At 63.9% G+C, this 57,671-nt stretch carries 50 protein-coding genes, 1 tRNA gene, 3 rRNA genes and 2 pseudogenes; 16 read left to right on the forward strand and 40 right to left on the reverse strand.

The window, feature by feature from the left end:
• Nucleotides 1–101 precede the first annotated feature (101 nt).
• Together W823_RS48925 and W823_RS48930 are read left to right on the forward strand one after the other, a co-directional pair.
• Nucleotides 102–1,409, forward strand: coding sequence for a hypothetical protein (locus W823_RS48925; protein ID WP_152538123.1), 1,308 nt, complete (start codon nucleotides 102–104; stop codon nucleotides 1,407–1,409).
• A gap of 238 nt (nucleotides 1,410–1,647) precedes the next feature.
• Nucleotides 1,648–2,157 carry a hypothetical protein gene (locus W823_RS48930; RefSeq protein WP_152538124.1) on the forward strand — a complete coding sequence of 170 codons (510 nt, stop codon included), beginning with the start codon at nucleotides 1,648–1,650 and terminating at the stop codon, nucleotides 2,155–2,157.
• A 271-nt stretch (nucleotides 2,158–2,428) separates the two neighbouring features.
• On the opposite strand, the gene W823_RS48935 is transcribed toward W823_RS48930, so the two are convergent.
• A tRNA-Leu gene (locus W823_RS48935) sits at nucleotides 2,429–2,513 on the reverse strand.
• A 59-nt stretch (nucleotides 2,514–2,572) separates the two neighbouring features.
• On the opposite strand from W823_RS48935, the gene W823_RS48940 reads away from it, so the two are divergent.
• Nucleotides 2,573–3,025 carry a glucitol operon activator gene (locus tag W823_RS48940; protein ID WP_023960619.1) on the forward strand — a complete coding sequence of 151 codons (453 nt, stop codon included), beginning with the start codon at nucleotides 2,573–2,575 and terminating at the stop codon, nucleotides 3,023–3,025.
• Complete coding sequence (locus W823_RS48945; RefSeq protein WP_023960620.1) at nucleotides 3,022–3,378, forward strand: DUF3817 domain-containing protein; 357 nt, start codon at nucleotides 3,022–3,024, stop codon at nucleotides 3,376–3,378. Before W823_RS48940 ends, W823_RS48945 begins: the two co-directional genes overlap by 4 nt.
• Nucleotides 3,379–3,395: 17 nt before the next feature.
• Here W823_RS48945 and W823_RS48950 read toward each other — a convergent pair whose 3' ends face one another.
• The 11 genes from W823_RS48950 to clpS all read right to left on the reverse strand — a co-directional run bounded on the left by W823_RS48950 (nucleotide 3,396) and on the right by clpS (nucleotide 10,997).
• A complete protein-coding gene (locus tag W823_RS48950) occupies nucleotides 3,396–4,013 on the reverse strand; it encodes a non-canonical purine NTP pyrophosphatase (RefSeq protein ID WP_023960621.1) in 618 nt (205 codons plus the stop codon).
• Nucleotides 4,013–4,798 carry a ribonuclease PH gene (gene rph, locus W823_RS48955; RefSeq protein WP_023960622.1) on the reverse strand — a complete coding sequence of 262 codons (786 nt, stop codon included), beginning with the start codon at nucleotides 4,796–4,798 and terminating at the stop codon, nucleotides 4,013–4,015. Before rph ends, W823_RS48950 begins: the two co-directional genes overlap by 1 nt.
• 73 nt (nucleotides 4,799–4,871) lie before the next feature.
• A complete protein-coding gene (locus W823_RS48960) occupies nucleotides 4,872–5,636 on the reverse strand; it encodes a cyclic nucleotide-degrading phosphodiesterase (RefSeq protein WP_023960623.1) in 765 nt (254 codons plus the stop codon).
• Nucleotides 5,637–5,684: 48 nt separating this feature from the next.
• Nucleotides 5,685–6,485, reverse strand: coding sequence for a glutamate racemase (gene murI, locus W823_RS48965; RefSeq protein WP_023960624.1), 801 nt, complete (start codon nucleotides 6,483–6,485; stop codon nucleotides 5,685–5,687).
• Complete coding sequence (locus W823_RS48970; RefSeq protein ID WP_023960625.1) at nucleotides 6,482–7,180, reverse strand: rhomboid family intramembrane serine protease; 699 nt, start codon at nucleotides 7,178–7,180, stop codon at nucleotides 6,482–6,484. The genes murI and W823_RS48970 overlap by 4 nt, the downstream gene beginning before the upstream one ends.
• Nucleotides 7,181–7,204: 24 nt before the next feature.
• Nucleotides 7,205–8,176: a PLP-dependent cysteine synthase family protein gene (locus W823_RS48975; RefSeq protein ID WP_023960626.1), complete on the reverse strand. Its 972-nt coding sequence runs from the start codon at nucleotides 8,174–8,176 to the stop codon at nucleotides 7,205–7,207.
• A 10-nt stretch (nucleotides 8,177–8,186) separates the two neighbouring features.
• Entirely contained in the window at nucleotides 8,187–8,459 is a 273-nt protein-coding gene (locus W823_RS48980) for a MoaD/ThiS family protein (protein ID WP_023960627.1), read from the reverse strand.
• A gap of 51 nt (nucleotides 8,460–8,510) precedes the next feature.
• The gene (locus tag W823_RS48985) at nucleotides 8,511–8,921 is read right to left on the reverse strand and encodes a Mov34/MPN/PAD-1 family protein (RefSeq protein ID WP_031332855.1); all 411 of its coding nucleotides are present in this window, start codon (nucleotides 8,919–8,921) and stop codon (nucleotides 8,511–8,513) included.
• Nucleotides 8,922–8,946: 25 nt separating this feature from the next.
• Nucleotides 8,947–10,041 carry a P1 family peptidase gene (locus W823_RS48990; RefSeq protein ID WP_023960629.1) on the reverse strand — a complete coding sequence of 365 codons (1,095 nt, stop codon included), beginning with the start codon at nucleotides 10,039–10,041 and terminating at the stop codon, nucleotides 8,947–8,949.
• 33 nt (nucleotides 10,042–10,074) lie between these two features.
• Entirely contained in the window at nucleotides 10,075–10,656 is a 582-nt protein-coding gene (locus tag W823_RS48995; RefSeq protein WP_031332857.1) for a DUF2017 domain-containing protein, read from the reverse strand.
• 5 nt (nucleotides 10,657–10,661) lie between these two features.
• On the reverse strand, nucleotides 10,662–10,997 hold the full coding sequence (gene clpS / locus W823_RS49000) for an ATP-dependent Clp protease adapter ClpS (protein WP_099385040.1): 336 nt from the start codon (nucleotides 10,995–10,997) through the stop codon (nucleotides 10,662–10,664).
• A 33-nt stretch (nucleotides 10,998–11,030) separates the two neighbouring features.
• Between clpS and W823_RS49005 the strand changes: the two genes are divergently transcribed.
• Genes W823_RS49005 through W823_RS49030 form a run of 6 tightly spaced genes read left to right on the forward strand, consistent with a single transcriptional unit; the run spans nucleotide 11,031 to nucleotide 20,883 of the window.
• Nucleotides 11,031–12,332 (forward strand): nicotinate phosphoribosyltransferase, encoded by a 1,302-nt coding sequence (locus W823_RS49005; protein ID WP_023960632.1) that lies wholly within the window; start codon nucleotides 11,031–11,033, stop codon nucleotides 12,330–12,332.
• Nucleotides 12,333–12,342: 10 nt separating this feature from the next.
• Nucleotides 12,343–12,939, forward strand: a complete 597-nt coding sequence (locus W823_RS49010) for an isochorismatase family protein (RefSeq protein WP_023960633.1) — start codon at nucleotides 12,343–12,345, stop codon at nucleotides 12,937–12,939.
• 43 nt (nucleotides 12,940–12,982) lie between these two features.
• Nucleotides 12,983–15,169: an ATP-dependent DNA helicase gene (locus W823_RS49015; protein WP_023960634.1), complete on the forward strand. Its 2,187-nt coding sequence runs from the start codon at nucleotides 12,983–12,985 to the stop codon at nucleotides 15,167–15,169.
• Nucleotides 15,166–17,172 carry a maltotransferase domain-containing protein gene (locus W823_RS49020; RefSeq protein WP_031332862.1) on the forward strand — a complete coding sequence of 669 codons (2,007 nt, stop codon included), beginning with the start codon at nucleotides 15,166–15,168 and terminating at the stop codon, nucleotides 17,170–17,172. The genes W823_RS49015 and W823_RS49020 overlap by 4 nt, the downstream gene beginning before the upstream one ends.
• Nucleotides 17,169–19,397 (forward strand): 1,4-alpha-glucan branching protein GlgB, encoded by a 2,229-nt coding sequence (gene glgB / locus W823_RS49025; protein WP_023960636.1) that lies wholly within the window; start codon nucleotides 17,169–17,171, stop codon nucleotides 19,395–19,397. Before W823_RS49020 ends, glgB begins: the two co-directional genes overlap by 4 nt.
• A gap of 28 nt (nucleotides 19,398–19,425) precedes the next feature.
• Nucleotides 19,426–20,883 carry a hypothetical protein gene (locus tag W823_RS49030; protein ID WP_152538125.1) on the forward strand — a complete coding sequence of 486 codons (1,458 nt, stop codon included), beginning with the start codon at nucleotides 19,426–19,428 and terminating at the stop codon, nucleotides 20,881–20,883.
• 85 nt (nucleotides 20,884–20,968) lie between these two features.
• Here W823_RS49030 and trxA read toward each other — a convergent pair whose 3' ends face one another.
• From trxA to W823_RS49050, 4 genes are all read right to left on the reverse strand, one after another.
• Nucleotides 20,969–21,898, reverse strand: a complete 930-nt coding sequence (gene trxA, locus W823_RS49035; RefSeq protein WP_023960638.1) for a thioredoxin — start codon at nucleotides 21,896–21,898, stop codon at nucleotides 20,969–20,971.
• A gap of 69 nt (nucleotides 21,899–21,967) precedes the next feature.
• Nucleotides 21,968–23,131 carry an MFS transporter gene (locus tag W823_RS49040; protein WP_081729868.1) on the reverse strand — a complete coding sequence of 388 codons (1,164 nt, stop codon included), beginning with the start codon at nucleotides 23,129–23,131 and terminating at the stop codon, nucleotides 21,968–21,970.
• An 89-nt stretch (nucleotides 23,132–23,220) separates the two neighbouring features.
• Nucleotides 23,221–23,556 carry a DUF3817 domain-containing protein gene (locus tag W823_RS49045; protein WP_023960640.1) on the reverse strand — a complete coding sequence of 112 codons (336 nt, stop codon included), beginning with the start codon at nucleotides 23,554–23,556 and terminating at the stop codon, nucleotides 23,221–23,223.
• Complete coding sequence (locus tag W823_RS49050) at nucleotides 23,553–24,740, reverse strand: acetyl-CoA C-acetyltransferase (RefSeq protein WP_023960641.1); 1,188 nt, start codon at nucleotides 24,738–24,740, stop codon at nucleotides 23,553–23,555. The genes W823_RS49045 and W823_RS49050 overlap by 4 nt, the downstream gene beginning before the upstream one ends.
• A 68-nt stretch (nucleotides 24,741–24,808) precedes the next feature.
• Between W823_RS49050 and mce the strand changes: the two are divergent.
• Both mce and W823_RS49060 read left to right on the forward strand, forming a co-directional pair.
• Nucleotides 24,809–25,287, forward strand: a pseudogene (gene mce / locus W823_RS49055) (methylmalonyl-CoA epimerase).
• A 133-nt stretch (nucleotides 25,288–25,420) separates the two neighbouring features.
• Nucleotides 25,421–26,461, forward strand: coding sequence for a hypothetical protein (locus tag W823_RS49060; RefSeq protein WP_023960642.1), 1,041 nt, complete (start codon nucleotides 25,421–25,423; stop codon nucleotides 26,459–26,461).
• A 54-nt stretch (nucleotides 26,462–26,515) separates the two neighbouring features.
• Here the strand turns inward: W823_RS49060 and W823_RS57420 are convergent, their stop codons facing one another.
• Together W823_RS57420 and nucS are read right to left on the reverse strand one after the other, a co-directional pair.
• A complete protein-coding gene (locus W823_RS57420) occupies nucleotides 26,516–26,758 on the reverse strand; it encodes an ATP/GTP-binding protein (protein WP_189339403.1) in 243 nt (80 codons plus the stop codon).
• A 13-nt stretch (nucleotides 26,759–26,771) separates the two neighbouring features.
• Nucleotides 26,772–27,452, reverse strand: a complete 681-nt coding sequence (gene nucS, locus W823_RS49065) for an endonuclease NucS (RefSeq protein WP_031332865.1) — start codon at nucleotides 27,450–27,452, stop codon at nucleotides 26,772–26,774.
• Between the two features lie 119 nt (nucleotides 27,453–27,571).
• Between nucS and W823_RS49070 the strand changes: the two genes are divergently transcribed.
• Nucleotides 27,572–28,072 (forward strand): NUDIX hydrolase, encoded by a 501-nt coding sequence (locus W823_RS49070; RefSeq protein ID WP_081729870.1) that lies wholly within the window; start codon nucleotides 27,572–27,574, stop codon nucleotides 28,070–28,072.
• On the opposite strand, the gene glsA is transcribed toward W823_RS49070, so the two are convergent.
• The 16 genes from glsA to argC form a co-directional block, all read right to left on the reverse strand.
• On the reverse strand, nucleotides 28,069–29,463 hold the full coding sequence (glsA, locus tag W823_RS49075) for a glutaminase A (protein WP_023960647.1): 1,395 nt from the start codon (nucleotides 29,461–29,463) through the stop codon (nucleotides 28,069–28,071). The genes W823_RS49070 and glsA overlap by 4 nt on opposite strands.
• Nucleotides 29,464–29,566: 103 nt before the next feature.
• Nucleotides 29,567–29,683, reverse strand: a 5S ribosomal RNA gene (gene rrf / locus W823_RS49080).
• A gap of 104 nt (nucleotides 29,684–29,787) precedes the next feature.
• Nucleotides 29,788–32,922 (reverse strand): 23S ribosomal RNA (locus tag W823_RS49085).
• A 392-nt stretch (nucleotides 32,923–33,314) separates the two neighbouring features.
• Nucleotides 33,315–34,836 (reverse strand): 16S ribosomal RNA (locus W823_RS49090).
• The 16S, 23S and 5S rRNA genes sit together here, the layout of an rRNA operon.
• A gap of 651 nt (nucleotides 34,837–35,487) precedes the next feature.
• Nucleotides 35,488–36,756, reverse strand: a complete 1,269-nt coding sequence (gene tyrS, locus W823_RS49095; RefSeq protein ID WP_023960649.1) for a tyrosine--tRNA ligase — start codon at nucleotides 36,754–36,756, stop codon at nucleotides 35,488–35,490.
• Complete coding sequence (locus tag W823_RS49100) at nucleotides 36,753–37,424, reverse strand: DNA-3-methyladenine glycosylase (RefSeq protein WP_235189609.1); 672 nt, start codon at nucleotides 37,422–37,424, stop codon at nucleotides 36,753–36,755. The genes tyrS and W823_RS49100 overlap by 4 nt, the downstream gene beginning before the upstream one ends.
• A 26-nt stretch (nucleotides 37,425–37,450) precedes the next feature.
• Nucleotides 37,451–37,690, reverse strand: coding sequence for a Trm112 family protein (locus W823_RS49105; protein WP_023960653.1), 240 nt, complete (start codon nucleotides 37,688–37,690; stop codon nucleotides 37,451–37,453).
• 33 nt (nucleotides 37,691–37,723) lie between these two features.
• Complete coding sequence (locus W823_RS49110) at nucleotides 37,724–40,705, reverse strand: AMP-binding protein (RefSeq protein ID WP_031332869.1); 2,982 nt, start codon at nucleotides 40,703–40,705, stop codon at nucleotides 37,724–37,726.
• 86 nt (nucleotides 40,706–40,791) lie between these two features.
• Complete coding sequence (argH, locus tag W823_RS49115) at nucleotides 40,792–42,195, reverse strand: argininosuccinate lyase (RefSeq protein ID WP_023960657.1); 1,404 nt, start codon at nucleotides 42,193–42,195, stop codon at nucleotides 40,792–40,794.
• Nucleotides 42,196–43,392, reverse strand: coding sequence for an argininosuccinate synthase (locus tag W823_RS49120; protein WP_023960659.1), 1,197 nt, complete (start codon nucleotides 43,390–43,392; stop codon nucleotides 42,196–42,198).
• Between the two features lie 77 nt (nucleotides 43,393–43,469).
• A complete protein-coding gene (locus tag W823_RS49125) occupies nucleotides 43,470–43,958 on the reverse strand; it encodes an arginine repressor (RefSeq protein WP_051406618.1) in 489 nt (162 codons plus the stop codon).
• Nucleotides 43,937–44,860 (reverse strand): ornithine carbamoyltransferase, encoded by a 924-nt coding sequence (gene argF / locus W823_RS49130; protein ID WP_023960662.1) that lies wholly within the window; start codon nucleotides 44,858–44,860, stop codon nucleotides 43,937–43,939. Before argF ends, W823_RS49125 begins: the two co-directional genes overlap by 22 nt.
• The gene (locus tag W823_RS49135) at nucleotides 44,857–46,050 is read right to left on the reverse strand and encodes an acetylornithine transaminase (protein WP_023960664.1); all 1,194 of its coding nucleotides are present in this window, start codon (nucleotides 46,048–46,050) and stop codon (nucleotides 44,857–44,859) included. Before W823_RS49135 ends, argF begins: the two co-directional genes overlap by 4 nt.
• Nucleotides 46,047–47,012 (reverse strand): acetylglutamate kinase, encoded by a 966-nt coding sequence (gene argB / locus W823_RS49140; RefSeq protein ID WP_023960666.1) that lies wholly within the window; start codon nucleotides 47,010–47,012, stop codon nucleotides 46,047–46,049. Before argB ends, W823_RS49135 begins: the two co-directional genes overlap by 4 nt.
• Nucleotides 47,012–48,199, reverse strand: a complete 1,188-nt coding sequence (gene argJ / locus W823_RS49145; RefSeq protein WP_030173229.1) for a bifunctional glutamate N-acetyltransferase/amino-acid acetyltransferase ArgJ — start codon at nucleotides 48,197–48,199, stop codon at nucleotides 47,012–47,014. The genes argB and argJ overlap by 1 nt, the downstream gene beginning before the upstream one ends.
• 86 nt (nucleotides 48,200–48,285) lie before the next feature.
• A complete protein-coding gene (gene argC / locus W823_RS49150) occupies nucleotides 48,286–49,323 on the reverse strand; it encodes an N-acetyl-gamma-glutamyl-phosphate reductase (protein ID WP_031332871.1) in 1,038 nt (345 codons plus the stop codon).
• A gap of 119 nt (nucleotides 49,324–49,442) precedes the next feature.
• On the opposite strand from argC, the gene W823_RS49155 reads away from it, so the two are divergent.
• The 3 genes from W823_RS49155 to W823_RS49165 are packed head-to-tail and all read left to right on the forward strand — an operon-like array spanning nucleotide 49,443 to nucleotide 51,581.
• On the forward strand, nucleotides 49,443–50,183 hold the full coding sequence (locus W823_RS49155) for an ABC transporter ATP-binding protein (protein WP_023960672.1): 741 nt from the start codon (nucleotides 49,443–49,445) through the stop codon (nucleotides 50,181–50,183).
• Entirely contained in the window at nucleotides 50,180–50,935 is a 756-nt protein-coding gene (locus tag W823_RS49160; protein WP_023960674.1) for an ABC transporter permease, read from the forward strand. Before W823_RS49155 ends, W823_RS49160 begins: the two co-directional genes overlap by 4 nt.
• Before the next feature lie 46 nt (nucleotides 50,936–50,981).
• Nucleotides 50,982–51,581 carry a TetR family transcriptional regulator gene (locus W823_RS49165; RefSeq protein ID WP_023960676.1) on the forward strand — a complete coding sequence of 200 codons (600 nt, stop codon included), beginning with the start codon at nucleotides 50,982–50,984 and terminating at the stop codon, nucleotides 51,579–51,581.
• Nucleotides 51,582–51,597: 16 nt separating this feature from the next.
• Here the strand turns inward: W823_RS49165 and pheT are convergent, their stop codons facing one another.
• The 6 genes and pseudogenes from pheT to infC all read right to left on the reverse strand — a co-directional run bounded on the left by pheT (nucleotide 51,598) and on the right by infC (nucleotide 57,362).
• Nucleotides 51,598–54,075, reverse strand: coding sequence for a phenylalanine--tRNA ligase subunit beta (gene pheT, locus W823_RS49170; RefSeq protein WP_023960678.1), 2,478 nt, complete (start codon nucleotides 54,073–54,075; stop codon nucleotides 51,598–51,600).
• Nucleotides 54,076–54,105: 30 nt separating this feature from the next.
• Nucleotides 54,106–55,155 (reverse strand): phenylalanine--tRNA ligase subunit alpha, encoded by a 1,050-nt coding sequence (gene pheS, locus W823_RS49175; RefSeq protein WP_023960680.1) that lies wholly within the window; start codon nucleotides 55,153–55,155, stop codon nucleotides 54,106–54,108.
• Nucleotides 55,156–55,197: 42 nt separating this feature from the next.
• Nucleotides 55,198–56,037 (reverse strand): RNA methyltransferase, encoded by an 840-nt coding sequence (locus W823_RS49180; protein ID WP_023960682.1) that lies wholly within the window; start codon nucleotides 56,035–56,037, stop codon nucleotides 55,198–55,200.
• 37 nt (nucleotides 56,038–56,074) lie between these two features.
• A pseudogene (rplT, locus tag W823_RS57425) lies at nucleotides 56,075–56,434 on the reverse strand (50S ribosomal protein L20); the annotation flags it as partial.
• Nucleotides 56,435–56,498: 64 nt separating this feature from the next.
• Nucleotides 56,499–56,693, reverse strand: a complete 195-nt coding sequence (gene rpmI, locus W823_RS49190; protein ID WP_023960686.1) for a 50S ribosomal protein L35 — start codon at nucleotides 56,691–56,693, stop codon at nucleotides 56,499–56,501.
• 36 nt (nucleotides 56,694–56,729) lie between these two features.
• Nucleotides 56,730–57,362, reverse strand: coding sequence for a translation initiation factor IF-3 (gene infC / locus W823_RS49195; protein WP_051406619.1), 633 nt, complete (start codon nucleotides 57,360–57,362; stop codon nucleotides 56,730–56,732).
• Nucleotides 57,363–57,671: the final 309 nt, after the last annotated feature.

A 57,671-nucleotide genomic window follows, 5' to 3' on the forward strand; every position in this document is an offset into this window, starting at 1 on the left:
GCGGAAAAGGAGTACGACAAAGCGCGATTCTGTTCAGACCATTGCGCAGAAACGTACATCAACGCAAAGGACCGCTGGTGATACCTTCGGAATCTCTGTGGGTGACCGCGATGCTTATCGGCATCGGAGCCGTCGTGGCGGCTGGCCTAGCGGCCTCGATGATCAACCGGCCAAAGGTCGCGTTCGCGTTCGTCGTCGCAGGTATCGCGCTCGTACCGTTCTGGGTCCAGCTACCTTCGATCCCGATACCGCCTGCCACCTGGGCAATCCTTATCGCGCTACCCGCAGCACTCAAATGCCGACCCCGCGACACCTTGGTCGGTGCGGACTACCTCTTTGCGGCGGTGCTGGTCATCGGTGCACTCGCGGTCGCCATGCAGTTCAGCCCGTCGTACGCATTTACAGCAATGGCCGTTCAGTGGGCGACGGCGTACGTTGCTGCTCGCACGCTGGGGTACCACGTCGGACGTCAATTCGTCGCCGACGTTCTCGCATTCGCCGGAACCGCTCTCGCTGTGTGGGCAATTCTCGAATACCTATTCCACTGGCACGTCTTTGTCGACGTAACCGGTCTCGAAAATCTGTCGTTCTGGGCAGACATTCAACAGCGAGGCGGCGTCGACCGCAGCGAGGCGTCATTCGGTCACGCGATCGCCCTCGGGGGGTTCCTCTCGATGATGATTCCGTTCGTGATGACCAGTTCCTTCCGGTGGAGACTGCCAATGGTCGCCGCCGTAGGCGCGGGCACGCTGGCCACTCTCAGCCGCGGGCCGATTCTGTCGGCGCTTCTCACGGTTATTCTGGTCATCGTCTTCATGCCTCGGCTGTCGTCGACCACCCGGATCGTGACGCTCTTCGGCGGGCTGCTGGCACTGCTGTTCGTCGCACCACCACTGCTCAATCGCTTCTCCCAGTTGAGCGAGGAGCTCGACCCGTCGTCTCAGTACCGGGTGAATCTGTGGGAACAGGTCCCGGCCGACATGAACCTCATCGGAAACGCTCAGGGTGTCGGCATCGACGCAGTCGGCCGATCGCTCTACAAGGGATATGGGTCCATTGACTCGACACCCCTGCTGATTGGTATCGACTTCGGGTGGATCGTCGTCCTACTGCTTGCATCCGGTCTCGCCGTGATGGGCTGGCGTGTGATGATCGCGAAGGGGTCCGCAGCCGAGATCGCTCTCATCGGCCAGATCCCCACCCTTCTGACGGTCGCGCTGATCACCCAATATCAGTCGTCGGTCTGGCTGATCGTCGGCCTGGCGGTCGCGTTCCGCAACTTGCCACATGTCACCACGCGGCCTTCAATCGCCAGTCGTCGGCGCACTCATCCGAACAGAACTCCTGACGCGCCGGCACCGGGTAGGGCGCATGACAGTTTCCGCATTCCGTCCGCATCGGGGTGGTGAAAACTTTCTCCCGTACCCACAGGATCGCCCGTGCTATCGGGTCGGGATTACGTTCGCTCATCGGATCATCGTAAAGCGGGAACCGAGTTCACTGCGCCCGCCCATAACGCTGAAGATGCCCCGTAGTTCGAACGGATGATTCGCAGCGTGCCATCTCGATCGAATCTGCGAACCGTGATCTGCTCTCCCAATGACCGAAATGGAACAGCCAGTCCGCGTTCCGGTGCTCAGCGTTCGGGTGGGCGACAGGATCTACAAGTCGGGCGAAGTGCTCACCGTCCACGAAATTGACTGGTCCTACGACAGTGACGGGCAACCGACTGCGAGATTTCTTGCCGAGCCTTCCGGCGGCAAACAGCTCGGTTGGCGATACAGACTGCGAGGGCACGTTGGCAGCCTCGACCCACATGTCGACGAGGTGGCGGAGAACTACGAGTCAGTGGAGGTCTACGCCGTTGACGCGATCGATCTCGACGATCCGAACGTAACGTCGGGCGTGGTAGCGAATACAAACATTCGGGCTGGTGACCTCACCGGGCACCACCTCGGTCGACTCGTTGGAACGCACACTGACGCGCACAATGTCTTGGCCAAAATCTTGCAGATTCACACCAAACCTAAGCATCCGACGCACCCGGGAACCGTCGTCAGAATGCGCATTGGGGACGCCCCGGGGCAACCTGGTCGCGAGGACGGCGGACTACTTCATCCTGACATGATCCTCGAACTCATCGAGCTCGAAACCTAATCCCCTCGGCAAAAACTGGTGATTCACAGACAAACACCCCCCGGCCTGAATCGACAGCCGGGGGGCGTTTTTGTCGTTGGGGTCCAGCCTTCCCTGCCTTACCCAACGCGACGACTGTAGGTCAGGGGTCTGACAAGACCTCGCGACCGTGCCCACAAATTGCCCACATCCGCGACGGAAAGCGGCTCGAACACACTCACAGCGACTCGCGCATCACGGACGTTCGACTGCAGGTGAGGCACCAGAAACGGCCCCAATCTCGATGTTCGAATGGTGCGCGAGGGGGGACTTGAACCCCCACGTCCGTAGACACTGGAACCTAAATCCAGCGCGTCTGCCAATTCCGCCACTCGCGCGTGCAGAGCACAGCGTACCGGCTGACCAGCGCGTTGCAGTACTTAGGTACCGTCAAGATATGGCTCCCATCAAGCACCGGCATCGACCAGCACTCATCGTGCTGGTGATCGTCGCCGCGCTGGCATGTCTCGCGCTGGCGTGGTGGCAGTGGGATCGCTTCGAATCGAGCTCGGGTACTGGCCAGAACCTGGGGTACGCACTCCAGTGGCCGGCCTTCGCCGTATTCGTGGTCTACGCATACCGCCGATTTGTGGTGCTCGAGTCGGACCCCGTCGAAGTCTTGAAGCTGCAATCGAACAAGGGCATGACGGAGATTCCAGACGGAGTCCTGCCGCCTCGGCCCGCACCGGCCAGTCCCCCAGCGGACGACAGCCCTGAGAGCGGCCAGCTGGCCGAGTACAACCAGATACTCGCTGAACTCGCGGGCAACAACCCGCGCCAGACCAATCCCGACCCCGAGATGGTCGACACCGACCCGCACACGAACAACACGCAACGGAGCAATCAGTGACCGAGACCCCGGCCGAACAGACCGCGCCTGCAACCACGGCGACGCCGAGCAAGATCAAAGGCGCGTTGCTTCGGTACCGGGTGATGGCGTGGGTCACCGGCCTCTGGTTGCTGCTCCTCGTGGCCGAACTGGTCCTCAAATACGGCTTCGACGTAGACGCGCTCGACTTCGTGCCGATCGTTCACGGTTGGGTGTACTTCGTGTACCTCATCATGGCCATCGACCTCGGCATCAAGGTCCGTTGGCCCCTGGGCAAGGCCGTCTACACCCTGATCGCCGGCACCATCCCGTTCCTGTCGTTCTGGGTGGAACACAAGCGCACCCAAGAGATCAAGGCACAGTTCGGGGTCTGAGGCCCGGCCAGGAGCGGCTAGCTCCGTGCCAGTTCCTGCAGAGCGGGCACGAGTTGTGTCAGTGCACGACCGCGGTGGCTGAGCGCGTCTTTCTCGGATGCAGACAGCTCGGCCGCTGTCCGTCCGCCCGCCGCCTCGTCATCGGGTACAAAAACGGGGTCGTAGCCGAAACCGTTGTCGCCCAGGGGCGCATCGATGATGCGGCCACGCCATTCGCCGCGGACCACCACCTCCCCGGTAGCCGTCACCAGTGCGCACGCGGAGACAAAAGCCCCGCCTCGGCGCTCGGCGGGTACGTCGCGCATCTGGCCGAGCAGCAGCGAGGTGTTCGCCTCGTCGTCGCCGTGGCGCCCCGACCACCGGGCGGACAACACGCCGGGCATACCGCGCAGGGCATCCACCTCGATGCCCGAATCGTCTGCGATGCAGGCCAATCCGGTGGCGGCAAACCCGTCCCGAGCCTTGGCGAGGGCATTCTCTTCGAACGTGGCGCCGGTCTCGGGTGCCTCGTCGTACGCAGGCACCTCGTCGAGACCGACGACCTCCAGACCGCTGATGCCCGCACGCTCGAGGACTCGTCTGAGTTCGGCGAGCTTCTTGCTGTTACGGCTGGCGACCAGCGGGCGCTGAGCCATCAGCTACCGAAAGCCTTGCGCTTGCCGGACACCTCGGGTTCGGGCAACGTGCCGGGGTACGGCAGGGCCAGAGCCTCGCGCTGGACCTGGAAGATCTTCTCGGTACCGAGCATCGCCATGTCGAGAAGGCGGTCGAGGGTCGATCGCGGGAAGGTCGCACCTTCGCCCGTGCCCTGGATCTCGACGAGGGTGCCGGTGTCGGTGGCGACCACGTTCATGTCCACCTCGGCGCGCGAATCCTCCTCGTACGGAAGGTCGATCCGCACCCGGCCATCCACCACGCCGACACTCACCGCGGCGATCGCGCACGAGATCGGTTGGGGGTCGGCCAGCTTGCCCGCGGCGTTGAGATAGGTGACCGCGTCGCAGAGCGCGACGTATGCGCCTGTGATCGCTGCGGTGCGGGTGCCGCCGTCAGCCTGGAGCACATCACAGTCGAGGGCAATGGTGTTCTCCCCCAACGCCGCCAGGTCGATACATGCACGCAGCGACCGGCCGATCAAGCGACTGATCTCCTGGGTGCGTCCGCCGACCTTGCCCTTCACCGACTCGCGGTCGGACCGATCGTGGGTGGCGGCGGGCAACATCGCGTACTCCGCGGTCAGCCAGCCCAGTCCCGAGCCGCGCCGCCACCGCGGAACGCCCTCGGTGACGCTGGCCGTACACATCACCCGGGTCTGTCCGAATTCCACCAACACAGATCCGGCGGGGTGGTTGGTGAATCCGCGGGTGATGGTGACCTTCCGCAGTTCGTCGTCTACTCGGCCATCAGCGCGTCTACTCACACCGACACCCTATCGACACCACCTGGCACCGTGGGCGGGTGCCCGATATCTCGTCCGAGCATCCGGAAGTTCGTCAGCCGATATCGATCTGCTCGTCGCGACGCACAACGCGGATCGGGCCGTCGTACACCTCGCGGGCCTCGGCAAGCATGTCGTCGGGCCACGTCCACGGTGGAAGATGGGTCAGGGCAAGGCTCTTGACGCCGGCCTTGGCCGCGGCCTCGCCTGCCTCCCTGCCGGACAAATGCAGGTTCGGCGGCCTGTTCTCCGGATCGTGGGTCCACGACGCCTCACAGAGGAACACATCTGCGCCCTGGGCGAGTTCGATGAGCTCATCGCACACGCCGGTGTCGCCGCTGTAGGCCAGTACCTCGCCACCTGGGCCGGTGATCCGAAGTCCGAACGTCGAAGGTGGATGGTTCACCTTCCGGGCCAGGATCCTCATCCCGCCCAGTTCGATCTCCTCCTGGTCGGTCCATGTGGACACTTCGAAGGTGTCGCTGATGTCGTCGATCTTCCCCGGGTACTCCGATGATGCAGCGCCGATCCGGGCCGCTGTTCCGGGAGGTCCGATGAGTGTTCCCCTGCCGATGGCGGGAATCGGGTTGTAGCGGCGCCACACCAGCAGACCGGGCAGATCAAGGCAATGGTCGGCGTGCAGATGGCTCAGCATCACCGCGACCTCGTTGGGGTCGGCATGCTGCTGCAACGAACCCAGGACACCGGGGCCGAAGTCCATCACCACCGGCTGGCCGCCAGGAACCGTCAGCAGATATCCGGACGCCGGCGAATCCGGGCCCGCCAAACTGCCCGAACAACCCAGCACGGTCAAACGCATGCAGCCATGCTGCCACGCCGGCTCACCTTGCCGTCGGCGGACGGCCGATCAGGCGTGTTGAACTGCGCCGATGGCCGGGCCGAGAAAACGTGTGGCCAGCCGGGCGAACATCTCTGGATCACCGGTGGCCTGAAAAACGCGGTCGGCGGGCACGTCGGACGGTGGCCGCAAGAGGTCGGTGGATGTCAGCACCCGCAACACATCTTTGGCGGTTTCTTCCGCGCTCGAGACAAGGGTGACCTCGTCACCCACGGCCAGCTGAATGACACCCGACAGCATCGGATAGTGCGTGCAGCCGAGCACCACCGTGTCGACGCCCGCCTGGGCCAGCGGCTCGAGGTATCCCTGGGCGAGGCCGAGAACCTGCCGACCGCTGGTGATCCCCCGTTCGACGAAGTCGACGAAGCGTGGGCAGGGCACCGAGGTGATCACCGCGTTCTGGGCAGCGGCGAAAGAGTCCTCATAGGCACGAGACGCGATGGTGGCCTCGGTGCCGATGACACCGATGCGGCCCGATCGCGTTGCCGCCACCGCACGGCGAACGGCGGGCAGCACGACCTCGATGACGGGCACACGGTAGCGCTCGCGCGCATCACGCAGGCAGGCGGCCGATGCGGTGTTGCAGGCGATGACAAGAGCCTTGACACCGCGATCGACCAACTCGTCACCGATGGCGAGTGCATGAGCGCGGATCTGGGGAATGGTCAACGGCCCGTAGGGCCCGTTGGCGGTGTCGCCGATGTAGATGATGTTCTCGGACGGCAGCTGGTCGATCACCGCACGCGCCACTGTGAGACCGCCCACCCCCGAATCGAAGATACCGATCGGCGCGTCCACATCCGCGCTCACAGGGCTGTGCCCCGATTGTTCCCGAAGCCGTTGGCGCCGTAAGGAGTCGGAGCGGTGGCGTGATCGCGTTTACGGTCCTTGCCGGAGAGATACCACGCGGCCAGCACTCCGCCGATCGCCCCGAAGAGGTGGCCCTGCCAGGAGACGCGGCCGTCGGTGGGGACCACACCCCACAGCACACCGCCGTATACGAAGAACACCACCACGCCCAGCAAGATCTGCCAGATGTCGCGGTTGAACAACCCGCGAACCAGGATGTAGGTGAGCCAGCCGAAGATGATGCCCGAAGCACCGACCGTGACGACATCCGTCGGCGAGAAGAGCCAGACGCCCAGACCGGACACAACCCACACGATGAGTGTGGTGACGATGAACCGCTTGGCCATCAGAACCAGGAAGCCGAGCACCATCCCGGGAATCGTGTTGGCCAGCAGGTGTTCCCACCCATCGTGCAGGAACGGCGAGAACACGATGCCGGAGAGACCGTCCGTCTCACGCGACTCGATACCCGCGCTGTCCAGGTCATGATCGCTCACCGCGTCGATCGCCTCGACGACGTACAGCAGGGCGGTCAACGCGACGATGACAACCGCGGACCGCAGCCACAACGGCCAGGAAGTTCGCTTGGCCTCGGCGGACCCCGATGGCGTGAGTCCGCCACCGGCACCGCCGTACGGGCCGAGTGATCCGGTCATGTGTCTCCGATCGATGTCCGATGATCAGGCCCAGAGATGGCCTTCGAGCCCTTCACCTGCTTCGTCGAGGCTACCTTCGTAGACCCCCGTCGACAGATACTTCCATCCGGCATCACACACGACAAAGGCGATGTCTGCGCGTTCACCGGCCTTGTCGGCCTTGCGCGCAACGCCGAGGGCAGCGTGCAGAATAGCTCCGGTCGAGATACCGGCGAAGATCCCTTCGCTCTCGATAAGCTCCCGGACGCGGCGAACGGCGTTGTGGCTGTCGACCGAATACCGCATCGACAGGATCGTCTCGTCGTACAACTCGGGCACAAAACCCTCATCGATGTTGCGAAGTCCGTAGACCTCGTCGCCGTAACGCGGTTCGGCGGCCACGATCTGGACTTCGGGCTGGGCCTCGCGCAGGTACCGTCCGACACCCATCAGAGTGCCGGTGGTGCCGAGTCCGGCAACAAAATGGGTGATTTCCGGCAGGTCGGCGACGATCTCGGGACCGGTGCCCTCGTAATGCGCGAGCGCATTCGCAGGATTGCCGTATTGGTAGAGCATCACCCAATCGGGGTTGTCCACCGCGAGTTCCTTCGCCATCGCCACGGCCTTGTTCGACCCGCCGGCCGCGGGTGAGGAGATGATCTCCGCCCCGAACATGGTCAGCAGCTGACGTCGTTCGATCGACGTGTTCTCGGGCATCACGCAGATGAGCTTGTAGCCCTTGAGTTTTGCGGCCATCGCGAGCGAGATGCCGGTGTTGCCGCTGGTCGGTTCCAGGATGGTGTCCCCCGGCTTGAGGGCGCCGTCGGTCTCGGCCTGCTCGATCATGCGCAACGCCGGTCGATCCTTGATCGACCCGGTCGGGTTGCGGTCCTCCAGCTTGGCCCACAGCCGGATCGCCGGCCCGCTGTCATCGGCGTGCCAGCGCGGCGACAGCCGTTGCAACCCGATGAGCGGGGTGCCACCGACAGAGTCGATCAGCGATTCGTAACGGGTCATCGAGTTACGGTCAGCCGCCGGCGACCGCGGGCAGGATGGTGACCTCATCGCCGTCCGCCACGGAGGTGTCCAGGCCGCCGGAGAAACGAACGTCCTCGTCGTTGACGTAGACGTTGACGAAGCGGTGGAGTTTGCCGGACGCGATCAGCCGGTCCTTGAGCCCCTCGTGGCTGGCATCGAGGTTGTCGATCAACTCACCGAGCGTCGCCCCGCTGGACTCGACCCGCTTGTTGCCGTCGGTGTACGTACGCAGGATTGTCGGGATGGAAACGGTTACTGCCATGGCGAACTCCTTTTTGTGTGGCCGAGCTGTGGTGTGCGTCGTGGCACACGGCTAGCGGTCGTCGATCGTGATCTGTTCTTCGGCGACCGAGCCGTCAACGATCCGGTAACTGCGGATCTCCTCGCTGTCGGCGTCGCGGGTGGAGATCAGCACGTAGTGGGCGTTCGGTTCGGATGCGAACGAGATGTCGGTTCGGCTCGGGTAGGCCTCGGTCGCGGTGTGCGAGTGGTAGATCACCACGGGCTCCTCGTCGGCCCGATCCATCTCGCGCCACACCTTGAGCTGCTCGCCGGAGTCGAAGCGGTAGAACGTGGGGCTGCGCTCTGCGTTTGTCATCGTGATGAACCGCTCGGGCCGGTCCGAACCCTCCGGTCCAGCGATCACCCCGCATGCCTCGTCGGGATGGTCGGCGCGGGCGTGCGCCACCATCTGGTCCACCAGCGATCGACTGATGTTGAGCACTCCCACCTCCGTTGTCACGCACCCGTCACCGAAGTGCAAATGCTGAAGGCAACGTCTGCCGGTAGGACGGTATTCCGGCAACCGGATCAGCCGACAGGACAGCCTTGACGATGGCCCGCTGAACGGCAGTGGCCGCCGCTTCCCCGATCACCGCTACAAGGGCAGCTTGCTGGTTCATCCCCATCGGGATCGCCGGCGCCTCGCCCTCCCCCGGGGTCGGTGTCACCGCGCCGGTGGCCACAGCGAACAATGTGTCCCCGTCAAGCGGCGAGTGCGCCGGCCGAATGGCTCGTGCCAGACCGTCGTGCGCTGTCATCGCAACCCTTGTGGCCGATGCTGGGTCCAGAGCGGCATCGGTGGCGATCACCCCGATCGTGGTGTTCAGTGCCGTCGATTTGGTTGTGAGCGAACGTAGTTGAGCAATCTCCTCGAGTGCGGGAGGACGCAGCCCGTAGTAGTCGAGTTCTGAGGGACCCGCACCCCAGGGCACACCGGTGGACGGATCGATCACTGCACCGACCGGATTCGCAACCACGAGCGCCGCCACTGTGATGCCTGTGGCCGGCCCGTTGGTGATGCTGACGCTCGCCGATCCGACGCCACCTTTCAGTTCGCCGGCCCGCGCCCCGGCTCCTGCGCCCACCGAACCGGATGTCACATCGGTGCTCGCCGCTGCGGCCGCCCGCTCCCCGAACTCGCGATCCGGCCGCGCCGACCAGTCACCCACCGCGAGGTCGAAGATCACCGCGGCGGGAACGATCGGGACCACCGAACCGCGGGTGTCCATGACCAGACCCGTGCCCCGCTCCTCCAGGAAGGTCATCACCCCGTCGGCAGCGGCGAGACCGTAGGCGCTCCCACCCGTGAGGACCACGGCATGGGCTTGCTGCACAGTGTTGGTGGGATCGAGGAGGTCGGTTTCGCGAGTGCCGGGACCCCCGCCGCGTACGTCGACGGCCGCGACTGCACCGTCAGGCAGCAGCACGACGGTGGTGCCCGTGGCCCAGCCCGCGCCGGCCTGATCCTCGGTGGCGACGCTGACCTTGTCGTCGACCCGATGGTGATGTCCGACTCGTACGCCGCGCACGTCGGCGATCGAGTCGGTCGGCCCCGGAATCATGGCTTGTTCCTCACGTTCGGGCCGACATCGCGATCATTTCCCGATGAGGGCGACGACAAGAAGTTCCTGGACAACCGTCAGCCAGTGGTAGACGTCGAGGTGAGCAGCCATCGGATCACCCTCGGGCAATTGATCGGGAGTCGACTCGCTGATCCCGATCATCGCACCGAGCGCGAGCCGTACGTCGTTGATCGCCGCAAGCCACTGATCGGCCTCGGCCTCGGTGAGCGATACCGGTCCGCCGCCATCGGGCAAAGAGTCCAGAACTGCTTGTGCCGCTTGTTGTTTCGCCGAGATGATGTGCGGCTCGTGCAGACTGCGCAGGGCGCCGTTCAGATCGCCGGTGACCGCATCCACCGACGTCGATTCGTCTTGGTCGGGTCGATGGAAATCTGGGAACAGGCGTCCCAGCGTCACGTCTGACGGCGGTTCGGAGTGTCCTGCCTCGATTCCGGTGAGATCAGCGAGTTCGTCGGACGGTGCCGTGGACTGTCGTTCGTCGAGCAACTCGGTCATCGACGTGACCAAAGATGCGATCAAGTCGGATTCGTGTGAGTCCAATTCGGTGGTGATCCGGAGCCGTTCGCCGGAACCACGCCGTTTCCAATTGCGCACGCGGCTCAGCTGTCCCGCTGCATCGTGGCCCATAGACCTGCCGCGTGGAGCTTCTGGACATCCAATTCGACCTTGTCGCGGTCACCGGTCGACACGACCGCCTTGCCCTCGGTGTGCACCTGCATCATCAGTTCCGCCGCCCGTGTCTCGCTGTATCCGAACAGCTTCTGGAACACGTACGTGACGTATCGCATCAGGTTCACCGGGTCGTCCCACACGATGGTCACCCAAGGTCGATCAACTGCCTGGTCACGTTCGGCGACGGCGGTACTCGACGGGGTAGCCTCGTGCTGACCGTCGCCCGCTGCCGACACAGGGCCGAAGTGGTGCGGTGCGGTCATCATCTGTCCGCGCATGGCCCTAGGGTACCGATAGTGACCGCTTCGAACACAGCGCTGCTGACCGATCAATATGAGCTCACCATGGTCGCCGCAGCACTCGCCGACCAGAGCGCCCATCGAACGTGCACCTTCGAGGTTTTCGCGCGGCGGCTGCCCGATGGGCGTCGTTACGGCGTCGTCGCAGGTACCGGCCGTCTGATCGATCAGCTCACCAACTTCACCTTCGGACCCGAACAGCTTGCGGTGGTCGAGAAGTTCCTCGACGACGAGACGCTCTCCTGGCTCGCCGACTATCGGTTCTCCGGAGACATCGACGGATACGCCGAGGGCGAGCTCTACTTCCCCGGCTCGCCCATCCTCACCGTCCGCGGCACGTTCGCCGAAGCCGTCATGCTCGAGACGTTGGCGTTGTCCGTGCTCAACCACGACAGCGCCATCGCGTCGGCCGCCGCCCGGATGGTCACCGCGGCCGGGTCACGGCCCATCATCGAGATGGGGTCACGACGCACCCACGAGGAGGCGGCCGTCGCCGCGTCGCGAGCCGCGTACCTGGCCGGGCTCTCGGCCACGTCGAACCTCGAAGCCGCCCACCGCCACGGTGTACCGAGCGCCGGTACCAGCGCACACTCGTTCACCCTGGTGCACACCACCGCGGACGGACCCGACGAGAAGACCGCCTTTGCGGCCCAGATCGCCAAACTCGGTGTCGGCACCACCTTGCTGGTGGACACATACGACATCACGCAGGGTGTCGCCAATGCGATCGAGGTCGCCGGGCCCCAGCTCGGTGGCGTCCGTATCGACTCCGGCGACCTCGGGGTGCTCGCCCGCCAGGTCCGCAAGCAACTCGACGACCTAGGTGCCACCGGCACACGCATCGTGGTGTCGGGAGACCTCGACGAATACGCGATCGCTTCGCTACGCGCCGAGCCGGTCGACGTCTACGGGGTGGGCACGTCACTTGTCACCGGATCCGGTGCGCCGACAGCAGGTATGGTCTACAAGCTCGTGGAGGTCGACGGACTCCCGGTCGCAAAACGCGCCAGTCACAAGGAGTCTCGTGGCGGGGCCAAGACCGCTGTCCGTACCGCCAAACAGTCCGGCACCATTGTCGAGGAGGTCATCTACCCGTGCGGTGGCTCTGAACCGACTCTCGATCTGCCCGCCCGCCCGCTTCAGATCCCACTCGTCAGGGGCGGCAAACCGGTGGAAGGCCTACCGTCACTGACCGAATCGCGTGACCACCTCGCCGCAGGCCTGGTCTCGCTTCCGTGGGAAGGTTTGGGACTCTCGCATGGGGATCCCGCCATCCCGACCCGATTCATCGCACCGTGAGGGGAATGATGTGAGCGAACCCATCCGCACCGCCTTGCTCATCGTCGACGTACAGAACGATTTCTGTAAAGGCGGATCTCTTGCCGTCAAAGGCGGTGGTGCCGTCGCCGCAGCCGTGACCGCTTACATCAGCCGCGACCACGGGTACCACGCGATCGTGGCCACCCGCGACCATCACATCGACCCCGGCGACCACTTCTCCGACAACCCCGACTTCGTCGACAGCTGGCCACCGCACTGTGTCAAGGGGACACCGGGAGTGGACTTCCACCCCTCGCTTGCCACCGACACACTCGATGCCGTGTTCAGCAAGGGTGAATACAGCGCGGCGTACTCCGGGTTCGAGGGATTCGACGATTCCGGTGCCGGACTGGCGGACTGGTTGAGAGACAAGCAGATCAACGCCGTCGACATCGTGGGCCTGACCACCGACCACTGCGTGGTGGCGACCGCGCTCGACGCACAGGCGTCCGGATTCACCACACGGGTGTTGTTGCGCTACACCGCCGGAGTCAGCCCGGACACCACCAAGACAGCCGTTGCCCGGATGACCGAGGCCGGCATCGGCGTGATCACCGGCGTGTCCGCGGCGGACCGTCCCGCATGATCTGGTGGCATGACACAGACCTGAGCCGCCGTGGAAGATCACGGTGACGTCCATACCCGAGGTACCCGAACTGCTCGCCTCCGCGGTGCAGGCGCTCGGAGGCGCCAAACGCGATGGTCAGCTCAAAATGGCTTCGGCCGTGGCACATTCGATCGACACCGGGGAACATCTTGCCGTCCAGGCCGGCACCGGAACCGGTAAGTCCCTCGCCTACCTGGTGCCGTCGCTGCGCCATGCCGTGGACACCGGGCACACGGTGGTGGTGTCGACTGCGACCATCGCCTTGCAACGCCAGCTCGTCGACCGCGATCTGCCGCGCACCGCACAAGCGCTCACCAAACCCCTCGGCCGCGCACCAGAGTTCGCCATCCTCAAGGGTCGAGGAAACTATCTGTGCCTCAACAAGATCCATGCCGGAACCATCGAGGAACCCGACGGGGAACTCTTTGACGCTTTCACCGCATCTCGGATGGGACGCGAGGTCACCCGGGTACGCGAATGGTCGTCGGATACCGATACCGGTGACCGCGACGACCTCGAGCCCGGCGTATCGGACCGTGCCTGGCGACAGGTCAGCGTCAGCGCGAGAGAGTGCCTGGGAGCAACCAATTGCTCGTACGGGGCCGACTGCTTTGCCGAGAAGGCCAAGGCGAAGGCAGGCGCGGCCGATCTCGTTGTGACCAACCACGCGCTGCTGGCCATCGACGCGATGAGCCAGGCGACGATCCTGCCCGACCACGACGTGGTGGTGGTCGACGAGGCCCACGAACTCGCCGACCGGATCACAGCTGTGGCCACCGCAGAGATCTCGGGCACCTCCATCGCAGGTGTGGCCCGGCGCTGCGGGAAGTTGATCGACCAGGAGATCGCCGACGACATCGAGGGCAGCGGCGAGTTGATCGAGTCCCTCCTCGAACAGCTCGAACCCGGCAGATGGAGCGGGCTCCCCGACGGCGCGCCGCTGGCACTCGCGTCGTTGCGTGACCGTCTGTGGAAGGCGCACACCGCCATCGGGCCCGCCAAACGAAGTGGCGAGGTGGACGCTGACGCCAGTGCCGCCCGCTCGGCCGCGCTCACCTCTCTTGAAGAGATGCACGACACCGCCGTACGGATTCTGGCCGCGTTCGACGATCCCGACGAATCGCGCCGCCTGGACGTCGTCTGGGTCGGGGACGACCTGGTGCGAGGTGAACGCAAACGCGTGCTCAGGGTGGCCCCCCTGTCAGTCGGCGGGCTGCTGCGTGCCTCACTGTTCGCCAAGGCGACAGTGATCCTGACATCGGCCACACTGACCGTCGGCGGTTCATTTGACGGCTTGGCGGCCGGCTGGGGATTGCCGCCACACCGCAGCGGCGATGCCGGATCCGACGTCGACTCCGAGGCAACCAAATCTGCTCAGAGCATCACCGCGATCGGCAAGCCGCCGCCGTCCGACGAGAAGAAGATGAGGTGGAACGGGCTCGACGTCGGCTCCCCCTTCGACCATCAGAAGGCCGCAATTCTGTATGTCGCAAAACATCTGCCTGCACCGGGCCGCGACGGCATCTCCGCCCGCACGCTCGACGAGATGGTGGAATTGATCACCGCCGCAGGCGGCCGAACGCTCGGGCTGTTCTCTTCGATGCGCGCCGCCAAAGAGGCGGCCGAGGCCGTCCGCACCCGGATCGAGCTCCCGGTCCTCTGCCAGGGCGACGGCGCGACGGGGGCGCTGGTGAAAGAGTTCGCCGCCGACGAGAAGACCTGTCTGTTCGGCACTCTCTCGTTGTGGCAGGGAGTGGACGTGCCAGGCCCGTCACTCAACCTCGTCCTCATCGACCGGATCCCCTTCCCACGACCGGACGATCCTCTGCTGATGGCGCGTCAGCGTGCGGTCGCGGCCCGAGGAGGCAACGGATTCATGGCCATCGCTGCCACCCACGCGGCGTTGCTGATGGCGCAAGGTACGGGCCGTCTACTCCGGTCGACGTCCGACCGCGGAGTGGTGGCCGTGCTCGACTCACGTTTGGCGACGGCACGGTATGGAAACTACCTACTCGCGTCGTTACCACCTTTCTGGCGGACCACCGATGCCCAGCTGGTACGGGGTGCACTGACCCGATTGCAGGGCGCGGCGCCGGGTGAGGGTGTCCGACCCCGAGCCGATCGGGCCCGGGTCGCCTACGGTGGTGGTGCACGCGACGACATGACAGCGTTGGGCGACAACACTCTCGAAAGGTGGCGGACTCATTGATAGGGCGCATCGGGATCGATGACATTGCCCCGGTAGTCTCTTCCGGACAGTTTGCCGCGAAAGCGGTTGTCGGAGAGACTTTTCCAGTCACCGCAACAGTCTGGCGCGAAGGCCATGACGCGGTGGCGGCCACTCTGCACGTGGAAGGTCCCGCACGCGGCGGCACCGTCGACGTCCGGATGGTCCCGGCAGCAGAACCAGATACCTTCAACGCCGTCTTCAGTCCGACCAGCATCGGATATTGGACGTACCGCATCGACGCATGGAGTGATCCATTCACCACCTGGCGCGACGCGATGGACAAGAAGCTCGCCGCCGGTCAGGGAAGTGCGGAGCTCGCCAACGACATCGAGCGCGGGGCCCGCCTCCTGGACCGGGCCCTCGACCTCGTCCCCCCGAGTGATCGCGACGTCGTCGCGGGCGCATCGGCATCCTTGCGTGATGACAATGCTGCTCTGCCCGATCGTGTCGGCCCGGCACTCTCGGCCGAAGTAGCTCAATTGCTCACTGATCACCCCGTTCGCGAACTGATCACCAAAAGCCGCACCTACCGGGTCTGGGTGGACCGCACCAGGGCACTGTTCGGATCCTGGTACGAGTTGTTCCCTCGTTCCACCGGCGGATGGGACAACGAGGGACATCCGGTTCACGGCACTTTCCTGACTGCTGCCGAGGATCTTCCCCGCATCGCCGACATGGGGTTCGATGTGGTCTACCTGCCCCCGATCCACCCGATCGGAGAGGTGAATCGCAAGGGCCCGAACAACTCCGTCACCGCTGGACCAGAGGATGTCGGTTCCCCGTGGGCCATCGGGTCTGCAGACGGTGGCCACGACGCGATCCATCCCCGCCTCGGGTCTCTCGACGACTTCCACTACTTCCGCCACCGCGCCGAGGAGCTCGGCATGGAGGTGGCTCTCGACCTGGCGTTGCAATGCGCTCCGGACCATCCGTGGACCACCGAGCACCCCGACTGGTTCACGATCGAACCCGACGGCAGCATTCGCTACGCCGAGAATCCACCCAAGAAGTATCAGGACATCTACCCCCTGAACTTCGACGACGACCGCAACGGGATATTCAGAGGCGTCCTCAAGGTGGTGTTGCACTGGGTTGCGCAGGGCGTCAAGATCTTCCGGGTCGACAACCCTCACACCAAGCCACCAGACTTCTGGGAGTGGCTGATCATCGAGGTGAAGAAGCGCGACCCCGACGTGCTGTTCCTGGCCGAGGCATTCACCCGGCCCGCCCGCCTCTACGGCCTGGCGAAACTCGGGTTCACGCAGTCCTACACCTACTTCACGTGGCGGACCGCCAAGTGGGAGTTGACCGAGTTCGGCAACGAACTGGCCGAGAACGCCGACATTGCCCGCCCCAACCTCTTTGTCAACACGCCCGACATCCTGCACGAAAGTCTGCAGCACGGCGGCCCCGGGATGTTCGCGTTACGTGCCGCGCTGGCGGCAACGCTGTCGCCGACGTGGGGCGTGTACAGCGGCTACGAGTTGTATGAGGGCCAAGCGGTACGCGAGGGCAGCGAGGAATACCTGGATTCGGAGAAATATCAGCTCCGGCCACGGGATTACAAAGGTGCTGCAAGCCGGGGCGAGTCGTTGGAGAACTGGCTTCGCTCGCTCAACGAGATCCGCCGGCGGCACCCGGCGCTCCAACAGCTGCGGTACCTCAAGTTCCACCACGTGGACAACGACGCACTGATCGCATATTCGAAGTTCGATCCGAAAACCGGGGATACGGTGGTTGTCGTGGTGAACATCAATCCTTATGGAGCAGAAGAATCCACCCTGTGGCTGGACATGCCCTCACTCGGCTATGACTGGCAGGACCGCTTCAGCGGAGTCGACGAGGTGACCGGCGAGAACTTCCACTGGGGTCAGGCCAACTATGTTCGGCTCGAACCCTGGCGTCAGGTGGCCCACGTGGTCGCGTTGCCCCCCATGCCCGAAGAGGCCCGCGCGGCCCTGTCGTTCCGGACTCCGTCATGAGCGCCGCCGCCTCCGAGGCCCCCGACGCAGCTGTGACCGACGGTGATCTGCATCGATTGCTGTCGGGTACACATCACAATCCGCACGGTCTACTGGGCGCACATCCGGCCGGTGACCACACCATCCTGCGTACGCTCAAACCCGATGCCGTGTCGGTGAGCGCCGTGATCGGTGGAGTCGATTACCCACTGACACACCAGGAATCGGGATTGTTCGTCGCGGCCGTGCCGCTGACCGACCTGATCGACTACCGATACCGGGTGAGCTATCCCGCGGACGAATCGGGTGTGGCGGACCGAGAGTTCGTGGTCGCCGATGGATACCGATTCCTGCCGAGTCTCGGCGAACTCGACATTCATCTCTTCACCGAAGGCCGCCACGAGCGGCTCTGGGAGATCCTCGGGCCGCAATCACGTGTGTACTCCACACCTGACGGCGAGGTGACCGGGACGAGTTTTGCCGTGTGGGCACCCAATGCCCAGGGCGTCACCGTGATCGGGAGCTTCGACGGCTGGCGTGGTCACACGGCGCCGATGCGGTCCCTCGGTTCCAGCGGGGTGTGGGAAGTGTTCATCCCCGACATCGGACCGGGTACCACCTACAAGTACCGGATCACCGGCAATGACGGGGTGGTGCGCGAAAAGGCCGACCCCATGGCCCGCGCCACCGAGATCCCGCCCAAGACCGCATCTGTCATCCCCGAGACGTCGTTCGAATGGTCGGACGACACATGGGTTGCCCAGCGTGAAGAGTCCGACGCCACCATCGAACCGATGAGCGTCTACGAGGTCCACCTGGGCTCGTGGAGACAAGGTCTCACCTACCGTGAGCTGGCCGAACAACTCGGTGACTACGTCGTCGAACTCGGCTTCACACACGTCGAGTTGCTGCCCGTGTCCGAGCACCCGTTCGGCGGTTCATGGGGTTACCAGGTCACCTCCTACTACGCCCCCACGTCACGTTTCGGGAGTCCTGACGATTTCCGGTTCTTCGTCGACCATCTGCATTCGCTCGGGATCGGCGTGATCGTGGACTGGGTGCCCGCCCACTTCCCGAAGGACGCCTGGGCGCTGGCCCGCTTCGACGGGACCGCGCTCTACGAGCACGGCGACCCTCAGCGAGGCGAGCAGCTCGACTGGGGCACGTACGTGTTCGACTTCGGACGCAACGAGGTCCGTAACTTCCTGGTCGCTAACGCGCTCTACTGGTTCGACCAGTTCCACATCGACGGCTTACGGGTGGACGCCGTCGCATCGATGTTGTACCTCGACTACTCCAGGCCCGAAGGGGGCTGGACGCCGAACATCCACGGCGGCCGCGAGAACCTCGAGGCCGTGCAGTTCATCCAGGAGATGAACGCGACCGTCCACAAGCATCACCCCGGGGTGGTCACGGTCGCCGAGGAGTCCACCTCGTGGCCGGGCGTCACCCGCACCACCAACCTCGGAGGCCTCGGCTTCTCGATGAAGTGGAACATGGGATGGATGCACGACACGCTCGGGTTCCTCGGGCGTGACCAGATCCATCGCAGCTTCCATCACCACGAGATCACCTTCTCGCTGATGTACGCGTGGAGCGAGAACTTCGTGTTGCCGATCAGCCATGACGAGGTGGTGCACGGCAAAGGCACGCTGTGGTCGCGGATGCCGGGAGATTCCAGGACCAAGGCGGCAGGGGTCCGCGCGCTGCTCGCGTACATGTGGGCCCACCCGGGCAAGCAACTGTTGTTCATGGGTCAGGAGTTCGCACAGACCCCTGAGTGGTCGGAGGAGCGCAGCCTGGCCTGGGAGCAACTCGAGGGCTGGGAAGGTGAGCTGCACAGCGGGGTCCAGTCGCTGGTCTCCGACCTCAACAGCGTCTACAAACGTCACCCCGCTCTCTACAGCCAGGACATCACGCCGAATGGCTATTCCTGGATCGACGCCAACGACACCGCGGGCAACATCATCAGTTTCCTGCGGTGGGGATCCGACGGTTCGGTGATGGCCTGCGTATTCAACTTCTCCGGAACCACTCGAACCGACTACCGGGTGGGACTACCGCTGACGGGTTCGTGGGACGAAGTGCTGAACACCGATGCGCCGTCCTACGCCGGCAGCGGGGAAGGCAATCTCGGACAGGTCATCGCCGAGGAGGAATCGTGGCATGGCCGGCCGGCCTGCGCTCGCCTGACGCTTCCGGCGAACGGTGCCATCTGGCTCACTCCGGCAGCCGCCACCAACTAGCACGGATCGGCGCGGCTAGAGTTTGGTCGTGGCCCATAGCTCCCGGCGAACGCCGGTTCTGATCGGTGCGCTGGTGGGGGCCTGTCTGATGCTCGTATCGGCGTGCGCGACGCGCGACGAGCTTCAGGTGGTCAGCGGTGAAGCGGTGTCGGCGTACTCCGACCCGTTCACCGTCGCCGGGCTTCCCGTCTCAGATGGGCCCAACGGACTCCGTGATGACGCGGCGGACACGGCGCTCGACATCCGTGGGGGCGACGATGGTGAGATCGACGACCTGATGGGTGCAGCGCTGGCGGACCTGGAGACGTATTGGAAGCAGGCATTCGAGCCCGCCTTCAAAACGAGTTTCAAAACCGGCCTGTCCTTCGTCTCATGGGATGCCGAGTCTCCCCAGAGCCGGTCGGTGCTGTTCTGCAACGAGCCGACCTTCGGTCAGGTCAACGCGGCCTTCTGCCCCACGCGCGATGAGATCGGTTGGGACCGCGGAGTTCTGATGCCTGCTTTGGCGGACGCATTCGGTCCGATGGCGCCTGTCACGGTGATCGCGCACGAATACGGCCACTACATCCAGATGATCGGCGGTTTCGACAAGGACACCTCGCCCATCGTCAGCGAGCAGCAGGCCGACTGTCTCTCCGGGAACTTCATCCGATGGATCGCCGAAGGCAACGGCGAGTTCCTTCAGATCAACACCGGGGACGGGCTCAACACCGCGGTGGCCGCGCTGATCTCCGCACGGGACAGCCGTCGGGGCCGGTCGGATCACGGCACCGCCTTCGAGCGGGCCCTCGCGTTCGAGAAGGGTTTTCGGTCTGGACCGGCGACGTGCGCAGCGATCACCGAACTGACGATCGACGACCTGCGTGACCAGATGCCACCGAGATTCGACAATGCCGGGGCCATCGACACCTCCCCGTTCACCGAAGCCGGCCTGGAGTCGGTGGTGCAGTCGGTCGAGGCGTTCTTCGACCTGCCGGACACCGCCCGGCCGTCGGTGCTCACCGACCGCATCGAGCAACCGTGCAGCCGGACGTCCGACCAACAGGCCGCGCTGCCTGTCGCGTTCTGCCCGGACACCAACACCGTCTCGATGGACCCTGATGAACTAGCCCTGATCGCGACCAACGGAACCAGCGGACCGTCTGGGCTGCCGAGCTTCATCGGTGGGGACTTCAGTGCGTATTCGCTTGTCGCCTCCCGGTATTCACTTGCGACACAGCGCGCGCGAGGCCAAGTGCTGGACCAGCCGGTGACCGCGGCCCGGGCTGCCTGTTTCACCGGCCGGTGGGCACGGTCGACAGCGGACTCCGGCACGTTCACGCTGCGCGGAGGTGACCTCGACGAATTGGTGTCGGGTCTACTCGTGAGTGGCGCGGTCGCCAGCGATGTGGCCGGTCGGTCGTTGCCGAGCGGGTTCTCACGAATCGCGGCCTTCTCGGCCGGTTACTTCGGTGACGAGAAGGGCTGCGCCCGCTACGACCCGTAGGTCTCGACACAAGTCATTGCTGAATCGGCCGTCAGGGGCCGGTCAGTACAGGGTCGGTCAGTGCAGGTCGGTCAGTACAGGTCGGTCAGTACAGGGCGGTTGCCAGCTTGCGCCGGGCCGCGACCACAAACGGCTCCGCCGGGTCGAACAGCTCGAACAGTTCCAGCAGTCGGGTCCTTGCCCTGGTCCGTTCGTCGCCGCCGGTCTTCGCGATCACCGCAACGATGCGGTCGAAGGCTGCCTCCGGCTGCTGATTCAACAGTTCGACATCCGCGGCCGCCAGGTGGCCATCGACGTCATCGGCCTCGAGGTCCGTGAGCGACGCGGGATTGTGGCTTTGTGCCCTCGATACGAACTCGAGATTGCGGACAAGCGATGCGGCCTCGACGTTGTCGGGTTCGGACGCCGCGATGTCTTTGTAGTCGGCGAGAGCACCGTCGATGTCGCCACTGTTCAGCTTGTCTTCGGCCGCGGCCATCCGTGGATCGACCGGTTCGGGCTGCGGCTCATCGGAGTCGTCAGCCGGAGCTCCGGTGAAGGTGTGTTCGTACTTGGCCAGGATGTCGTCGACCCACCCCTGGATCTGGGCGGCCGGCTGTGCGCCGGCGAAAGCCGACACCGGTTGGCCCCCGGCGATTGCTACCACGGTCGGGATCGACTGGACCCCGAACAGCTGCGCGATGCGGGGATTGGCGTCCACGTCGACCTTGGCCAGCACCCACTTGCCCCCTGACTGCTGGGCAAGGGCTTCGAGCGTCGGTGAGAGCTGTTTGCACGGCCCACACCAGGTTGCCCAGAGATCGACGAGTACCAGCACCTGTTCCGAACGTGCGACGACATCGGACTCGAAGTCGGCTTCGGTGACGTCATAGACGGCAGGAAAGGCGCCGCCTGCCGGCACTGGTGACGCCGAGGTGGGCGGGCCCGACGCGGGCGGCGTCGCCGGCCGGTTGGGTTGTGCGCGTTGGGCATCGGCCCGCTCTTTGAGAACGGACAGGTCCACTGCCCCGGACATCGCCGCTGCAGCTCGGGCAGCAGCCTGTTGACGTGGTTGCGGTCTGCTCACCCGTCCAGTCTGGCACGGTCAGAGACCGTGTGGTGCCCCGGTCCGCCCGCGTTCGCCAGCAGCGGACGCAGGTTTCTGCGCAGACCCGGCGTCACCGGCACGCGGTCGGACCACCGGCGCCGCCACGAACGCGAACGCCATGCCGGCTGCAGCGATCCAGAGCGCGGTGCCGAGAGAGAACCAACTGCTCACCGGACCGATCACCGCGGGTCCGGCCAGCATTCCGACGTACCCGCACCCGACAACCAGTGAGATGGTCTGGCCGCTGGACCGGGTGGAGATGTTGCCGGCTGCGGTGAACAGCTGCGGCACCCCGCCTGCCACTCCGAGGCCGAAGATCGCCCATCCGATGACACTGAGCACCGGTGTCGGCGAACAGATGACCAACGTCATACCGACCATGGCGATCGCAGATCCCAGGCGCACCACCGCAACCGGCCCCAGCCGCGCACTCACCGTGTCGGCCGAGAACCGCCCGACCACCATCGTGGCGCTGAACGCGCCGAACGCGATTGCTCCGATGGCCTCGGGCTGGTCGTATCGTTCCACCAGGTACAGCGCACTCCAGTCGTAGGCGGTTCCTTCGGCCAGCATCAGACCGAAAGCCACCGCGGCCAGCAGGGCGATCCTTCCCCACGGCCGCCGCGACGCGGCGGCGTTACCTGTCTCGCCGGTTTCGCCTGGCTCTTCGTCGGCGTAGCCGGTGATCAGGGTGTTCGACAACAGCAGAGCGCAACAGATCGCCAGTGCGCAACAAGTCCCCAACGTGGCCAGCAGGGGCACGTCCACCGCCAGGGTGGCGGCAACCACCCCTGAGCCGACCAGTCCGCCGATCGAGAAGAACCCGTGGATCGAGGACATGATCGGGCGGCCGTAGATCCGTTCGATGAGCACGGCCTGCGTGTTCATGGAGACATCGAGGGCACCATTGCAGAATCCGAACATCACCATTGCCGCGGCGAGGGTGATCGGTCCGGTGGCCAGCCCCGGCAGAACGATCGCAACAGCCAACGCGATCGCGCTGATCACAGTGGGTCCCCGCGAGCCGAAACGGTCGATCAGCGGTCCGAGCAGCTGCATGCCGACAAACGCCGATGCGCCCAACGCCAGCAACAGCCCACCGAGAGTCGCGTTGTCGACGCCCGTCCGGTCCTGGATCACCGGGATGTGGGCGACCCACATCGATGCCAACAGACCGTTGAGGGCAAAGATGCCGGACACCGCCACGCGCACGGCACGTGACGCGTGCGCGGTGGCGGCGGTATGCGTTGTCAGGAGGTGGCGGCCCGGGTCGGGGCGTCGGTCCCGTCGAGATGCCCGTTCCGCTTCGCCCAGATCTCGAAGATCAGGGTTCCGAACGGCGGGATGCTCGCAACCAGGGCCAGCCCGGTCGTGACCAGGCTCCACCGCAGGCGCCACGCCGTGAACAAGGCGACCACGATGTAGGCCACGAAGACCACCCCGTGCGTCATACCCGGAATGGCGACCGCCTCTTCATGGCCGAGGACCCATTTGAAGAACATGGCGACCAGCAGGGCCAGCCAGGTCACGGCCTCTGCGATGGCGACGACACGGAAAATCTTTGCGGTGAGGTCGGTGGAGATCATTTCGCGGGCACCTTGATGATCAAAGCGTCACCCTGGCCGCCGGCTCCGCAGAGCGCTGCGGCCCCGGTGCCGCCGCCGCGACGGGCCAGTTCGAAGGCAAGGTGCAGGGTGATCCGTGCGCCGGACACACCGATCGGGTGACCGAAGGCGATCGCACCGCCGTTGACGTTGACCTTGTCGTCACTGAGCCCCAGCTCGGCGGTGGCCGCCAGGCCCACTGCGGCAAACGCCTCGTTGATCTCGACGAGATCGAGGTCGGCAGGTTCGATGCCGGCACGCTTACAGGCCTTCAGGATGGCCCGCGACGGCTGGTGCTGCAGCGTGGAATCCGGTCCGGCGACCACGCCGTGGGGCCCGATCTCGGCCAGCCATTCCAGTCCCAGCTCGGTTGCCTTGTCTTTGCTCATCACCACGACCGCCGCGGCACCGTCCGAGATCTGCGACGAGTTGCCTGCGGTGATCGTGCCGTCCTTACGGAACGCCGGACGCAACCGAGCGAGCGAATCTGCGGTGGTGTCCGCGCGAATGCCCTCGTCCTCGGCGAACTCGATCGGATCGCCCTTGCGCTGCGGGATGCTCACCGGGACCACCTCGTCGGCGAAGAGGCCGTTCTTCCAGGCCGCGGCCGCACGCTGGTGGGATTCTGCCGCGTACGCGTCCTGCTGTTCGCGGGTGAACGACTCGACGTCGTTCTGCTGCTCGGTCAGCGCGCCCATCGGCTGATCGGTGAACGGATCGTGGAGGCCGTCGAAAGCCATGTGGTCGACCAGCTCGGTGTTGCCGTACTTGAACCCACCACGGCTACCCGGGAGGATGTGCGGAGCCTGGGTCATCGACTCCTGGCCACCGGCCACCACGCAATCGAACTCACCGGCGCGGATCAGTTGATCGGCCAGTGCGATCGCGTCGATGCCCGACAGGCACATCTTGTTGATGGACAGGGCCGGGACGTCCCAACCGATACCGGCTTTGACGGCCGTCTGCTTGGCGGGCATCTGTCCGGCTCCAGCGCCCAGGACCTGACCCATGATCACGTACTCGACCTCGGAGGCAGGAACCTTGGCCTTTTCCAGGGCGCCGCGGATGGCGATCGCGCCCAGGTCCACTGCGCTGAAATCCTTGAGCGAACCCATCAATCGTCCGATCGGGGTGCGGGCTCCGGATACTATTACCGATGTCGACATCTACTTCTGACCTCTCGTCAAAGCTGGCTGAATGGTGGCGCAACCACTCACAACGCTACCTTTAGACCATGAGTGCTCCGGAACAGAACCCCCAGTCAGCGGTACTGACATCCATCGGCGAACTGGTCACCGCGATCGACCACGTAGGTATCGCCGTCCCCGACCTCGAGGCGGCCAAGGCCTGGTATCTCGACAACCTGGGCCTGGTGTGCCTGCACGAGGAGACGAACGAAGCCCAGGCGTCGTCGAAGCGATGGTCGGGCCTGCAGGCGCCGAGAAGTCGCACGCTCTGATCCAGCTGCTCTCCCCCATCGACGAAACGTCCACCATCGCCAAGTTCATCGACCGTAACGGCCCGGGTTTGCAGCAGATGGCCGTGCGCGTCACCGACGTCGAAGAGGTCACCCGGCGGCTCGTCGCCAACGGGTTGCGGGTGCTCTACGACGCACCCCGCCGCGGCACCGCGAACTCCCGCATCAACTTCATCCATCCCAAGGATGCCGGTGGTGTCCTCCTCGAACTGGTGGAGCCTGCAGCCGCTCACTGAGTCGGTCCCGTTCTTCACCTTCACGGCTGGTGCGCCTGGCCGGCAGTAGCCCAGCGTTGCAGTGCGGTAACACAGTTCATGCTGTCCACCGGCTTGAACCGCTTTGGCGCCCGTGCAGCGTAAAATTGCGGCCATGCCATCTCACGAGGCCACATCTGCGTCCGGACTGCCTTTTGCCACGGTCATGCGCGGTTACGACCGTGATCAGGTCATCGACTTCTTTCGTCGTTTCGACGCCGAGATGCGAGTCATAGCCGCAGATCGTGACGCTGCCACCGCGAATGCGCGCGAACTCGCCGACAACTTGGAACTCGCGCGCGAGGAGATCGAAGAGCTCCGCCGTGAGGTGAACAAGCTCTCGGTACCCCCGACCACGGTGCAAGGCATGAGCGAACGCGTCTCGAGCATGTTGCGACTTGCGTCCGACGAGGCGTCGGAGATCCGGGCACGATCGGAAGCCGAAGCGGCAGAGACTCTCTCGATAGCCAGGCAAGAAGCCGAAGAGCACCGCCAGGATATTGCCAGGCAGACGCAGGAGATGAACGAGCGTCGCGAGGCGATGAACGCCGAGCATGAGTCGACCATGCATGCCGCGCACGAGGAGTCGGCGCGCATCCTCGCCGACGCCAAAGCCAAGGCCGAGGAACTCGATGCCCGGGCGCAGAGCAATCGCGAGCGCATCCAAGAAGATTTCGACACCACGATGGCCGCCCGCCGCAAGGAAGCCCTGGAGCAGGCGAAGCAGCTCGAAGCCACCAGCAAGGCCGAGGCGAAAGAGCGTTTGGACACCGCGCGAGCAGAAGCGGAGAGCACCCGACAACGCGCGGCCTCGGCGGCCACCGAAAGGATCACTCGGGCACAGGAAGTCACCGAGCAGATCCGAACACTGCGCGCTCGCATGCTGGCGCAACTCGCCGAGGTGCGAAGTCAGCTCGACGATGTGCCACAGCTGCTCGCCGAGGTCGAGAACGAGCCCGAACTACTCGACCCGGACACCAAGGGCCTGCTCAACAAGGACCTGTCCGAGAACGCGCGGCTCGATCAACCGAATAAAGCTGCCGGCGAACGGGATTCGGAAGTGCCCGCGGACACCACCGACGCAGCCGAGCACGATGGCGACACAGACGAGGCCGCGGCCGCTGACAACGACACGGTCAGCGCCTCCTACCGCTGATCACCGCGACGGCTGACGAGGTCGGGCCAAGGTGACTTTCCCGACCACTCGTCTTCACCTGGTTGGACGCCGCCTGTGGATGCGTCTGCGCCAGCATCCGGTGTGCCAATGGCGGCGGTCATCGATGCGATCTGGCCCGCCATAGTCGTCGACCGGCCACGCGACCACATGGGGTGTACCCACGAAGATCACCTGACTGCAGTGTGGGCAGCGATAGTCCTTGACCGCACGTTGCCCGGAGATGGGCCGCACGTAATAGTCGGTGCCGTCAGGCCCGGGTTCGATCCGCTCCAGCACCGTTGCGCCCGTCCTAGAACAGCCGGAACTCGGTACTCTCGGTCCCCCGGAGTTTGTCGTAATCGAGTGTGACGCAGCGTATTCCGCGATCGGTTGCCAGCGTCCGCGCTTGCGGCTTGATCTGCTGGGCAGCGAACACCCCTTGCACGGGAGCCAGTAGAGGGTCGCGATTCATCAGCTCCAGATAGCGGGTCAGTTGTTCGACGCCATCGATCTCCCCGCGGCGTTTGATCTCCACGGCCACCGACACACCGTCGGCGTCCCGGCACAGGAGATCGACCGGACCGATCGCGGTCATGTACTCGCGCCGCACCAGGGAGTACCCGCTGCCGAGCGTCTCCACATGCTCAGCCAGAAGCTCCTGCAGGTGCGCCTCAACGCCATCCTTCACCAGGCCGGGGTCGACACCCAGTTCATGACTGGAATCGTGCTCGATGTGGGTGATGGTGATCCGGAGCTCTTCACCGGCTTTGTTGGTCACCACCCACAGCCGCGGCCCGTCAGAGGTGGCGGGATCTTCCTCCACCAGCCAGCACGGCGGGCTCATCCAGTTGAGTGGCTTGTACGCACGGTCGTCGGCATGGATGCTCACCGAGCCGTCGGATTTGATCAGCAGGAGTCGACGGGCCTTCGGCAGATGGGCTGTCAACCGGCCCACATAGTCCACCTGGCATGTCGCGATAACTAGACGCACGACGTCCACCTTAGGCGCGCACGAGCGCACGTTCTCCACGCCGTGCCGGGGTCGGCCATATTGTGGTCCTTGTGTCGATCAAACGAGTCTCCTCCTCGGAAATCTATGCCAACCCCTGGATGTCGTTGAGAGAAGATCAGATACTCCGAGCCGACGGGAGTCCTGGGATCTACAGCGTGGTCGACAAGCCGACGGGCGTTGTGGTGATCCCACGGGACGGCGACCGGCTTTTTCTCGTCGAACAATTCCGGTACGCGGTGGGGGCGCGACGTTGGGAGTTCCCCGCCGGTACCGCCCCCGATCGTGCACACGTTCCGCCGCCGGATCTCGCTGTTCGCGAGCTGGCGGAAGAGACGGGTCTGGTGGCCGACAGTCTCACCCAGATCGGGGTGTTGGACGTGGCGCCAGGATTCAGCAGTCAGCGGCAAGTGGTGTTTCTCGCCGAGGGCCTACACACGGGAACAGCCGCACGAGAGCACGAGGAGCAGGACATGGACGCGCGATGGTGGACGGTCGCCGAGGTCCGGACAGCGGTGAGAGCCGGCCAGATCTGCGATGGGCAGACTCTCGCGGCGCTCACGTTGCTGTCTCTGCACGATTCCGGGGACGCACCGGCCTAGGTACGGTCCACCGCAACTTTCAACAGGAAGTCCTCCGCTCGCGTGATTGCCTCTCTCATCGTGGTTACCACATACTCCGCGCCAGGACTCGGCTCGGCGACGTGCGCATTGCGCCGCACCACGACTCCGTCGGGATCGACGATCACTGCCGTCCGTGCGGCTCCGTTGATGTTCTCGCTGGCACCGGAGAACATCGAGCGGGATACCTGGTCCACGTGATCGACGCGGCTCATGTCCAGGATGGCGACATCGAACTCCGCGACGGCAGCACGCAATCGCCGCAGGACGCTCTCGGTGCCCGAAAAGGTCAGATCGCCCTGGAGTTCATAAATCCGGATGCGATCCCGTTGCCCGTTCAGATATCGCCGTTCATGGTCGGACCTGTCGGACACGATGTCGATCTCCCGTGCCGAATAGAACGACCGGATGGTCACCCGACTCTCTCGAGCCACGTTGAACATATGCAGCCCAAGGTCGGACGACAAGCGCTTGCACGCGCTCACTCCCCTCACGCTGTTGCCGTGCTCATCGAGCAGCGGCGAGTAGACACCGATCCCCAACTGTCCGGGCAGGACGGCCATGATTCCGCCCCCGACGCCGCTTTTCGCAGGCAACCCGACGGTGGTCACCCAGTCGCCGGCCCCGTCGTACATTCCGCAGGTGGTCATCACGCTCAGCACCCGCTGGACAACCGCCTGCCCAACTGCCCGCCGACCCGTGCGCGGATTGACACCGCCGTTGGCAAGGGTGCCCCCGATGGTTGCCAGGTCGTCCGTCGTGACGACCAGCGAGCACTGCCTGAAGTACAGATCGATCGCGTCCTCCGGCGCCGCCCGGAGCATCCCGAAACTCTGCAACATGTACGCGATCGCCCTGTTGCGTGCGCCGGTCCGCATCTCGGACGCGTAGACGTCGGCGTCGAGTGCAAGCTGCCTGCCTGCGCACGCCGAGTAGAACTCAAGTAGCGCGGTGAACGCCTTGTCCACGTCCGGTTGAGTCTCCAGAAGCAGAGAAGCGGAGAGGATGGCCCCGGCATTGATCATCGGATTCCTTGGCCGTCGACGAGAATCCACGCTGATCTCGTTGAACGCCTCACCGGACGGTTCGACACCGATACGTTCGTCAACCGCATCAAAACCCTTGTGGGTCAACGCAAGCGCGTACGTGAGCGGTTTCGACACCGATTGGATGGTGAAACCGATATCCGCGTCGGCGATCGAGTAGACGTAGCCATCGTGCAGCGCCAGGGACAGCCCGAACCGATTTGGGTCCACCTGGGCCAGTTCTGGGATGTAATCCGCCAGCTCGCCGCCCCCGCCGGCGTAGCACGAACTGTGGATGTGTTGGAGGTAAGACTCGACCAGCGATGGACCGGTGACCAGGGATGCCATGGACTCATCTAAGCAAAGACCGTCTCCACGGAGTCTGCTCGACGTGGATGTACCGAGAAAGCACTGAAGCCCCCCGCGTAAGCGGGGGGCTTCAGTAAGTTGTGTTCGGCGGTGTCCTACTCTCCCACACTGATTAGGGTGCAGTACCATTGGCGCTGGAGGGCTTAGCTTCCGGGTTCGGAATGGGGCCGGGCGTTTCCCCTCCGCTATAGCCGCCGTAACTTTATGAAACCAGTACACACATCTTCTGGCCTATTTATTTTTGAGATGTGTGTGTTGTTTCAGATATTGCACAGTGGATGCGAAACAAGTGTTATTTGTTTTGGTTGTAAGTCCTCGGCCGATTAGTACCAGTCACCTGCACCCGTTACCGGGCTTCCAGTTCTGGCCTATCTACCCCATGGTCTGTGGGGGGCCTTACCCCTGCTAAGAGGGTGAGAAACCTCATCTTGGAACAGGCTTCCCGCTTAGATGCTTTCAGCGGTTATCCCTTCCGAACGTAGCTAACCAGCGGTGCCCTTGGTAGGACAACTGGCACACCAGAGGTTCGTCCGTCCCGGTCCTCTCGTACTAGGGACAGGTTTCCTCAAGTTTCTTACGCGCGCGGCGGATAGAGACCGAACTGTCTCACGACGTTCTAAACCCAGCTCGCGTGCCGCTTTAATGGGCGAACAGCCCAACCCTTGGGACCTACTCCAGCCCCAGGATGCGACGAGCCGACATCGAGGTGCCAAACCATCCCGTCGATATGGACTCTTGGGGAAGATCAGCCTGTTATCCCCGGGGTACCTTTTATCCGTTGAGCGACACCGCTTCCACTTGCCGGTGCCGGATCACTAGTCCCGACTTTCGTCCCTGCTCGACATGTACGTCTCACAGTCAAGCTCCCTTGTGCACTTACACTCAACACCTGATTGCCAACCAGGCTGAGGGAACCTTTGGGCGCCTCCGTTACATTTTAGGAGGCAACCGCCCCAGTTAAACTACCCACCAGGCACTGTCCCTGAACCAGATCATGGTCCGAGGTTAGATATCCAATACGATCAGAGTGGTATTTCAACAACGACTCCACACACACTGGCGTGCATGCTTCACAGTCTCCCACCTATCCTACACAAACCGAACCGAACACCAATACCAAGCTATAGTGAAGGTCCCGGGGTCTTTTCGTCCTGCCGCGCGTAACGAGCATCTTTACTCGTAATGCAATTTCGCCGAGTCTGTGGTTGAGACAGCAGAGAAGTCGTTACGCCATTCGTGCAGGTCGGAACTTACCCGACAAGGAATTTCGCTACCTTAGGATGGTTATAGTTACCACCGCCGTTTACTGGGGCTTAAATTCTCAGCTTCACACCGAAGTGTTAACCGGTCCTCTTAACCTTCCAGCACCGGGCAGGCGTCAGTCCGTATACATCGTCTTACGACTTCGCACGGACCTGTGTTTTTAGTAAACAGTCGCTTCTCTCTGGTCTCTGCGACCACACCCAGCTCACAACGAAAAGTTGATCACCAGACGTGGTCCCCCTTCTCCCGAAGTTACGGGGGCATTTTGCCGAGTTCCTTAACCACAGTTCTCTCGATCGCCTTAGTATTCTCTACCTGACCACCTGTGTTGGTTTGGGGTACGGGCCGTGTCGCCACTCGCTAGAGGCTTTTCTCGGCAGCATAGGATCATGGAATTCGCCTCATTCGGCTACGCATCACCTCTCAGGATATGTGAGACACGGATTTGCCTATGTCTCTCCCTACAGGCTTACACCAGTACAACCACTGACTGGCCCCACTACCTTCCTGCGTCACCCCATCGCTTGACTACTACCAGCAAAGGTCCCATGCATCCAACCAAACGAAACCCGAAGGTAACCCTTGATCTTCAGGATGGTTAGTACTGCTGATTCATCACGGACGCGACTACACGGGTACGGGAATATCAACCCGTTGTCCATCGACTACGCCTGTCGGCCTCGCCTTAGGTCCCGACTCACCCTGGGCGGATTAGCCTGGCCCAGGAACCCTTGGTCATTCGGCGGCGAAGTTTCTCACTTCGCTTTCGCTACTCATGCCTGCATTCTCACTCCCACACCCTCCACACCTGGATCACTCCGATGCTTCCATGGATGCAGGACGCTCCCCTACCCACCCACACACCTAGTCCAACTCCCGCAGGAGAAAGACGGGCTAACGTGTGAGTGCCGCGGCTTCGGCGGTGTACTTGAGCCCCGCTACATTGTCGGCGCAGGATCACTTGACCAGTGAGCTATTACGCACTCTTTCAAGGGTGGCTGCTTCTAAGCCAACCTCCTGGTTGTCTTCGCGACCCCACATCCTTTTCCACTTAGTACACGCTTAGGGGCCTTAGCCGGCGATCTGGGCTGTTTCCCTCTCGACTACGAACCTTATCGCCCGCAGTCTCACTGCCGCACTCTCACTCACTGGCATTCGGAGTTTGGCTGACGTCAGTAACCTTGTAGGGCCCATCGGCCATCCAGTAGCTCTACCTCCAGCGAGAAACATGCGACGCTGCACCTAAATGCATTTCGGGGAGAACCAGCTATCACGGAGTTTGATTGGCCTTTCACCCCTACCCACAGCTCATCCCCTCCATTTTCAACTGAAGTGGGTTCGGTCCTCCACGACGTCTTACCGTCGCTTCAACCTGGCCATGGGTAGATCACTCCGCTTCGGGTCTAGACCCGGCGACTCTAACGCCCTATTCGGACTCGCTTTCGCTACGGCTACCCCACACGGGTTAACCTCGCCACCGAGCACTAACTCGCAGGCTCATTCTTCAAAAGGCACGCCATCACCAACCAGCCACTAAAGACTGCATCAGCTTTGACGGATTGTAAGCGCACGGTTTCAGGTACTATTTCACTCCCCTCCCGGGGTACTTTTCACCTTTCCCTCACGGTACTAGTCCGCTATCGGTCACCAGGGAGTATTCAGGCTTATCGGGTGGTCCCGACAGATTCACAGCAGATTTCACGGGCCCGCTGCTACTTGGGTGTCCATATCAACAGTCGTCACATTTTCGGCTACGGGATTCTCACCCTCTACGACAGGCCGTTCCAGACCACTTCGCCTAACACAACGATTTCTCACTGTTGGCCAACCCGGCAGAATTGACACAATGGATCCCACAACCCCACGAATGCACGCCCGCCGGCTATCACACATCCATGGTTTAGCCTCATCCGCTTTCGCTCGCCACTACTCACGGAATCACATGTTGTTTTCTCTTCCTGTAGGTACTGAGATGTTTCACTTCCCTACGTTCCCTCCACACACCCTATATATTCAGATGCGGGTAACACGACATCACTCGTGCTGGGTTTCCCCATTCGGACACCCTCGGATCACAGCTCGGTTGACAGCTCCCCGAGGCTTATCGCAGCCTCCTACGTCCTTCATCGGCTCCTGGTGCCAAGGCATCCACCGTACGCTCTTACACACTTACAAACATTATCAAAACAAAATAAAGATGCTCGCATCCACTGTGCAATTCTCAAACAACACACACCCACCAACCGGCACCCCGCAGAAGAATCTTCACCCCTCCGCGATAACAGGCACCCGCATCAGCCGGCATCATCGTTAAATCCAGAGCAAACCCACCTCACAGTGTGTTCCCTCAGGACCCAATAGTGTGTCAATGCCCCACGTCCTCGCAGACATGAGCATCAGAACCTCGCCAAAGCGAAGACCCCGACATTGTTAGCGTTTCACCCATGAGCTCCCACCACAGAACATTCGCCTGTGCAGCGGGGCCACCACGATCACACCCACTGCCGAAGCAGCAAGCGGGGCTGGTACAAAGCAACCCATCGACCGCAGTTTATGTTGCTCCTTAGAAAGGAGGTGATCCAGCCGCACCTTCCGGTACGGCTACCTTGTTACGACTTCGTCCCAATCGCCAATCCCACCTTCGACGGCTCCCTCCCACAAGGGGTTGGGCCACCGGCTTCGGGTGTTACCAACTTTCATGACGTGACGGGCGGTGTGTACAAGGCCCGGGAACGTATTCACCGCAGCGTTGCTGATCTGCGATTACTAGCGACTCCGACTTCACGGGGTCGAGTTGCAGACCCCGATCCGAACTGAGACCGGCTTTAAGGGATTCGCTCCACCTCACGGTATCGCAGCCCTCTGTACCGGCCATTGTAGCATGTGTGAAGCCCTGGACATAAGGGGCATGATGACTTGACGTCATCCCCACCTTCCTCCGAGTTGACCCCGGCAGTCTCCTGCGAGTCCCCACCATTACGTGCTGGCAACACAGGACAAGGGTTGCGCTCGTTGCGGGACTTAACCCAACATCTCACGACACGAGCTGACGACAGCCATGCACCACCTGTACACCAACCACAAGGGGGGGCCATATCTCTATGGCTTTCTGGTGTATGTCAAACCCAGGTAAGGTTCTTCGCGTTGCATCGAATTAATCCACATGCTCCGCCGCTTGTGCGGGCCCCCGTCAATTCCTTTGAGTTTTAGCCTTGCGGCCGTACTCCCCAGGCGGGGTACTTAATGCGTTAGCTACGGCACGGATCCCGTGAAAAGGAACCCACACCTAGTACCCACCGTTTACGGCGTGGACTACCAGGGTATCTAATCCTGTTCGCTACCCACGCTTTCGCTCCTCAGCGTCAGTTACTACCCAGAGACCCGCCTTCGCCACCGGTGTTCCTCCTGATATCTGCGCATTTCACCGCTACACCAGGAATTCCAGTCTCCCCTGTAGTACTCAAGTCTGCCCGTATCGCCCGCACGCTTGGAGTTAAGCCCCAAGTTTTCACGAACGACGCGACAAACCGCCTACGAGCTCTTTACGCCCAGTAATTCCGGACAACGCTCGCACCCTACGTATTACCGCGGCTGCTGGCACGTAGTTGGCCGGTGCTTCTTCTCCAGGTACCGTCACTTTCGCTTCGTCCCTGGTGAAAGAGGTTTACAACCCGAAGGCCGTCATCCCTCACGCGGCGTCGCTGCATCAGGCTTGCGCCCATTGTGCAATATTCCCCACTGCTGCCTCCCGTAGGAGTCTGGGCCGTGTCTCAGTCCCAGTGTGGCCGGTCGCCCTCTCAGGCCGGCTACCCGTCGTCGCCTTGGTAGGCCATTACCCCACCAACAAGCTGATAGGCCGCGGGCCCATCCCAAACCGCCGGAGCTTTCCACCAACACCCATGCGAGTATCGGTCATATTCGGTATTAGACCCAGTTTCCCAGGCTTATCCCAAAGTTTGGGGCAGATCACCCACGTGTTACTCACCCGTTCGCCACTAATCCACCAGCAAGCTGGCTTCATCGTTCGACTTGCATGTGTTAAGCACGCCGCCAGCGTTCGTCCTGAGCCAGGATCAAACTCTCCATGAAAACCTTCCAAAAGAACACCAATAAAGGTGCTCCTTCAAAAAAATATGTCCTGAAGAGATTTCACAATCCCAACCAAACAAAAACTGACACCACCACAGGACTCAAAACCTGCGATGGAATCAAAATAATATCTAACTAATGCCGGCACCACACACCACCACCAACCAAACCCCCAAAGGGCCTCATCAATGACAGAAATGCAGCACCTAAATTGGCACTAACAATCCATCGACACACTATCGAGTTCTCAAAGAACACACACTCCCCGACTTCGACGCCTGAAAACAGGTGCCATCCCGGAGGGCATTTGTTATTGTCGTTCTTAGAAGTTCCGCTCCGAATCTCGTCCGGAGCAGGTCTCCCAGCCTATCAGCTCTGAAACCTGCTCGCAACATTCCGTTTCCGGCTGCTCCGTGGTCTCTCGGCCTTCAGCCACCCGCGCAGAAACGCTCCACCGGAGTGGATCCGTATCTAACTTGGGCGGTCAGCGTTGTTCCTTCAGGAAAACATCCCGTCGGTGTTCTTGGCCGCTCCGGACTCTCGCTCTCCGGCGCCTCACTCGCTGACTTGAAGAAAGTTACGCGGTCGTGAGCGTGGCGTCAAATCGCCTGGTCAGAGGGGTGTTTTCGAGTAACACCGCATGAACAGGCGTCATCGCACCCGAGCGCCGGCGAAGTTTCGCTTCCCACGACGCACCACCAACCACGATCCGTGCAGCAGATCCGTCGAACCGGGCTGCCATTGCGGATCCGAGATCTTGACGTTGTTGACGTACGCGCCGCCTTCTCCGATGGTTCGGCGAGCGGCTTTGTTGCTCTCGGACAGTCCCGTCGCGACCAAGATGTCGATGATGGTCGGCTGAGAGTCTGCGGCCAGGTCGGCAATCGTGGTCTCGGCCAGAGCTGCGGCCAGCGTGTTCTCGTCGAGCTCGGTCAATTCGGCACGGCCGAACAGCGCCTGGCTCGCCAGTTGCACCGCGTCGGTGTTCGCCTGACCGTGGACGAGAGTGGTCATCTCCTGCGCCAACCGTCGCTGCGCCTCGCGCTTGTGCGGCGATTCCAGGGTGACCTGCTCGAGTTCGGCGATCTCCTCCTGACCCAGGAAGGTGAACCACTTGAGGTAACGCACCACATCGGCGTCTGCGGTGTTCAGGAAGTACTGGTACCAGGAGTAGGGGCTGGTCCGCTCCGGGTCCAGCCACAGGCTCCCACCACCGGTTGACTTGCCGAACTTCTTGCCGTCCGACGAGGTCACCAGCGGCACCGTCAACGCGTGGACGGCTCGGCCGTCGACCCTCCTGGTGAGGTCAACCCCGGCGATGATGTTGCCCCACTGGTCGGAACCACCCACCTGCAGAGCGCAGCCGAACTCGCGGTTCAATTGCAGATAGTCGTTGGCCTGCAACAACATATAGCTGAATTCGGTGTAGCTCATACCGTCGGATTCCAGGCGGCGTCGCACGGTGTCACGTGCCAGCATGACGTTGACCGAGAAGTGCTTGCCGACGTCTCGTAGGAAGTCGACCACCGGGAGGCTGCCCGTCCAATCGAGGTTGTTGACCACCACAGCACCGGTGGGCGAATCATCGAAGTCGACAAATCGCTCCAATTGGGACCTGATCCTGCGCGCTGATTCGGCCACCGTGTCCGCTGACTGCATGGTGCGTTCCCCGACGTCGCGTGGATCACCGATCATTCCCGTCGCCCCACCGGCGAGGACTATGGGCCGGTGGCCTGCACGCTGGAACCGCTTCAGCGTGAGGAGTGGAACGAGGTGGCCGGCGTGCAGGCTCGGCGCGGTGGGGTCGAACCCTGCGTAGAGCGTCGTCGGACTCGTCAGCACTTTTGCCAACTCGTCGATGTCGGTGGTCTGGGCGATCAGCCCGCGCCAGGTCAGTTCGTCGAGGATCGCATCGGTCACAGGCTCGATCCTTCCGTACCCGCGGCAGGTACCGATAGGCGGAGGGTGCGCGTCCCGGAGGGCAACGGCTGGGCGCGCCGGTACTTCGACACTGCGAGACTGCGCCCGTCCCAGAGACGCCACGGACGATCCTGGGCGGTGCTGACGCCGACGCGCGGCCCGTTCTCGACCGCGGCGGCCGGTACGCGTGGCCCGCTGAACAACCTGACGGGCGACTCCCCCGTGCAGACCGCCGATCCGTTCAGTTCCCGGCTTATGGCGAGTGCCGAACCGACATTGCCGGGGCCGCAGGCCAATTGGTGGTCGGCACGGGCAGTCGGGCGACGGAGTCTGGCGATGTCGAGGCCATCGACTATCTCGCCCGCGCGCATCAACACACCACCGCACTGCCCGGCGTGGCCGTAGGAGATGTTGGCGCACCAGTGGATGCCATACGACCGGTACACGTACAGGTGACCCGCGGACCCGAACATCACCCGGTTCCGGTCGGTCGGTCCCCGGTATCCGTGCGATGCAGGATCAGGGAACCGACTGTCGGGGGTGCCCCCGTAGGCCTCGACCTCGACGATGCGCATCCGCACCACACCGTCGGCGGCTTCCACCTCGAGCAGCGATCCGAGTAGACGGCGCGCTGCCTGCAGCGGCGTGGCACCCGCCAGCCGCTCCACGTCGAAGAGAGTCGGTTGGGCCAAGGTCAGCTGGGCGAGGGACCGGTCGTGGCAGTGGCGCGCTGGAGCAATTGCTCGTGTTCTTCGTCGCCGACATCACGCGCATCGTCGATCAACAGGGCGGGTATGCCGTCATCGATCCGATAGGCACGGCGGAGCCTGGGGTTGTACATCAGCTCGTCGCCGATCACCAGCAGGGGCCCGTGGTCCTGCGGGCATGCCAGCAAGGTCAGCAACAAGGGGTTCAGTCCGGCTTCATGTGACACGGCGTCAACGGTACCTTTTTCGAATCGGTCGCCTCAGTGGGCGACCGCTGCGACCGATCGCGCGCCGGCGTGCCAACCGCGTTCGGTGGCGATCGCTCGCGTCAGCCTCCGGTACCGACCCTCGTCGTCGCGGAACCAGACGCCCGCGCCGGCCGCGGGGATGCCCGCCTGACGTAGGGCCTCCGACCGCGGACGATAGGAGTTGGTCACCTCGATGTTGTCGAGCACACGGATGATGTGTGGCCGTTCGGCCGGGGTCAGTTCGGCCAGCGCGAGTCTGAGTGCCGAGCCCGTCGGTGAACCGGTGTCGGACTGCTTCGAGATCGCCGCGATCGCGAGCTGGTTACCGGGCTCCCCCACCTTGTAGACGACCGCGTGTTTGACCTGCACCAGCCGCGACAGCCCGTCGACGATCGGTTGGGGGTAGATGTAACCCTCTGCCGAGTGGATCACCGAAGAGGTGTGGCCCATGAACCAGAAATCCCCATCGGCATCGCGTCGGAACATGTGCTCGGACAGCTGCCAGCGGTCGCCCACGACGAACACGTCACGCAGCACCGTTGCGCCCACCTCGTACTGCTGCTGGGCCTTGGACAGCATCACCCCGACCTCGTCGACGCGGGCTTCCCTGACGTACCCCGTGTCGTCTGTGATCAGGCGGCTCTCCCCCAGGTCGTATGCCGCTATCGCGACTTCGTTGACACCGGGCACCGGCCTGCCTGCCGACCCGACCTTGGTGCCGGTGACGTTGGCCAAGATTGCCGAACCGTCGCCGGTGGCGAAGAACTCGAGCACCCGGGCACGCGGGAAACGTTCGAGGAGGTCTTCCCACAGCCCGGTGGATATGCCAGAGCCCATGAACAACCGGATCGGGTTGTGCGGCTGAATGGCAAGGCTGTCGCATTGGATGACGTCCTGCAGCATCGACCACGTGTAGGACACCACCGTGATCCCGTACCGGTGAACCTCGGCGGAGAACAGCTTCGGATCGATCCCGTTGGACAGGGCAATCCGTGCACCACCTGCCACGGTGCCGCCAAGGGCCGTCAGCAGACCCGAGGCGTGATGCAGTGGCGTGAGGCAATAGACGGTGTCGTTGCTGCTGAGTGCCGCCGCAGATGCGGCCCCGAAAGCCGACAGTGCCCACCGATGGTTGGTCACGGGCCACTTCTCGAGGGTGCCGCCGTTTTTGCTGAAGAGAACAAATGCGAGGTCGCCGGCGCGGCCCGGATCCGGCCGGTACCACGTGGGTACTTCGACAGCGTCCGGATCGATCTGCTCCATGTCGATGATGCGTTCGCCGTCGGCCTGCGACAGTGTTCGGGTGTCGCCGCCGCCCAGTACGAGCACCCGGTCGGCGATCGCCGCAGAGTCGGCGAGGTTGGCAGGGTCGGCGAGTACGAGGGAGCAATCGCCCAGCCGGAGAGACTGTTTGAGATCGTTTCCGGGCGAGAGCATCACTGCCACGGCGCCCAATCTCGACAGTGCCGCGATCGCTACCAGGGCACTGGGTCTGGTCAGCATCAGCACACCGACGTGCTCGCCCGGACGCACCCCGCACGCGATCAAACCGCGCACGACGTTGTCGATACGGTCGTTGACCTGACGGTGGCTCAGTACCCGATCCTCGAAGAGGAACAGCTCCTGTTTGCCGTTGCGTCGGGCGTTCTCGTTCATCAACTTCCCGAGCGAGATCGTGGTCCGGGCCTGCAACTGGCCCAGCCGCACGAGCCGCGGGACCACGCGTGCAGATTCCCGGAGCACGGCATCGGTGGTGCGTCCGACCGACTTCGCCGCGCCGACCAGATCCCGGCCGGCCTCTGCGCCGACACCGGCAGCCGTCCCCACACCATGGACCACTCGCGACGAGAAGCTGACACCGGAGCCACCAAGCGCGTCGCTGTTGTCGTGCATCTTCTCGATCTGGTCGGGTTGATCGGCGGAACCGTCCTGCCACCGGATCCATTGCGCAGTGGTGGGCCACGTACGGGTGCCGGCGGTCGATCCGACGACGAGTCCGAAATGTCCGACCGGAAGCGATGATTCATACACCTGCGACAGCGGCGCCGCCCGCATGATGCCGCGTACGGCCACCGGCTGACCGATGTCGTCGGCCTCACCGAGGAATGCCAATACGGGGCAGCTGACCTCTGCCAGCGTGACGACACGGTCCTTGATCACGAAGCCACCGCCGACCATCCGGTTGTGGACGACGAACTGGCGCAACAGCTCTGCCACGGCAGGCCCGGACCACGCGACCCAGCCGTCGACCTCGATGAATCGACGCGAGTCCTCCCGGGGCAGCAGAGCTTCGCGGTCGTGGAGCTGACGCAGGAAGTCGATGCGGCTGCGCGCCGCCTTCACGGGGTCGAGGAGCTGAAAACCGGTGCGGGCCAACCAGCCGGGCACCGAGATCCGGTTAAACACGTTCTCTGCCAGGAACTGTGCGCCCGGGGTGACCAGCGCTGCGGGCAATCCCAGAGGGAGCGCACCGAGGACGTCGACGGGGCTGCCGTAGGTGATGAGGCTCGCGATGCCCTCGGAACGGCGGTACGCGGCGGTCTGGTAGCAGAACATTCCGCCCTGCGAATATCCGGCAAGGTGGACGTCTTTGCCCGTGGCCTCCCGAACCGAGTCGATGACCTCGCTGATGGCCACGACGTGGTCGGCGAGGGTGCGGTCCATTCCGCCGACGACCTTGTCCGGCGAACCAAAGTCGACCACCCAGGGGTCGAGACCGTTGCGGTGGAGGACAGTGACTGCACCGTTGTCGGCCGTGACGTCGTAGACGTTGGCAGACACCATCATCGGCGGCACCAGCACCACGGGCGGACCGTCGCCGGGCTCGTCCGGGAAGTACCGCCGCAGCTGGTACATCGGAACGGTTTCCTCGATCCGGAACGGAGCAGGTCTGGTCCCGGTCTCGAGACTGCCGTACCTGATGACCTCCAGCCCGTTCTGGGCAGTGGCTACAACACGATCAAGGGTTTCCTTGACGTTCGGAAGGCCGCGCACAAACACCCCTAAGAAACAACATCTGGTTGGACCGTGACTGGCGTCACACTCTACCCCGGCCGCATCGGCCGCCCCCGGCGGGAACCCTAAAAGTCCCTGTGTCCGATTGCGGCCTCGGCCAGCCTGTTCAATTGCTCGGCGACACGCACACCGGCTGTCCCGCCGCGTGCATCCCGCGAGGCGATCGACCCCTCGACGGTCAGCACATCGCGAACCGCCGGCGTCAACGCCGGATGGATCTCGGCGAACTGGTCGTCGGTGAGATCGGGCAGCCCGATCCCCTTTTCCTCGGCGGCGCGGACACATGCGCCCGCGACCTCGTGGGCAACACGGAACGGCACACCCGCGCGAACCATCCACTCCGCGATGTCGGTGGCCAGCGTGAACCCGGCGGGAGCCAGTTCTGCCATCCGGTTCTCGTCGAAGGTCAGGGTGCTGACCAGCCCCGCGATTGCCGGCAGCAGCAGGAGCAACTGGGTGACCGAGTCGAAGACCGGCTCTTTGTCCTCTTGCAGGTCACGGTTGTACGCGAGCGGCTGTGCCTTCAGGGTTGCCAGCAATCCGGTGAGGTTGCCGATCATCCGTCCGGACTTGCCGCGCGTCAGTTCCGAGACGTCCGGATTCTTCTTCTGGGGCATTATCGAACTGCCGGTCGACCACTCGTCGGCCAGCGTCACATACCCGAACTCCGGTGTGCTCCAGAGGATGACCTCTTCGGCCATCCTGGACAGGTCGACCCCGATCATCGCGAAGACGAAGGCGGCTTCGGCAGCGAAGTCCCGCGACGACGTGGCGTCGATCGAATTGTCTGCCGCCGAATCGAACCCGAGATCAGCGGCAATGGCCTCGGGGTCGAGACCCAACGATGACCCCGCCAGGGCACCGGACCCGTAGGGCGAGACGGCGGCGCGACGATCAAAGTCTTTCAGCCGCTCGACATCACGGATCAACGGATGCGCGTGCGCAAGCAGGTGATGCGCGAGCAACACCGGCTGCGCAGCCTGCAGGTGCGTCTTGCCCGGCATCACCGCATCGGGATGCGCCCGTGCCTGGCCGACCAGCGCGTCCACCACATCGAGAACCCCCGCCGAGACCATCCGCACGGCGTCGCGCAGCCACATCCGAAAGAGGGTGGCCACCTGGTCGTTCCGCGATCGACCGGCGCGCAGCCGGCCACCGACCTCGGCTCCGACCCGCTCGATCAGACCGCGTTCGAGCGCACCATGGACGTCTTCGTCGCTGTCCGCAGGTGCGAACTCGCCCGACCGGACATCGTCGGCCAACCTCGTGAGTCCGTCCTGCATGGTCTGCAGGTCGTCGTCCGACAGCAGGCCGGCGCTGTGGAGAACTCGGGCATGCGCCTGGGAGGCCCGAATGTCGTACGGAGCCAACACCCAATCGAAGTGAGTGGACTTGCTCAGGGCAGCCATGGCGTCGGCCGGGCCAGAGGCGAACCGGCCTCCCCACAGAGATCCCTGGTTCGTGGACATCTAGCGCAGATCCCGCTTCGCCGAGATCTTCGACGACAGTCCGTGCAGATGGACAAAGCCCTTGGCTGCCGACTGGTCGAATGTGTCGCCTTCGTCGTAGGTGGCGAGGTTGAAGTCGTACAGCGACTCCTCACTGCGCCGACCGGTGACCGCGATGTGACCACCGTGCAGGTTGAGCCTGATGTCGCCGCTCACGTGCTGCTGTGTGTGGTCGACGAAGGCTTCCAGCGATGACTTCAGGGGAGAGAACCACAGTCCGTCGTAGACGAGCTCGGCCCACTTGCGGTCGGTGCCGCGCTTGAAACGACCCAGTTCGCGCTCGAGGGTGACGTGTTCGAGCTCTTCGTGCGCGCGGATCAAGACCATGGCGCCCGGAGCCTCGTAGATCTCGCGGCTCTTGATGCCGACCAGTCGGTCCTCGACCACATCGAGGCGGCCGACGCCGTGTGCGCCTGCCCGACGGTTGAGTTCGACGATCGCCTCGAGGACCGAGACCGGCCGTCCGTCGATCGCTGTGGGACGGCCCTTCTCGAAACTGATGATGACCTCGTCGGGTGCCTGCCAGTTGATCGTCGGATCCTCGGTGTACGAGTACACATCCTTGGTGGGTGCATTCCAGAGATCTTCGAGGAAACCGGTTTCCACGGCCCGGCCCCACACGTTCTGGTCGATCGAGAACGGTGACTTCTTCGACACGTTGATGGGGATGGCGTTCTCTTCGGCGAAGGTGATGGCCTTCTCACGGGTCCAGGCGTAGTCGCGGACCGGTGCGATCACCTCGAGTTCCGGTGCGAGCGAACCGAATCCGACCTCAAATCGAACCTGGTCGTTGCCCTTGCCGGTGCAACCGTGCGCGACGGTGGTGCCGCCGTGTTCGCGGGCCGCGGTCACCAGGTGCTTGGCGATCAGCGGCCGGGAGATGGCCGACACCAGTGGGTAGCGATCCATATACAGCGCGTTGCTGGTGATGGCAGGCAGGCAGTACTGCTCGGCGAACTCGTCACGTGCGTCGACCACCACCGACTCCACCGCCCCACAGTCGAGGGCTCGCTGGCGGACCACCTCCATGTCCTCGCCACCCTGGCCGAGGTCGATGGCCACGGCCACCACCTCCTTACCGGTTTCCTTACCGATCCAGCTGATGGCCACCGAGGTGTCCAGGCCGCCGGAATACGCGAGGATCACGCGCTGCGCCATGAGGGGGTTACTCCTTGTAGTTCGGTCGTGCGTTGTATGTCTTAGGGCTGTTTCGTCAGGTGGTGCTGCTCAGAATCTCATGCCAGCGCCTCGAGCATCTCGGCCAGGTCGGCGCCGGTGATCGGCTCGCGGGCAAGTACAAAAAGGGTGTCGTCCCCGGCGATGGTGCCGACGACTTCGGGAAGGCTCGCCCGGTCGAGCGCACTGGCCAGATAGTGCGCCGCGCCGGGCGGGGTTCGCAACACCGCCATGGCGCCGCTGGAGTCGATCGACACGAGCAGGTCCCCCATCAGGCGCGACAAGCGGTCGGTGCCGCCGCTGACCCCGCGAACCGGTGAGCCGTCCTCTGGCACCACGTAGATGCCGGATCCGCCGTCGGCGCCGCGGATCTTCACCGCACCCAGTTCGTCGAGATCACGGGAGATCGTCGCCTGGGTCGCGTCGATGCCATCGGCGGCGAGAAGCTCCCGCAGCTGGGTCTGACTGTGCACCTCGCGGCCGGCCAGCAGAGCGATGATCCGTGCGTGTCGGCCGGCCCGGGTGGTCACCGTTGATCCAGCAGCCACAACAACACCGCCTTCTGGGCATGCAACCGGTTCTCCGCCTCGTCGAACACCGCACTCTGTGGTCCGTCGATGACCTCGTCGGTGATCTCCTCCCCGCGGTGTGCGGGCAGGCAATGCAGCACGATGGCTTGGGGATCGGCAAGAGCCAGCAGATCGGAATTGATCTGATAGGCGCGGAAGGGCGCGCTCCGATCGCGTCCGTCGTCTTCCTGCCCCATCGACACCCAGGTGTCGGTCACGAGAACATCGGCCCCGGCAACGGCCGACTTCGGGTCGACGACAACCTCGACGCTTCCGCCGGTGAGTGCCGCTCGGTCCCGCGCATAGCCGACAAACCGTTCGTCGGGCGTAAATCCCTCCGGTGCACTGATTTTGACGTGCATTCCCGCCGTCACACAGCCGAGCATCAATGAATGGGCCATGTTGTTCGCGCCGTCCCCGAGGTAGGTGAGCGTGAGACCCGCAGCGCGACCTTTGTGTTCGATGATCGTCTGCAGATCAGCCAGCACCTGGCACGGGTGGAAGTCGTCGGACAAGGCGTTGATGACCGGGACGGTTGCGGTGGACGCCATCTCTTCGAGACGGTTCTGACCGTACGTGCGCCAGACGATCGCCTCGACATACCGGGACAGGACCCGGCCCGTGTCGGCCAGCGTCTCATCACGGCCCAGCTGGGTTTCCTTGCCGTCCACAACCACCGCGTGTCCACCGAGCTGGGCGATGCCCATCTCGAAGGAAAACCGCGTTCGGGTTGAGTTCTTGTCGAAGATGACCCCGACACCCTTGGGGCCGGAAAGCGGTGTATGGGCGAAGGGTTGTGCCTTGACCTCGGCAGCCAGGGCCAACACCTGGGCCTGCTCCTCCGGCGACAGGTCGTCGTCCCTCAAGAAGTGCCGCGTCATGACTGTGCCTGCCCGGCCGCGTCGAGGATGCCGGGCAACGCTTGCACGAACCCAGCTGCCTGATCTTCGGTGAGGATCAACGGCGGCGCCAGCCGCAGCACGTCCGGGGCCGGGGCGTTGATGAGGAACCCACGCTCGCGAGCCGCGGCCTCGACCGCAACGGCGACCGGCTCGGTGAGTACAACGGCCAAGAGCAGACCCGCACCGCGGGTGTGGGAGATCAGCGGGTGGCCCAGATCGTCGATGCCGCTGGTGATGAACTTGCCCAGCGACGCAGCATGCTCGGTGAGCCCCTGGGAGTCGATCTGATCGAGCACCGACAGCGCAGCCGCCGCGCAGACCGGGTTGCCACCGAACGTGGTGCCGTGTTGACCGGGTTCGAGCAGATCTGCGGCCGGGCCGGTCGCCAGGACCGCTCCGATCGGCAGTCCGCCGCCGAGGCCCTTGGCCAACGTGATCACGTCTGGGGTGATCCCGACCGACTGGTGTGCGTAAAACGTTCCGGTACGGCCGATTCCGGTCTGCACTTCGTCGAGGATCAGGAGGGCGCCGTGGTCGGTGGTGAGCTGCCGCACCGACGCGAGATAGTCCGCAGGCGGCACCACCACCCCGCTTTCGCCCATGATGGGTTCGAGAAAGACTGCAGCGGTCTGCGGTCCGATGGCCGCGGCCATCGCGTCGATGTCCCCGTAGGGCACGTGGCGCACCCCTGGTGGCATCGGCTCGAACGGCGTGCGTTTCGCCGGCTGGCCCGTCAGTGCCAGAGCCCCCATCGTGCGTCCGTGGAACGCCTGCTCGGCCGCGATGATCTCTGGCCTCCCGGTGCGCCGGGCGATCTTGAACGCCGCCTCGTTGGCCTCGGCGCCGGAATTGCAGAAGAACGCCCTGCCCTCGACACCCCACCTCGACAGCAGCGCTTCGGCCAGCTTGACCACCGGTTCGTTGAGATAGATGTTCGAGGTGTGTCCGAGAGTGGACATCTGCTCGGTCACCGCCGCGATGACGCCGGGGTTGGCATGCCCCAGGACGTTCACCGCGATCCCACCGAGAAGGTCGAGATACTCGCGACCCTCCACATCGGTGAGAACCGCTCCGAGCCCGGACTTCAGGGCCACCTTCGGCGTCCCGTAATTCTTCATCAGCGAAGCCGACCACCGTTCTTGCAAGGCCTCGGTCCGATCGTGTGTCATTTGTTTTCCCCACTAGGTGTCGGGTGCGTCTGAGCGTGGTCCACGGCGGGCACGTCATGCCCATAGGCCGGCGGCGCCGCATGTTCGTGGTCGGGAACCACCATGGTGCCGATGCCCTCGCTCGTGAAGAGCTCGAGGAGCATCGAATGTGGTGTGCGCCCGTCGATCACATGCGCTTGACCGACACCTCCGCCCACTGCGCGCAAGCACGCCTCCATCTTCGGGACCATGCCCGAATCAAGCCGCGGGAGCAGCTCGGCGAGGTCGGTTGTGTTGATCTGCGACACCAGCGAGTCGCGGTCGGGCCAATTGGTGTACAGCCCCTCGACATCGGTGAGCACCACCAGCTTCTCGGCACCGAGTGCCTGGGACAGCGCTGCCGCGGCGGTGTCGGCATTGATGTTGTGCACCACCCCGTCCGCATCGGGCGCGATGGTCGACACCACCGGAATACGCCCCGCTGCAATGAGATCGGTGACGGCAGCAGGATCCACAGTCGTCACGTCACCCACCAGGCCGATATCGGTGGCCTCGCCGTCCACGAGAACCGAGCGGCGCGTCGCGGTGAACAGGTGCGCGTCCTCCCCCGAGATGCCGACCGCATAGGGTCCGTGGGCGTTGATCAGACCCACGAGTTCCCGGCCGACCTGACCGAAGAGCACCATCCGCACCACATCCATCACTTCCGGTGTGGTGACCCGGAATCCACCACGGAACTCGCCGGTGAGCCCGAGGCGTTTGAGCATCGCCGAGATCTGCGGTCCGCCGCCGTGGACCACGACCGGATGGATTCCACAGGTCCGCAGGAACACCATGTCCTCGGCGAATGCCGCTTTCAGGGTGTCGTCGATCATGGCGTTGCCGCCGTATTTGACGACGATCACCTTGCCGGTGAACCGCTGCAGCCACGGAAGTGCCTCCGCGAGAACGTGCGCCTTCTCGAGAGGCGTGAGTGCGCCCATCACGACGAGTACGCCGAGTTCTCTTCGACATACGCATGGGACAGGTCCGTGGTGCGGATCCACGCGCTGCCCGATCCGATTCCCAGGTCGACAGTGAGGTCGATATCGGTGACCGAGAGATCCACCTCGCGCGCGCCCGGGACACCCATCCCGTGTTCACACACCGGTGAACCGTTGAACCGCACGGCAATCCGGTCAGGGTCGAGCTCGATGGGCGCGATACCGACTGCGGCGAGGACACGGCCCCAGTTGGGATCGGATCCGAACAACGCGGTCTTCACCAGACTGTCCCGGGCGATCGTGCGTGCCGCGACAAGCGCTTCGGAATCACTGGCTGCGCCGGTCACGGTGACCACCACTCGTTTGGTGACACCCTCAGCGTCGGCCTGCATCTGGGCAGCGAGATCGTCACACACCAGCCGCACCGCCTCGTTGAGGTCGGCCTGGGTGGGTTCGACCTCACTGGCGCCCGAACTCAGTAGCAGCACGGTGTCGTTGGTGGAACTGGCGCCGTCGACATCCAGCCGATCGAATGTGATCGCTGCCGCTGCCCGCAGTGCCTCGTCGAGCTGAGCCGCGGTCACCTTCGCGTCCGTGGTCAACACCGACAACATCGTCGCCAATGATGGAGCAAGCATGCCTGCACCTTTGGCCATGCCTCCGACATTCCAGCCGTCGGCGTGGTGGAACGCAGATTGCTTCGGCACCGTGTCGGTGGTCATGATCGCGTGCGCGGCATCGGTCCCACCCGAGATACCGCCGCCCATCTCGTGTACCACCTCGGTCACACCTGCCAGCACCTTGTCCATCGGCAACCGGTCACCGATCAGACCGGTTGAGCAGACCGCGACCTCGATGGCGCCGGTCTCGGTACCCCAGCCACTGATGGCTTCTGCCACGGCTTCCGCCGTGGCGTGCGCGTCTTGGAACCCCCCGGGCCCCGTGCAGGCGTTCGCACCGCCGGAGTTGAGGATCACGGCCCGCAGCCTGCCCGTGGACAGAACCTGCCGGCTCCACAACACCGGGGCGGCCTTGACCTTGTTCTCCGTGAACACACCAGCGGCCTCGTACTCGGGGCCCTCGTTGAACACCAACGCCAGATCTTCCTTGCCGCTGGCCTTGATACCGGCAGCGATGCCCGCAGCCCGGAAACCTGAGGATGCCGTGACGCCCTGTAATCGAGTCATCCGGTGCCCGCCGGCCACCTCTCGCCAATTCTCTGGCGCGGCAACCGAATCGGGCTCGATGCCGTTGACAGTCGTATCACCGTTGCTCATGGCGCCACACCCACAGTGCTCAGACCCTCTGTTTCGTCCCAGCCCAGAGCCAGGTTCATGGATTGGACCGCGCCGCCGCCGGTGCCTTTGGTGAGATTGTCGATCGCAGCGACGGCGACCAGCGTGCCCGCACGCTCGTCGACGGCGACGCTGAGTTGTACCGCGTTCGACCCCATCACCGACCCGGTGGCCGGCAGCCGGCCTTCGGGCAACAGCGCAACAAAAGGCTCATCCGCATATGCCTTCTCGTACACGGCGCGGGCCTCGGCGGTGGTTGCGGTCGAGGGAGCTGTGCACGTCGCGAGGATGCCCCGGGTCATCGGCACCAGTATTGGGGTGAAGGAGACGCTGACCGGTGAGTTCCCCACGGCCGACAGGTTCTGGATGATTTCAGGTGTATGCCTGTGTGACCCGCCTACCCCGTAGGCACGAGCGGAACCGATCACCTCCGAACCCAGCAGATCGACCCGTGGCGAACGGCCCGCGCCCGAGGCGCCGGTCACCGCGACGATTGTCAGTTGCGGGCCGACGATTCCCGCCGCGACGGCGGGTAACAGCGCAAGTGTGCTCACCGTCGGATAGCAACCCGGCACTGCGATTCGCGAGGCACCGGACAAGATCTCGCGGTTCCCGGGAAGCTCGGGCAGGCCGTAGGGCCAGCTGCCGGCATGATTTCCGCCGTAGTACTTGTCCCACTCCGCCGAGTCCTGCAAGCGAAAGTCGGCACCGCAGTCGATCACCAGGGTGCTGGGCGGCAACGCGTCGGCGACCGGCCCCGACGTTCCGTGCGGGAGCGCCAGGAACACCACGTCGTGCCCGGTCAGCGCTTCGGTGGTGGTCTCGCCGAGTTCGCGGTCCGCCAGCGGCAAAAGGTGGGGATGATGGGCACCCAATAGCGACCCCGCATTCGAACCAGCGGTGAGTGAACCGATTCGCATCTCTCCCGAGGTGTACTTGGGATGGCCGAGCAACAGGCGAAGAATTTCCCCGCCTGCGTACCCGCTGGCTCCGGCGACAGCCACTGACACAGTCATGTGATTCATTATGCACGTTGCCGCAAGTTAATTCACCTGCCCCACCATTGACGGCTGCGTTCATACGGTTTACTTTTTCATCAGGCAATGAATTCAACACGAGATGAATTGAGACCGCCATGGCACAGCCAGACTCCACCACCTACCCGCAACCCGCCGTCCGAATCGACAACCTGGTCGTGAGGCGCGGTAGCGCTCGTGCACTGAACGGCGTCACGCTGTCGGTACCCCGCGGATCGATCACCGGTCTGCTCGGACCATCGGGGTGCGGCAAGACCACGCTCATGCGTTCAGTGGTGGGCACTCAACGCATCACGTCCGGCTCCATCAGCGTGCTGGACCGTCCGGCCGGGGCAAAAGAACTCCGCGGACGCGTCGGCTACGTGACGCAGGCTCCGTCGGTCTACACGGATCTCACCGTCGAAGAGAACGTCCGTTACTTCGCCGACCTCTATCGTCGTCGCGACCTGATCAACGACTCGATTCACGCCGTCGGTCTCGACGATTTCCGTGGTCGCCGAACTTCCCAGTTGTCAGGAGGTCAGCGCAGCCGTGTGTCGATCGCCTGCGCCCTCGTCGGTAGTCCCGAGATCTTGATCCTCGACGAACCGACCGTGGGGCTCGACCCGGTTCTGCGGGCGGAGTTGTGGGTGCGTTTCCGTGCCCTGGCCGACACCGGGACCACCCTGCTCGTGTCCAGTCACGTGATGGACGAGGCCGACCACTGCGACGCCCTCGTGCTGATGCGTGAAGGCGGAGTCATCGCTGAACTCACACCGGACGAACTACGCGCGCGGACACATCAGACCAACCTCGAACAAGCCTTCCTCGCCCTGATCACCGAACGGACCGCATCATGAATGCCACCATCGCCCTCTCGACCACCGGCCGAGTTCTGCGGCAACTCAAGGCCGACCCACGAACGATCGCCATGATCCTGCTCATCCCGGTGATCCTGATGACGTTGCTGTACTTCATGTTCGAGAACCAGGTCGGTCCTCCCGGCGGACCCGAGCCGTTCGATCGGATCGCGCTCGTTCTGCTCGGAGTGCTCCCATTCGCCATCATGTTCTTGATCACCTCGATCGCGATGTTGCGCGAGAGATCGTCCGGCACGTTGGAACGACTGCTCACCACCCCCATGAGCAAGGCGGACCTGCTGGTCGGCTACGGCGCCGCGTTCTCCACGGCCGCGATGGCCCAAGCAGCACTTGCGTGTGTCGTGTCTTTCTGGATTCTCGGACTGCAGACGGCCGGAAGCATCGGTTGGGTTCTGGTGATCGCGATCCTGGACGCCATCCTCGGCGTCGGTCTCGGATTGTTGTGCAGCGCTTTTGCCCAGACCGAATTCCAGGCCGTCCAGTTCTTGCCGGTGGTGGTCATCCCCCAGTTGTTCCTGTGTGGACTCTTCGTACCGCGAGCCGATCTGCCGCGGTGGCTCGAGATGATCAGCAATGTGATGCCGCTGAGCTACGCCGTGGAAGCGCTCGATCAAGTGGGAAAATACGCCGAACCGACCGGCACGATGTGGCGGGACCTGCTGGTTGTACTGCTGTGCACCATCGCGGCACTGGCGTTGGCCGCCGCCTCGCTGCGGCGACGGACCGAGTGATGGACCGGCTCGTCCGGCGCCACCGGCACCTTGAGATGATGCCGGGGTGAGCGCACCGAGACGATCAGGACGGCGCCCAGGTGAACCTGACACCAAGGGACAGATCTTGACGTCGGCCCGCACACTCTTCGCTCGTGACGGACTCGACCGCACATCCATTCGCGCGGTCGCCGCGGACGCGGGGGTGGATCCGGCACTTGTGCACCACTATTTCGGCACCAAACACATGCTGTTCCTGGCCGCGATCGAGTTTCCCATCGACCCGCTCGAGGTGGTGGGACCGCTGCGAGAGGTCCCTATCGATGAGCTGGGCGCAACCCTCGTGCGCACCGTTCTGGAGGTGTGGGATGGCGAGTTCCAGGAATCGGGAATTGCCGTACTACGCACAGTGATCGGTGGGCCCGACCCGACCCTGATCCGCACAATGTTGCTCGAGGTGGTACTCGCAGAGATCACCGAACGAGCCGACAACCCCGTCGGCACCGGTCGGTTGCGGGCAAACCTCATCGCCGCCGCCATGCTCGGCACGGTCTTGACCCGTTACCTGCTGCGCTTCGAGCCGTTGACCTCACTGCCCGTCGAAGACGTGGTGGCCAACTTGGGCCCCACAATCCAAAATTATCTCACTGGTCCAGTCGCCACATAGGACGGCACGGACCCAGTCAGCTCCGCATCTGTGCACCGACAGTCGCCGTCGCCTGTGCGAGCGCGGCGTCGCGGGCTGCAGTGGCCTCGTCTTCGGTGAGAGTGCGGTCGGATGCCCGGAAGCGCAGGGAAAAGGTCAACGATTTGCGGCCGTCCCCCACCTGCTCACCGGTGAACACATCGAACAGTGCGATGCTCTCGAGCAGTTCACCGGCTCCGGCGGCCAGCGCGGCCTGCACATCGGCGGCCGCGACATCGGCGTCGACGACCACTGCGAGGTCTTGCAACACGGGAGGGTACGGCGAGATACGCGGCGACACCAAACGCTCGCTGAGCGGTACGGCGTCGATGTTGATCTCGAGCGCCAGGGACCGTGCCGGAAGGTGCATCTTCTCGAGCACCGCCGGATGTAGTTCACCCGCCCAGCCGACCACGGAGTCATCGACCAGAACCTCGGCGCAGCGGCCCGGATGCCAGGGCACCTCGGAGCCCGAGCGCAGCGTCAGCTCGACACCGGCAGCCTGGCCGATGATGCGTACGGCATCGAAAACGTCGGTGGGATCGGCCTGACGTCCCTTGCCCCACGGCCCTGCCGGCTCTCGCAGACCCGTCAGAACGGCGGCGACATGCAGCGGCTGCGCGGGCAACGAACCGATCAGCTCGGCGACCTCGTCATCGCTGGGTCGACGATCAACCGGCAACGCCGGCACCGGGTGCACGCCGGCACCGGCGAGCACCACCTGCCCGATTGCGAACATCGACAGATCACGTTGTCCCCGAGCAAGGTTGCGCCCCACCATCTCCAACAGTCCGGGCAGCAGGGTGGAGTTCAACTCCGGACGGTCCGCTTCCAGCGGGTTGAGCACCTTGACGGTGTTGCGGCGCGGATCGTCGGCCGGGAGGTTCCACACGTCGAACACGTCGGCAGGCATGAACGGGTAAGGCAGCACCTCGACATAGCCCGACAACGCAAGGCTGCGTCCGATGCTGCGTCGACGGCGCTGGGCCGGGGTCAGGCCAGTGCCTCCAGGAGCCGTCGGAACGGCAACCGGGATGTTCTCGTAGCCCTCGAGGCGCAGCACCTCTTCCACAAGATCGGCGCTCTGGCGTAGGTCGGGACGCCAACTCGGCGGGACCACTGTGAGGTTGTCACCGGACGCGGCGACCTCACAGCCGACTTGCTCGAGGCGCCGCACCGCGGTGCCATCGGGATAGGCGATACCCGCGGTGGCCGAAGGCGCCGTCAACGCCATCGTGACCGGAGTCTGCGGAGCCACATCGCCGACATCTGTGTAGACGGGATCGATTGTGCCACCGCAGATCTCGGTGAGCAGCTGGGCAGCCCTGAGCAACGCGACATCGGTGATACGAGGGTCGACCACCCGCTCGAATCGCTTGCTCGCCTCACTGGTGAGGCGATGCCGTTTTGCCGTCCGGAAGACCGCAACCGGATCGAAGGTAGCGGCTTCGAGCAGCACGTCGCTGCTTTCGAGGTTGATCTCGGTGGACGCCCCGCCCATCACACCCGCCAACGCGATGGGTCCCGACTCGTCGGTGATCACAACGTCTTCGGGGTCGAGAACGCGGACGGCATCGTCGAGCGTGGTCAGCTTTTCCCCGGCGAGTGCGCGGCGCACCACGATCTCGCCCGACAGTTTCGCAGCGTCGAAAGCGTGTAGCGGTTGGCCCAGTTCGAGCATCACGTAGTTGGTGATGTCGACAGCGGCCGAGATCGGACGCACACCGGCCAACATCAGCCGTTTGACGAGCCACCACGGCGACGGAGCTGTCGGGTCGATGCCACGGACGACAGCTGCGCTGTACCGCGTGGCCCCCGACGCCGGGTCGATACGCACGGGCCAGCCGGAATCGCCTGCGCTCGTGGACAGGTCGGGTGTATCCGCGGGATCGGTGAACTCCAGATCGAAGCTGCAGGCGAGCTCCCGGGACAACCCCCGGACCGAGAACGCGTAGCCACGGTCGGGAGTCACATTGACGTCGATGACGGTGTCGTCCAGACCCAGGACCACGCGGGCGTCAGACCCCGGGGCGGCGATGTTCGGGGGCAACACCAGGATCCCGCTGTGATCGTTGCCGATGCCCATCTCCGACACCGAGCAGATCATCCCGTCGGATACCCTGCCGTAGGTCTTGCGTGCCGCGATGGCGAAGTCGCCTGGCAAGACGCTGCCCGGCAGAGCCGCGACGATCAGGTCGCCCTCGGCGAAATTCTGTGCACCACAGACGATTCCGCGATCAGCGGCTTCACCGACGTCGACCTGGCAGTACCGGATCGGCTTCTTGAACTCGGTGAGCTGCTCGATGTGGTTGACCCGGCCGACCACCAGCGGACCGGTGATTACGGGCAACGAGCGGATCTCTTCGATCTCGAAGCCGACCCGCACGAAGCCTTCATCGATCTGGGCAGACGATGCGCTCCATCCGGGTGCGCCACGTTGCAGGACTTCGGTCAGCCACGACTGCGCTACTTGCACTGGAACTCAGCTCTTTCGTTCGGAAGGAAATCAGGCGCCGGGGCCGAAGGGCACCGTGAATCGGATGTCGCCCTCGACCATGTCGCGCATGTTGGGCAGGTCGTTGCGGAACTGCAGCGTGCGTTCGAGACCCATGCCGAAAGCGAATCCCGAATAGACGTCTGGGTCGATTCCGCTGGCGCGCAACACATTGGGATTGACCATGCCACAGCCGCCCCACTCTACCCAGCCTGCTCCGCCTTTCTTACCGGTGAACCAGACGTCCACCTCGGCCGACGGTTCGGTGAACGGGAAGTAGCTGGGCCGCATCCGGGTCACGGTCTCGGGTCCGAACAGCGCCTTCGCGAAAAGGTCGAGCGTGCCGCGTAGATGCGCCATGGTCAGCCCCTTGTCCACGGCCAGACCCTCGACCTGGTGGAACACCGGGGTATGGGTGCTGTCGAGTTCGTCGGTGCGGAATGTGCGGCCCGGGCAGGCGACGTAGATCGGGAGGTCACGCGACAGCATCGCGCGGACCTGGACGGGTGAGGTGTGTGTGCGCAGCACCTGCCGTGAATCGGGTGGAGCGATGTAGAACGTGTCCTGCATCGAACGCGCCGGGTGGTCGGGCAGGAAGTTCAGGGCATCGAAGTTGAAGTGCTCGGTCTCGACCTCGGGTCCTTCGGCGATCTCCCAGCCCATCCCGACGAACACGTCGGCGACCTGATCGGCGATCACCGTGATCGGGTGCCGCGCTCCCGACGGACGACGCGCACTGGGCAACGTGACATCGATGGTCTCGGCGACCAGGACGGCCGCGTCGCGTTCGGCGGTCAAGACCGCCAATCGCTCCTCGTAGGCGCGCTGGACCTGGCCACGGGCGATGTTGACTCGCTTCCCCGCTTCGGCCTTCTGCTCTTTGGGCAGCGCGCCGAGCTCACGGCGGGCCAGAGCGATCGCCGACTTGTCCCCCATGTGTTCGGTCTTCGCGACCGCGAGCGCGGGCAGGTCGACCGCGTCGGAGAACGCTGCCACAGCGGCGTCCACTGCGGTCGCGAGTGACTTGTCCGCCTCGCTGATTGGGATCGACTCGTCGGCCACGGCTGCGGTAACTCCTGCTCGTCAGATGTTGGAGAGAAAGGTTCAGGGGGTCGGGCTGGACCCCGTACGAGGGTAGTCGACACCCGAATGCGCATCGGCGCTGGCATACAGGCAGATCGCGGCCGCAGCAGCCAAGTTGAGGCTCTCGGCCCGGCCCCTGATGGGGATCGAGATGCGATGGTCGGCGCGTCCGAGGACGTCTTCGGACAGACCGTGCGCCTCATTGCCGAAGAGCCACGCAGTGGGACCCGACAACACGTGGCCGGCCTCGGGCAGACTCAGCTCGGCATTCCCGGATGTTGCGCAGATCGCGACCCCGGCGGCACGCAGTTCTGCCAGGACCACATCGATGTCGCGCTCACGAGCGATGGGGATATGGAAAACACTTCCGGCGGTGGAACGCACACACTTCCCGTTGTGGGGGTCCACACTGTCGCCTGCCAGCACCACGGCATCGGCGCCCATTGCATCTGCAGTTCGGATGAGCGTGCCGGCATTGCCGGGGTCGGTCATCTCGACGGGCACCGCAAGCAGGCGAGGCGAGGTCGCCAGTACGTCGGCGAAGGGTACGTCGACCAGGTCGGCAATCACGAACAGACCAGTGCTGGTGACCGTGTCGGCGAGCTTGGACGCGGCGCCCTCTGTGATCGCGCAGACCTCGATGCCCGAGCGCTGAGCGTCGTCGATCAGGTCAGCGTTCCGGAGGTGCGCGTCGTCCGTCGCGAGCAGGACTCGGGCGCGACGACTCTGCAGTGCAGCCGCCACCGAGTTGGCGCCCTCGGCCAAAAATGCGGCTGCTTTGCGTCGGCCGGCGGAACGGTGCAGTTTGGCGTACGAAACAATCCGCGCCGAACGTTCGGTGAGAACGTCCGGCGCGGACATGTTGTTGGCGGGCTCGATCAGGCGGCCGGCGCGTTGCGTCCGACGGCAGCGCCTTCTTGGCGACAGCAACCAGACCGGTGAAGGCGTCGGGATCGCTGACGGCGATCTCGGCGAGGATCTTCCGGTCGACCTCGACACCAGCAATCTTCAGACCCTGGATGAAGCGGTTGTAGGTGATGTCGTTGGCCCGGGCTGCGGCGTTGATGCGCGAGATCCAGAGCTTGCGGAACTCGCCCTTGCGCGCCCGGCGGTCCCGGTACGCGTAGGTGAGCGAATGTAGCTGCTGCTCTTTGGCCTTGCGGTAGAGCCGCGAACGCTGTCCGCGGTAGCCCTTGGAAGCCTCCAGGGTTGTACGACGCTTCTTCTGGGCGTTTACCGCCCTTTTTACGCGTGCCATCGTTGATTTACCTCTTAGTAGTGCGGCTGCCGGGAACCGGCCAGCGGGTGGTCTGTGGGGAGCGTCAGATCTTCAGCAGGCGCTTGATGCGGGGAGCATCGTTCTCGGAGACGACGACGGTGCCGTCGAGACGACGCGTGCGCTTGGTGGGCTTGTGCTCCATCAAGTGGCGACGGTTTGCGCGCTGGCGGACGATCTTGCCACTGCCGGTCACCTTGAATCGCTTCGCGGTTCCCTTGTGGGTCTTTGTCTTGGGCATGGTTATGCCTTTCTTCTCGGTCAGCCTGGGAGGCGGTCAGCCTTCAGGAGTCGTGGCCGGAGCCGGTCCTGAATCTGCCGCAGGCTTACTGGGTGCACTCTGCGCTGGTTGCGCTTTCGGTGCCTGAGCTTGAGCTTGAGCTTGTGCTTTGGTCTTGGCGCCCTTGTGCGGGGCCAGAACCATCGTCATGTTGCGGCCATCCTGCTTGGCGGAGGTCTCGACGAACCCGTACTCGCCGACGTCGTTGCCCAAGCGCTGCAGCAATCGGTAACCGAGCTCGGGTCGCGACTGCTCGCGTCCGCGGAACATGATCGTCACCTTGACCTTGGACCCGGCTTCGAGGAAGCGGATGACGTGACCTTTTTTGGTCTCGTAATCGTGGTCGTCGATCTTGGGGCGGAGCTTCTGCTCCTTGATGACGGTCATCTGCTGGTTGCGACGCGATTCGCGCTGCTTCTGTGCCGCCTCGTATTTGAACTTGCCGTAGTCCATGATCTTGCAGACCGGCGGGCGCGCGTTCGGGGCCACCTCGACCAGATCAAGATCGGCCTCGATAGCCAAGCGCAGGGCATCTTCCACGCGGACGATGCCGACCTGCTCCGAGTTCGGTCCGACCAAACGGACCTCGGGAACTCGGATGCGCTCATTGATACGAGTCTCAGTGCTGATGGGGCCTCCTCATTTGTGTCCGCGTACGTAGGTGGTTCCTCGTGGCAGACGTTTTCTGTCGGGTTGGACCGCGGGAGCAACTGGTGAAGACAGATCCTCAGCGAAAAGGCCCCGGCTCGATGAATGTTCATCGACGGGGCCCACACCGACCGGTTCATGTCACCTATCGCATCCCAGCGATCACAGCCTCCAACTCAGAGGCCACCGGAAATATTCCGCTGACACGGATACCTCCGGCGACAAAACCGGACCGTTCAACTGTGCGGGCTTCTTGCGAAGACACCGACGTCGAGCGGTGGGAGTGTGAAC

Origin of the sequence: Williamsia sp. D3, assembly GCF_000506245.1 — a bacterium.
GTDB classification, from domain to species: domain Bacteria; phylum Actinomycetota; class Actinomycetes; order Mycobacteriales; family Mycobacteriaceae; genus Williamsia; species Williamsia muralis.

Coding starts and splice junctions, on each gene's coding strand:
- W823_RS48940 (WP_023960619.1), top strand. CDS start 2,573: ATGGCTCCCATCAAGCACCGGCATCGACCAGCACTCATCGTGCTGGTG.
- W823_RS48950 (WP_023960621.1), bottom strand. CDS start 4,013: ATGGCTCAGCGCCCGCTGGTCGCCAGCCGTAACAGCAAGAAGCTCGCC.
- W823_RS48960 (WP_023960623.1), bottom strand. CDS start 5,636: ATGCGTTTGACCGTGCTGGGTTGTTCGGGCAGTTTGGCGGGCCCGGAT.
- W823_RS48970 (WP_023960625.1), bottom strand. CDS start 7,180: ATGACCGGATCACTCGGCCCGTACGGCGGTGCCGGTGGCGGACTCACG.
- W823_RS48975 (WP_023960626.1), bottom strand. CDS start 8,176: ATGACCCGTTACGAATCGCTGATCGACTCTGTCGGTGGCACCCCGCTC.
- W823_RS48980 (WP_023960627.1), bottom strand. CDS start 8,459: ATGGCAGTAACCGTTTCCATCCCGACAATCCTGCGTACGTACACCGAC.
- W823_RS48990 (WP_023960629.1), bottom strand. CDS start 10,041: ATGATTCCGGGGCCGACCGACTCGATCGCCGACGTGCGCGGCGTACGA.
- clpS (WP_099385040.1), bottom strand. CDS start 10,997: ATGACCGCACCGCACCACTTCGGCCCTGTGTCGGCAGCGGGCGACGGT.
- glgB (WP_023960636.1), top strand. CDS start 17,169: ATGAGCGCCGCCGCCTCCGAGGCCCCCGACGCAGCTGTGACCGACGGT.
- trxA (WP_023960638.1), bottom strand. CDS start 21,898: ATGTCCGGGGCAGTGGACCTGTCCGTTCTCAAAGAGCGGGCCGATGCC.
- W823_RS49040 (WP_081729868.1), bottom strand. CDS start 23,131: ATGTGGGTCGCCCACATCCCGGTGATCCAGGACCGGACGGGCGTCGAC.
- W823_RS49045 (WP_023960640.1), bottom strand. CDS start 23,556: ATGATCTCCACCGACCTCACCGCAAAGATTTTCCGTGTCGTCGCCATC.
- W823_RS49050 (WP_023960641.1), bottom strand. CDS start 24,740: ATGTCGACATCGGTAATAGTATCCGGAGCCCGCACCCCGATCGGACGA.
- W823_RS49060 (WP_023960642.1), top strand. CDS start 25,421: ATGCCATCTCACGAGGCCACATCTGCGTCCGGACTGCCTTTTGCCACG.
- W823_RS49070 (WP_081729870.1), top strand. CDS start 27,572: ATGTCGTTGAGAGAAGATCAGATACTCCGAGCCGACGGGAGTCCTGGG.
- glsA (WP_023960647.1), bottom strand. CDS start 29,463: ATGGCATCCCTGGTCACCGGTCCATCGCTGGTCGAGTCTTACCTCCAA.
- argH (WP_023960657.1), bottom strand. CDS start 42,195: ATGTCCACGAACCAGGGATCTCTGTGGGGAGGCCGGTTCGCCTCTGGC.
- W823_RS49120 (WP_023960659.1), bottom strand. CDS start 43,392: ATGGCGCAGCGCGTGATCCTCGCGTATTCCGGCGGCCTGGACACCTCG.
- argF (WP_023960662.1), bottom strand. CDS start 44,860: ATGACGCGGCACTTCTTGAGGGACGACGACCTGTCGCCGGAGGAGCAG.
- W823_RS49135 (WP_023960664.1), bottom strand. CDS start 46,050: ATGACACACGATCGGACCGAGGCCTTGCAAGAACGGTGGTCGGCTTCG.
- argB (WP_023960666.1), bottom strand. CDS start 47,012: ATGGGCGCACTCACGCCTCTCGAGAAGGCGCACGTTCTCGCGGAGGCA.
- argJ (WP_030173229.1), bottom strand. CDS start 48,199: ATGACTCGATTACAGGGCGTCACGGCATCCTCAGGTTTCCGGGCTGCG.
- argC (WP_031332871.1), bottom strand. CDS start 49,323: ATGACTGTGTCAGTGGCTGTCGCCGGAGCCAGCGGGTACGCAGGCGGG.
- W823_RS49155 (WP_023960672.1), top strand. CDS start 49,443: ATGGCACAGCCAGACTCCACCACCTACCCGCAACCCGCCGTCCGAATC.
- W823_RS49160 (WP_023960674.1), top strand. CDS start 50,180: ATGAATGCCACCATCGCCCTCTCGACCACCGGCCGAGTTCTGCGGCAA.
- W823_RS49180 (WP_023960682.1), bottom strand. CDS start 56,037: ATGTCCGCGCCGGACGTTCTCACCGAACGTTCGGCGCGGATTGTTTCG.
- rpmI (WP_023960686.1), bottom strand. CDS start 56,693: ATGCCCAAGACAAAGACCCACAAGGGAACCGCGAAGCGATTCAAGGTG.